The sequence below is a fragment of the Pseudovibrio sp. W74 genome (genome assembly GCF_001623085.1).
Lineage (GTDB): Bacteria > Pseudomonadota > Alphaproteobacteria > Rhizobiales > Stappiaceae > Pseudovibrio.
Map to the genome: position 1 here is coordinate 1 of NZ_LMCJ01000017.1, position 56,217 is coordinate 56,217.

General features: G+C 51.4%; 54 protein-coding genes and 1 riboswitch (1 of these 55 only partly in view). Of the genes, 26 read left to right on the plus strand and 28 right to left on the minus strand.

Annotated features, from left to right (window positions below; all coding sequences use genetic code 11):
• Positions 1–433 precede the first annotated feature (433 nt).
• From PsW74_RS11260 to PsW74_RS11280, 4 genes are all read right to left on the minus strand, one after another.
• Positions 434–967 (minus strand): hypothetical protein, encoded by a 534-nt coding sequence (locus PsW74_RS11260; protein WP_153040661.1) that lies wholly within the window; start codon positions 965–967, stop codon positions 434–436.
• Between the two features lie 222 nt (positions 968–1,189).
• Entirely contained in the window at positions 1,190–1,600 is a 411-nt protein-coding gene (locus PsW74_RS11270; protein ID WP_063286133.1) for a hypothetical protein, read from the minus strand.
• Positions 1,601–1,758: 158 nt separating this feature from the next.
• A complete protein-coding gene (locus PsW74_RS11275) occupies positions 1,759–2,307 on the minus strand; it encodes a YigZ family protein (protein WP_063286132.1) in 549 nt (182 codons plus the stop codon).
• 4 nt (positions 2,308–2,311) lie between these two features.
• Positions 2,312–3,418, minus strand: a complete 1,107-nt coding sequence (locus PsW74_RS11280; RefSeq protein ID WP_063286131.1) for a 2'-deoxycytidine 5'-triphosphate deaminase — start codon at positions 3,416–3,418, stop codon at positions 2,312–2,314.
• A gap of 122 nt (positions 3,419–3,540) precedes the next feature.
• A riboswitch (SAM riboswitch) is annotated at positions 3,541–3,618 on the plus strand.
• Between the two features lie 67 nt (positions 3,619–3,685).
• On the opposite strand from PsW74_RS11280, the gene PsW74_RS11285 reads away from it, so the two are divergent.
• The gene (locus PsW74_RS11285; RefSeq protein WP_057460766.1) at positions 3,686–4,870 is read left to right on the plus strand and encodes an O-succinylhomoserine sulfhydrylase; all 1,185 of its coding nucleotides are present in this window, start codon (positions 3,686–3,688) and stop codon (positions 4,868–4,870) included.
• 82 nt (positions 4,871–4,952) lie between these two features.
• Here the strand turns inward: PsW74_RS11285 and PsW74_RS11290 are convergent, their stop codons facing one another.
• The 3 genes from PsW74_RS11290 to PsW74_RS11300 form a co-directional block, all read right to left on the minus strand.
• Positions 4,953–5,390: a hypothetical protein gene (locus PsW74_RS11290; protein WP_057460765.1), complete on the minus strand. Its 438-nt coding sequence runs from the start codon at positions 5,388–5,390 to the stop codon at positions 4,953–4,955.
• Positions 5,391–5,531: 141 nt separating this feature from the next.
• Positions 5,532–6,425 carry a hypothetical protein gene (locus PsW74_RS11295; protein WP_208987943.1) on the minus strand — a complete coding sequence of 298 codons (894 nt, stop codon included), beginning with the start codon at positions 6,423–6,425 and terminating at the stop codon, positions 5,532–5,534.
• A gap of 87 nt (positions 6,426–6,512) precedes the next feature.
• Positions 6,513–7,724, minus strand: a complete 1,212-nt coding sequence (locus PsW74_RS11300) for a crosslink repair DNA glycosylase YcaQ family protein (RefSeq protein WP_063286449.1) — start codon at positions 7,722–7,724, stop codon at positions 6,513–6,515.
• 124 nt (positions 7,725–7,848) lie between these two features.
• Between PsW74_RS11300 and PsW74_RS11305 the strand changes: the two genes are divergently transcribed.
• Positions 7,849–8,382, plus strand: a complete 534-nt coding sequence (locus tag PsW74_RS11305) for an MAPEG family protein (RefSeq protein WP_108818764.1) — start codon at positions 7,849–7,851, stop codon at positions 8,380–8,382.
• Between the two features lie 3 nt (positions 8,383–8,385).
• On the opposite strand, the gene PsW74_RS11310 is transcribed toward PsW74_RS11305, so the two are convergent.
• The 4 genes from PsW74_RS11310 to gloB form a co-directional block, all read right to left on the minus strand.
• Positions 8,386–9,237: a methyltransferase domain-containing protein gene (locus tag PsW74_RS11310; protein WP_063286129.1), complete on the minus strand. Its 852-nt coding sequence runs from the start codon at positions 9,235–9,237 to the stop codon at positions 8,386–8,388.
• Between the two features lie 206 nt (positions 9,238–9,443).
• Positions 9,444–10,688: an argininosuccinate synthase gene (locus PsW74_RS11315; protein ID WP_063286128.1), complete on the minus strand. Its 1,245-nt coding sequence runs from the start codon at positions 10,686–10,688 to the stop codon at positions 9,444–9,446.
• A gap of 495 nt (positions 10,689–11,183) precedes the next feature.
• On the minus strand, positions 11,184–11,627 hold the full coding sequence (locus tag PsW74_RS11320; RefSeq protein ID WP_063286127.1) for a cupin domain-containing protein: 444 nt from the start codon (positions 11,625–11,627) through the stop codon (positions 11,184–11,186).
• Positions 11,627–12,400: a hydroxyacylglutathione hydrolase gene (gloB, locus tag PsW74_RS11325; RefSeq protein ID WP_063286448.1), complete on the minus strand. Its 774-nt coding sequence runs from the start codon at positions 12,398–12,400 to the stop codon at positions 11,627–11,629. The genes PsW74_RS11320 and gloB overlap by 1 nt, the downstream gene beginning before the upstream one ends.
• 183 nt (positions 12,401–12,583) lie before the next feature.
• Between gloB and PsW74_RS11330 the strand changes: the two genes are divergently transcribed.
• Positions 12,584–13,384, plus strand: coding sequence for a class I SAM-dependent methyltransferase (locus PsW74_RS11330; protein WP_057460760.1), 801 nt, complete (start codon positions 12,584–12,586; stop codon positions 13,382–13,384).
• Between the two features lie 7 nt (positions 13,385–13,391).
• On the opposite strand, the gene metW is transcribed toward PsW74_RS11330, so the two are convergent.
• Positions 13,392–14,015: a methionine biosynthesis protein MetW gene (gene metW / locus PsW74_RS11335; protein ID WP_063286126.1), complete on the minus strand. Its 624-nt coding sequence runs from the start codon at positions 14,013–14,015 to the stop codon at positions 13,392–13,394.
• Between the two features lie 43 nt (positions 14,016–14,058).
• Entirely contained in the window at positions 14,059–15,207 is a 1,149-nt protein-coding gene (locus tag PsW74_RS11340; protein WP_063286447.1) for a homoserine O-acetyltransferase, read from the minus strand.
• A gap of 285 nt (positions 15,208–15,492) precedes the next feature.
• Here PsW74_RS11340 and PsW74_RS11345 point away from each other — a divergent pair, with 285 nt between their 5' ends.
• From PsW74_RS11345 to PsW74_RS11375, 7 genes are all read left to right on the plus strand, one after another.
• Entirely contained in the window at positions 15,493–16,341 is an 849-nt protein-coding gene (locus PsW74_RS11345; protein WP_063286125.1) for a chorismate mutase, read from the plus strand.
• Positions 16,342–16,373: 32 nt separating this feature from the next.
• Positions 16,374–17,471, plus strand: coding sequence for a histidinol-phosphate transaminase (gene hisC / locus PsW74_RS11350; protein ID WP_063286124.1), 1,098 nt, complete (start codon positions 16,374–16,376; stop codon positions 17,469–17,471).
• Positions 17,472–17,489: 18 nt separating this feature from the next.
• Entirely contained in the window at positions 17,490–18,425 is a 936-nt protein-coding gene (locus PsW74_RS11355; protein WP_063286123.1) for a prephenate/arogenate dehydrogenase family protein, read from the plus strand.
• A gap of 198 nt (positions 18,426–18,623) precedes the next feature.
• Positions 18,624–19,232: a superoxide dismutase family protein gene (locus PsW74_RS11360; RefSeq protein WP_208987944.1), complete on the plus strand. Its 609-nt coding sequence runs from the start codon at positions 18,624–18,626 to the stop codon at positions 19,230–19,232.
• Positions 19,233–19,840: 608 nt separating this feature from the next.
• Positions 19,841–20,785 (plus strand): sterol desaturase family protein, encoded by a 945-nt coding sequence (locus PsW74_RS11365; RefSeq protein WP_063286122.1) that lies wholly within the window; start codon positions 19,841–19,843, stop codon positions 20,783–20,785.
• A gap of 147 nt (positions 20,786–20,932) precedes the next feature.
• On the plus strand, positions 20,933–21,373 hold the full coding sequence (locus PsW74_RS11370; RefSeq protein WP_063286121.1) for a hypothetical protein: 441 nt from the start codon (positions 20,933–20,935) through the stop codon (positions 21,371–21,373).
• A gap of 2 nt (positions 21,374–21,375) precedes the next feature.
• A complete protein-coding gene (locus PsW74_RS11375; RefSeq protein WP_063286120.1) occupies positions 21,376–21,981 on the plus strand; it encodes a TetR/AcrR family transcriptional regulator in 606 nt (201 codons plus the stop codon).
• A 50-nt stretch (positions 21,982–22,031) separates the two neighbouring features.
• Here the strand turns inward: PsW74_RS11375 and typA are convergent, their stop codons facing one another.
• Positions 22,032–23,852 carry a translational GTPase TypA gene (gene typA, locus PsW74_RS11380; RefSeq protein ID WP_057460772.1) on the minus strand — a complete coding sequence of 607 codons (1,821 nt, stop codon included), beginning with the start codon at positions 23,850–23,852 and terminating at the stop codon, positions 22,032–22,034.
• A 309-nt stretch (positions 23,853–24,161) separates the two neighbouring features.
• Complete coding sequence (locus PsW74_RS11385) at positions 24,162–24,542, minus strand: hypothetical protein (protein WP_153041635.1); 381 nt, start codon at positions 24,540–24,542, stop codon at positions 24,162–24,164.
• Between the two features lie 291 nt (positions 24,543–24,833).
• Between PsW74_RS11385 and PsW74_RS11390 the strand changes: the two genes are divergently transcribed.
• The 4 genes from PsW74_RS11390 to folK all read left to right on the plus strand — a co-directional run bounded on the left by PsW74_RS11390 (position 24,834) and on the right by folK (position 28,516).
• A complete protein-coding gene (locus PsW74_RS11390; protein WP_275078094.1) occupies positions 24,834–25,661 on the plus strand; it encodes an AraC family transcriptional regulator in 828 nt (275 codons plus the stop codon).
• A 173-nt stretch (positions 25,662–25,834) separates the two neighbouring features.
• A complete protein-coding gene (locus tag PsW74_RS11395) occupies positions 25,835–27,070 on the plus strand; it encodes a multidrug effflux MFS transporter (protein ID WP_063286118.1) in 1,236 nt (411 codons plus the stop codon).
• A 133-nt stretch (positions 27,071–27,203) separates the two neighbouring features.
• Positions 27,204–28,025, plus strand: a complete 822-nt coding sequence (gene folP, locus PsW74_RS11400; RefSeq protein WP_063286117.1) for a dihydropteroate synthase — start codon at positions 27,204–27,206, stop codon at positions 28,023–28,025.
• Positions 28,025–28,516 carry a 2-amino-4-hydroxy-6-hydroxymethyldihydropteridine diphosphokinase gene (gene folK / locus PsW74_RS11405; RefSeq protein WP_063286116.1) on the plus strand — a complete coding sequence of 164 codons (492 nt, stop codon included), beginning with the start codon at positions 28,025–28,027 and terminating at the stop codon, positions 28,514–28,516. Before folP ends, folK begins: the two co-directional genes overlap by 1 nt.
• Before the next feature lie 15 nt (positions 28,517–28,531).
• Here the strand turns inward: folK and PsW74_RS11410 are convergent, their stop codons facing one another.
• Positions 28,532–29,053, minus strand: a complete 522-nt coding sequence (locus tag PsW74_RS11410) for a cytochrome b/b6 domain-containing protein (RefSeq protein WP_063286115.1) — start codon at positions 29,051–29,053, stop codon at positions 28,532–28,534.
• A 94-nt stretch (positions 29,054–29,147) separates the two neighbouring features.
• Here PsW74_RS11410 and PsW74_RS11415 point away from each other — a divergent pair, with 94 nt between their 5' ends.
• On the plus strand, positions 29,148–29,594 hold the full coding sequence (locus tag PsW74_RS11415; RefSeq protein ID WP_063286114.1) for a MarR family transcriptional regulator: 447 nt from the start codon (positions 29,148–29,150) through the stop codon (positions 29,592–29,594).
• Between the two features lie 145 nt (positions 29,595–29,739).
• Positions 29,740–32,199 carry a cation-translocating P-type ATPase gene (locus tag PsW74_RS11420; protein ID WP_208987945.1) on the plus strand — a complete coding sequence of 820 codons (2,460 nt, stop codon included), beginning with the start codon at positions 29,740–29,742 and terminating at the stop codon, positions 32,197–32,199.
• Positions 32,200–32,345: 146 nt separating this feature from the next.
• Here the strand turns inward: PsW74_RS11420 and PsW74_RS11425 are convergent, their stop codons facing one another.
• The 7 genes from PsW74_RS11425 to PsW74_RS11455 all read right to left on the minus strand — a co-directional run bounded on the left by PsW74_RS11425 (position 32,346) and on the right by PsW74_RS11455 (position 38,471).
• Positions 32,346–32,657, minus strand: coding sequence for a TM2 domain-containing protein (locus PsW74_RS11425; RefSeq protein ID WP_057460745.1), 312 nt, complete (start codon positions 32,655–32,657; stop codon positions 32,346–32,348).
• 182 nt (positions 32,658–32,839) lie between these two features.
• A complete protein-coding gene (locus tag PsW74_RS11430; protein ID WP_063286112.1) occupies positions 32,840–33,385 on the minus strand; it encodes a hypothetical protein in 546 nt (181 codons plus the stop codon).
• Positions 33,382–33,897, minus strand: coding sequence for a metal-dependent hydrolase (locus PsW74_RS11435; RefSeq protein WP_063286111.1), 516 nt, complete (start codon positions 33,895–33,897; stop codon positions 33,382–33,384). The genes PsW74_RS11430 and PsW74_RS11435 overlap by 4 nt, the downstream gene beginning before the upstream one ends.
• Before the next feature lie 106 nt (positions 33,898–34,003).
• Positions 34,004–35,122, minus strand: coding sequence for a hypothetical protein (locus tag PsW74_RS11440; protein ID WP_063286444.1), 1,119 nt, complete (start codon positions 35,120–35,122; stop codon positions 34,004–34,006).
• Between the two features lie 137 nt (positions 35,123–35,259).
• Positions 35,260–36,522: a 23S rRNA (adenine(2503)-C(2))-methyltransferase RlmN gene (rlmN, locus tag PsW74_RS11445; protein ID WP_108818675.1), complete on the minus strand. Its 1,263-nt coding sequence runs from the start codon at positions 36,520–36,522 to the stop codon at positions 35,260–35,262.
• A gap of 296 nt (positions 36,523–36,818) precedes the next feature.
• Positions 36,819–37,298, minus strand: a complete 480-nt coding sequence (locus PsW74_RS11450) for an invasion associated locus B family protein (RefSeq protein ID WP_063286442.1) — start codon at positions 37,296–37,298, stop codon at positions 36,819–36,821.
• Positions 37,299–37,910: 612 nt separating this feature from the next.
• Entirely contained in the window at positions 37,911–38,471 is a 561-nt protein-coding gene (locus PsW74_RS11455; RefSeq protein ID WP_063286110.1) for an RNA methyltransferase, read from the minus strand.
• Between the two features lie 170 nt (positions 38,472–38,641).
• Between PsW74_RS11455 and PsW74_RS11460 the strand changes: the two genes are divergently transcribed.
• The gene (locus tag PsW74_RS11460; protein ID WP_063286109.1) at positions 38,642–39,616 is read left to right on the plus strand and encodes an NADPH:quinone oxidoreductase family protein; all 975 of its coding nucleotides are present in this window, start codon (positions 38,642–38,644) and stop codon (positions 39,614–39,616) included.
• Between the two features lie 71 nt (positions 39,617–39,687).
• Here PsW74_RS11460 and xth read toward each other — a convergent pair whose 3' ends face one another.
• A complete protein-coding gene (gene xth, locus PsW74_RS11465) occupies positions 39,688–40,491 on the minus strand; it encodes an exodeoxyribonuclease III (protein ID WP_193775893.1) in 804 nt (267 codons plus the stop codon).
• A 240-nt stretch (positions 40,492–40,731) separates the two neighbouring features.
• On the opposite strand from xth, the gene PsW74_RS28630 reads away from it, so the two are divergent.
• Together PsW74_RS28630 and PsW74_RS11470 are read left to right on the plus strand one after the other, a co-directional pair.
• Positions 40,732–41,172 carry a hypothetical protein gene (locus PsW74_RS28630; protein ID WP_153040659.1) on the plus strand — a complete coding sequence of 147 codons (441 nt, stop codon included), beginning with the start codon at positions 40,732–40,734 and terminating at the stop codon, positions 41,170–41,172.
• A gap of 28 nt (positions 41,173–41,200) precedes the next feature.
• Positions 41,201–41,770: an SH3 domain-containing protein gene (locus tag PsW74_RS11470; protein ID WP_208980972.1), complete on the plus strand. Its 570-nt coding sequence runs from the start codon at positions 41,201–41,203 to the stop codon at positions 41,768–41,770.
• A gap of 38 nt (positions 41,771–41,808) precedes the next feature.
• Here PsW74_RS11470 and PsW74_RS11475 read toward each other — a convergent pair whose 3' ends face one another.
• Entirely contained in the window at positions 41,809–42,789 is a 981-nt protein-coding gene (locus tag PsW74_RS11475) for an MBL fold metallo-hydrolase (protein ID WP_063286107.1), read from the minus strand.
• A gap of 106 nt (positions 42,790–42,895) precedes the next feature.
• Between PsW74_RS11475 and PsW74_RS11480 the strand changes: the two genes are divergently transcribed.
• Complete coding sequence (locus tag PsW74_RS11480; protein ID WP_063286106.1) at positions 42,896–43,834, plus strand: LysR family transcriptional regulator; 939 nt, start codon at positions 42,896–42,898, stop codon at positions 43,832–43,834.
• A 10-nt stretch (positions 43,835–43,844) separates the two neighbouring features.
• Here PsW74_RS11480 and PsW74_RS11485 read toward each other — a convergent pair whose 3' ends face one another.
• On the minus strand, positions 43,845–45,842 hold the full coding sequence (locus tag PsW74_RS11485) for a protein meaA (RefSeq protein ID WP_063286105.1): 1,998 nt from the start codon (positions 45,840–45,842) through the stop codon (positions 43,845–43,847).
• 299 nt (positions 45,843–46,141) lie between these two features.
• On the opposite strand from PsW74_RS11485, the gene ccrA reads away from it, so the two are divergent.
• The 6 genes from ccrA (at position 46,142) to PsW74_RS11515 (ending at position 53,692) form a co-directional block, all read left to right on the plus strand.
• Positions 46,142–47,437: a crotonyl-CoA carboxylase/reductase gene (ccrA, locus tag PsW74_RS11490; RefSeq protein ID WP_057463569.1), complete on the plus strand. Its 1,296-nt coding sequence runs from the start codon at positions 46,142–46,144 to the stop codon at positions 47,435–47,437.
• Between the two features lie 576 nt (positions 47,438–48,013).
• Positions 48,014–49,039, plus strand: coding sequence for an ABC transporter substrate-binding protein (locus PsW74_RS11495; protein WP_063286104.1), 1,026 nt, complete (start codon positions 48,014–48,016; stop codon positions 49,037–49,039).
• A gap of 96 nt (positions 49,040–49,135) precedes the next feature.
• A complete protein-coding gene (locus PsW74_RS11500) occupies positions 49,136–50,005 on the plus strand; it encodes a proline/glycine betaine ABC transporter permease (protein ID WP_093515971.1) in 870 nt (289 codons plus the stop codon).
• An 11-nt stretch (positions 50,006–50,016) separates the two neighbouring features.
• Positions 50,017–51,282, plus strand: a complete 1,266-nt coding sequence (locus PsW74_RS11505) for a glycine betaine/L-proline ABC transporter ATP-binding protein (RefSeq protein ID WP_063286103.1) — start codon at positions 50,017–50,019, stop codon at positions 51,280–51,282.
• A 145-nt stretch (positions 51,283–51,427) separates the two neighbouring features.
• Positions 51,428–51,940, plus strand: a complete 513-nt coding sequence (locus PsW74_RS11510) for a CAP domain-containing protein (protein WP_063286102.1) — start codon at positions 51,428–51,430, stop codon at positions 51,938–51,940.
• A gap of 108 nt (positions 51,941–52,048) precedes the next feature.
• Complete coding sequence (locus PsW74_RS11515; RefSeq protein ID WP_063286101.1) at positions 52,049–53,692, plus strand: AMP-binding protein; 1,644 nt, start codon at positions 52,049–52,051, stop codon at positions 53,690–53,692.
• A 4-nt stretch (positions 53,693–53,696) separates the two neighbouring features.
• On the opposite strand, the gene PsW74_RS11520 is transcribed toward PsW74_RS11515, so the two are convergent.
• Together PsW74_RS11520 and PsW74_RS11525 are read right to left on the minus strand one after the other, a co-directional pair.
• Positions 53,697–54,824, minus strand: a complete 1,128-nt coding sequence (locus PsW74_RS11520) for a GNAT family N-acetyltransferase (RefSeq protein WP_063286100.1) — start codon at positions 54,822–54,824, stop codon at positions 53,697–53,699.
• Positions 54,811–56,217, minus strand: partial view of a lipopolysaccharide biosynthesis protein gene (locus tag PsW74_RS11525; RefSeq protein ID WP_063286099.1) — the 3' portion only. The gene runs 15 nt beyond the window's last position; only the last 1,407 of its 1,422 coding nucleotides appear in the window; its start codon lies beyond the right edge, outside the window; it ends in the stop codon at positions 54,811–54,813. The genes PsW74_RS11520 and PsW74_RS11525 overlap by 14 nt, the downstream gene beginning before the upstream one ends.

Here is a 56,217-nt window from a genome sequence, read left to right on the forward strand (position 1 = left end):
AGACGTAACGCACCTTTCAGTGGTCCGGTGAACCGAACTTCAAACGTGACCGCATGGTTTGAGGGGAAGGGCCCAGGACTATAGGGTATCACGCGGTGACAGGTGCAGATGTACCGGCAGTAAGACCTGCTTTTGCAGATGTGTTTGTCAAAGACGGAGGAACTGTTTGGGCATGGAAACGTGTCTGGATAAGCCACTTTCTTTCCGGGAAACCGGCTATCGTGCCTTATAGGCAAAAGAGGCGATGTTGTTCATTTAAAGAAAGCCCGGGCAAGGCGTGTAGCTGATGCCGAAGAAACATTTTTAAATAAGTAGCGCAGGTATTGCCTGCCGCCTTGCTCATCCCGATTATCGGGAACTCTGGTTCAACACTGCATGGGATGTCATGTGGTGCTGTTGGTGTTTGTGGTGTCCGTCCATATTGCCTTGTCTGTTAAAAAATTGAGGCAACCAGTTTTACGGATCTTATATTGAAGTACTGGAGGCTGTGATCCAAAATCCAGAGCGAAAACGCGCTCCATGCGAGTAAGCTTGCTGTCATTAACCCTCGACGAACTAGTGGGTTTGGGTAGCTATAGATGATTGCGCCAGCTGATGCGGGCAAGAACGTTACTAGGGCAAAAGCTGCAAATACGGCGCCGAGTGTTGAGACGAAGGCAGATGTGACATCGTGATATAAGAAACCGTCGACACCTGTGGTGAATGCCAATAGAGGGCCCAAGGGGTTAGCACAGGTTAGTAACAAGCTGAAAATGTAATAAAAAATGGCCTGTGGTCGGGTCAATTTCGGCACATCCTTCAGGAACATCATAATCAAACCCCAAAGGATGGTGATGAGGCAAAGTATTGGAAATATAGCCCAAGCGATGTGGAAATATGTATCTGGGACTGCAAAGATACCGCTTTGTCCGCCTGACAAGTATGTCATCAAGGCGAAGAGCAATAATTGGCTTACTGCTACGATCATCAGGAGTCTGGGTGACATTGCTCGATTTACAACGAGGATCGTCGAGAGTAACGGCCAGCTAAGGACGTTAAAGCCCAAGTGCGCGCAATTTACCGTGAGGAAGTTATATCCGTTAAAGGAGAATATGTAGAAGTATTCGAGCAAAGCCTGATCCGCAGATTGTACAACAGGCTCTCCCTAGCGAAGTCTAAGAGTTTTTGAAACAGCTTTTGTTCTATTTCTTCAAGCGTTGTATTCGATGATGCGGCCTTCGCCGATGAGGCGGGGGGCTTTTTCGGTGGTGGTGTAGCTGATGGCGCCTTCCTCGGGTTCTACGCGGCGGCGGTCGCGCAGGTGGGCGGCGTTTTCTTTGATGCCGATGAGGTGGGCGAGGAAAGCGGAGTTGCAGCGGAAGACGTTGATGCGCTTTGGCAGTTCATAGAACTGGGCGTCTTTTTCGTGCTGGGTTTGCGTGGTGGCGACATCCTCAGAAACTTGCAATTCCTTGCCTGGTTTCCCGTAGGTGTTCCGTCTTGAGACAGTCTCAGCATTTTGCTCTGTGATTTTGGCGTGACGGCGAGAGCCGATATCGCGATAGCGACGATCAGCGTCTGTTCCAGTGTTAATCGCTTTTCCAGTGCGGGTGACACGCATGACTTAACTCCCCCGACTGTCTCAAAATGAGACTGATGCCGTTTCCTGGGATTCACATCGCAAGGCGCGTGCCAAAGTTTAAGTTTTTATTAGGATTTTAATTAGTTGAGTGCAGCGAGATTGCTGAGAGAATGGGAAAGGTAAGCTGGTACAGAAGGTTAGAGCTTATCGATCTGATCTTCAGGACCGCTGACGAGCAGGGTTACGCCGTCCTCTGTGAAGGTGCGTTCGATGATTTCCAGCTGTAGCAGAATGACCTGGCGTTCCAGTTCGGCACTGCTGGAGAAGCTGGCAGAGACACTGCGGGTTTTGATGCGCAGCCATGGCACAAGCTCAGCTTCCCGAATGGCGAGATTTGCGGCGCCGGAGTAGGCCCGTGCCAGACCGCCGGTGCCCAGTTTTGTGCCGCCGAAGTAACGGACGATGATGACGCCCACATCCACAAGGTCTGCACCAATGAGCGTTTTGAGTGTGGGCATGCCGGAGGTGCCAGCGGGTTCGCCATCGTCTTTGCCGCCTTCATCGATGCGTCCCTCGGGGAGCATTCTGCGGAAAGCGGTGACGTGGTGGTTGGCTTTTTTGTGCTCGTCGCGAAGGTCCGCCAGCCGCTGAGCAAAGTCTACATGGGGTACCAGAAAGGCAAGAAAGCGTGACTTCTTTTCTTCCAGTATCGCGTTGTATTCCTGCTCAACGGTGAAGAGGGGCATCAGCTTATGCTCCTACCGGTTCTTTGCTTTTGAAGTGCTTGGAGAGCTTCAGAGCCTGACCCTGATAGTTGGAGCCAATGCCTTCGCCGTAAAGGGTTTCTGGCACTTCCTCCATGTGCTCGTAGACAAGGCGGCCAACCGTCTGGCCGTGTTCTACGATGAAGGGAACGTCGTGAGAGCGGACTTCTAGAACGGCTCTGGAGCCTGTGCCACCAACGGTGGAGTGACCGAAGCCGGGGTCGAAGAAGCCTGCGTAGTGGACGCGGAATTCGCCGACGAGTGGATCGAATGGCACCATCTCAGCGGCGTATTGTGGCGGGACGTGGACGGCTTCCTGCGAGACCAGAATGTAGAACTCGTTCGGGTCGAGGATGAGCGTTGCATCTCCGCGATTGTACAGCGGCTCCCAGAAGTCTTCCGGGTCCTGTGCGTCTTTGCGATCGACGTCGATCACACCTGTATGGCGCTTGGCGCGGTAGCCGATGAGGCTGTCTTTGCCAGAGCCTTTCAGGTCGATGGACACCTGTACGCCGTTGTTGATGGCGTCTTCGTCCTTGCCGCCAGACACCAGTGTGTGCTGGTTGTGCACTTTGGTCAGGTCTTCATCATTGATGAGGGTTTCACCATCGCGGAAGCGGATTTGGGACAGGCGAGAGCCTTCGCGGACCAGCACAGGGAAGGTCTTTGGAGAGATCTCAGCGTAGAGCGGGCCTTTGTAGCCAGCTTCAACACGGTCAAATGCGCGGCCTTGGTCTGTGATGACGCGGGTGAACACATCGATGCGGCCCGTGGAGCTTTTCGGGTTGGCTGTGGCGGATTGCTCAGCCGGGAGGTTCAGCGCTTCCTGAAGGCGGACGATGTAAACACAGTTGGTTTCCAGCACGGCGCCCTTGGAGAGGTCGATCTCGTGCAGGATGAGCTTTTCCAGCTTGTCTTCCACTTTAGCGTCAGGGCCGGGCAGAAAGGAGGCACGGACACGCCATGCTTTTACGCCAAGGCGCAGGTCAAGGCTGGCAGGTTGAATCTGGTCCTCGTCGGGCACTCTGTCTGCTTTAATTGCACCGCTGGCAAACATAGCTTCAATCGCTTTTGCCGGAAGAATGCCTGTCATTGTTGGTTCCGCCCACTCGTGCTTAAATCGTTCTGACACTGATTAACGTAAGTTTGATCTCTCGCCAAGTCTGCATGCTATGTTGATTGATTGACCCTAGTGTATTTTCGAGGTAAAAACGCTGCCTATTCCGTGGTGATTTGGTCGACCGGCTTGCAACCACGTAAAACAAGTAGCTAAAGGGTCGGGTTCTTGTATAGACCTCGGCCCGCGCCGGGGTTTTTTAATGAAGGGATAGAGCGATATCTCTTCGGGCAGGAATGAGCGATGACAGACGCAAAGAACTGGAAGCCAGCAACTCGGCTTGTTCATGGAGGCACAACGCGCTCCAGCTTTGGTGAAACATCCGAAGCTATCTTCCTTACACAAGGGTATGTTTACGACAGCTCAGAAGCGGCAGAAGCACGCTTTTTGGGCGAGAATCCGGGCTATATTTATTCCCGGTACGCAAACCCGACCGTAGGAATGTTCGAGCGACGAATGTGCGAACTGGAAGGCGCTGAGGCCGCACGCGGCACGGCTTCTGGTATGGCGGCTGTTAACTCTGCGATTATGGCCTGCGTTAAAGCTGGCGATCACGTGATTGCACCAAAGGCACTGTTCGGTTCCTGCCGATACATCATCGAAAAGCTGCTGCCACGTTATGGTGTGGAGTCCACGCTGATTGATGGCACTGACATTGAGCAATGGAAAGCAGCTGTTCGTCCGAACACCACAGCGGCATTCCTTGAAAGCCCAACCAACCCGACGCTTGAAGTGATCGATATTCCAGCTGTTGCGGATATTATTCACGAAGCTGGTGGACGGCTTATTGTAGACAACGTGTTTGCGACTGCTATCTGGCAGAGCCCGCTGGCCTTGGGCGCTGATGTGGTGATCTACTCCGCGACCAAGCATATTGACGGGCAGGGCCGATGTCTGGGCGGTATCGTGCTTTCCGATGAAAAGTGGATTGTGGAAGAGTTCCATGACCCGTTCAAGCATACCGGACCTGCGATGAGCCCGTTCAACGCCTGGGTTCTGCTGAAAGGTCTGGAGACATTGTCTCTGCGTGTTGAGCGTCAGACTGCGAATGCAGGCAAGCTGGCAGAGTTCCTTGCGGATCATTCTGCAGTGTCTCGCCTGATTTACCCGGGCCGCGCTGATCACCCACAGGCGGATATCGTGGCCAAGCAGATGCAGGGTGGGTCTACCATGCTGGCGTTTGATTTGGCGGGTGGTAAGGAAGCGGCCTTCAAGTTCTCCAATGCGTTGGAGATTGTCAGCCTTTCCAACAACCTTGGTGATGCGAAGAGCCTGATTACCCATCCGGCGACGACTACGCACCAGAGTGTTGCAGAAGATGCGCGTCTGGAGCTGGGCATTACAGACAAGACGCTTCGTCTTTCTGTTGGTCTGGAAGATGCAGATGACCTGCTGGAAGATGTTGCTAAGGCATTGGCCGCGCTTTAAGCGTGTTGCACATTATGACTGGCGTGAGGGCATCCAACCGGGTGCCCTTTATGCATTAAAGCGCAATGCTGCGGACTTGTTGTTAGCTGTTGCTGGTTGCCACAACTACATCTCGCCGTGCTCCGGACAAGGTGATGATGAAACCTGCAATGACATCCAGAAACGTGATGGTCATGAGCAGAAGGAAGAGCGGGGTGGCGGCTTCTTGCACCGAGAGAAACTCAATCAGGTAGGCCACGAGGATCAACAGAGACAAGCTGTGATCTACCAGTGAGAGTGTGCTGGTTCTGGTGGCTTTGATGATCTCAACGAAGAGCAGGACCAAAGTGCCTGCAAGCAGAAGGGTGGCGACATCCAGAGGAACGAGCAGTCCGGATGGCAGTGGGATCTGGAATACAATGGCAGCCCACGGGGTGACGTTGTAGCCTTGATCAAGCACCGGCTCTAGATCTTCAAACCACCTAAATGCCACAGCGTTGTAGAGCAAGAACGGAATGAGCGTGAGTGGAATAGTCCTCATGTGGTTGTCCCCGGAAGAGCTGGAAGCGGTATCCTATCGGAAAAGATTAACATTAATGCTGGGGGTCTGTGATGCCCTGAAACCGGGAGGGGTAACGCTTCGAGTGGTTTAATGCCTAGGGCTTTCATTTTAAGTGGAGTTCTAGGGAATACGACGCGTGCGATTGTGAATAGTGAGGGGGCGTCGCACACGTTCTGTCATGCGACGTTCTATGTGAGAGAGCTCATTATAGTTATTGACAGTGATGCCCTTCCAATATTTGACGATGGGAAGGCCTATGCGAAGTTGAAAAGCACCAATGGGATAGTTGATGTCGCTGTGATAGCGGATCTGTCCAACAAATGTGGTCTTCAATCCAGGTACGCCAAGCCAGCCTGCACGGGATATTTCAAACCGTCCCTGTGCTCCGCTTATCTCTTCAATGTTGTTGGCGGTTCTATAAAAGCCTCCTGCATAGATGCGGAGGCCGAACCCCAGATCCTCTGTTCCGGGGAGGTCGTAGCCAATCTCTCCTGAAAGGTTGAGGAGAGGAATGCTTTCGCGTTGGTCTGTGCTGCCCGGCTCCGGTTCCAGAATACGGACTTTGCTTGTCGGGAATTGTGCGTTGAAGCGAGCTTCATAGTTATTTGCCAGAAACTCGATGCCCGTGGTGACTGCAGTTGCGGGGCCGCGTTCGTAATCTTCCTTGTAGTTCATGAAGATGTAGGTGCTGCCAATCAAGTTTGGCCGTACAAAGTGACGGAGGCCACCGCCAGCACTTATGAGATATACAGCATCAGAGGAGTTGCCGGAGCGGACATCAGCGAAGAACATGCCATGACTGTCCTGAAAGACTGGCGTGATGACTTCGGCGGCTCCAGATGTGTTATTGCGATCTGTCTCAAACAGGCCGATGAGGCGGGGTTGGTATTTGCCTTGCGGATTGAAAGTGAAGTGATCGTCTAAATCAAAGAGAGGTTGGGCCTGGCTGGCAGAGGTATTCAGCGCCACAAGGCAGAGCAGAATACGCAACAAAGTTTGCAAAAACGGGCCCATTTGCTCTCTTGGTGCTGACGAGAATGCGACGTTTACCAGCAGTATTGGAGGTTACTTACGTTTCTGATAGTCCCGCCATCCAGTGGGCTATCCTTGCCAAGCTGAGAGGAACTGAAGATCTTCACAGCCAGCAAACTGGGTGCATCGCTCCAGTTCAGCTTCCAATCGTTGTTGGCGGCCTTTGCCCATGCGAATGCCAGCTTCGGGCCAGAAGCGTTTTACGGCCAAAGCATTGGAGGCTTTGTCACGCTTCATATCAATGCGGCCAATCAACTTGTCCCCCTCCATGACAGGGAAGACATAATAGCCGTATTGCCGTTTTGGTTCAGGGACGAAGATTTCGATGCGGTAATTGAAGTCAAAAAGGAACTCAGCACGCTTGCGGTCTCTTAATGCCGGGTCGAATGGACTGAGGATGCGGATCCGTTGGGAAGGGGCTTCGAGGGATCTCAGTTCATCTTCAATTGTTGGGCGTGCGAGACATAATTTGGGCTTCGTGCCGCTGGCAGGTTGAATCTCAACAGGGATTAGTTCCTGACGCTTCTGGGCTTGCTCACACCATGCTTTGACATCGGCAAGGTCTAGTTTGTCCCAATAGGCTGCAATTTCGCTGGGCGTAGCGAAGCCGAGGCGGTCGATTGCGGAGTTGCAAGCCCACTCTATGGTTTCTGCATGGCTGGGTTTAGCGGAGCGGTGATCCTCAGGGATGACGCGTTCTGTCAGGTCATAGAGTTTTTGAAAGTTTTCACGCCGAGAGACGGAGATTTGTCCGGTCCGCCAGAGATATTCAAGCGCTGTTTTGGATGGGTTCCACTCCCACCACCCGCCTTTGCTGCGCTTCTCATCCTTGCCGACATCTGAGGTGCCAGCGGGGCCGTTTTCTTCGATGTGCCGTAGAATGAGGTTGAGTTTTTCCTGATACTCCGCACCGCGCCAGACCTTCCAGCGGGATTGCAAGCTTTCTGCGCTTTTTTGGAAGCGGTAGTGCCAATAAGGGAAGAACTCGGTTGGAATGATTGAGGCATCATGCGTCCAGTGCTCAAAGAGGCTTCTGTCATTCTCCAGCAGTTTCTTGAGATGTTTGGGGCGGTAACTTTGGCGGCGTGACCACAAGATCATGTGGTGCGCACGCTCTACTGTGTTGATGCTATCAACCTGCACAAAGCCAATGCGGTGAATGAGATTGAGGAGGTCTTCTCCTTTCGAGGAGCCTGTTGGTGCTTCAAGAAGGGCGTGTTTCTGCAGAAACAAGCGGCGCGCAGCGGCGTTATCAACTTTTAAAACTAACTGCGCTTCCATAGTCATCAAAGTCTCCTGCTTGGTCAGACGTGCCTAGGCTAGGAGAGGCAGCGCCTTGCCGCAAGCAGTCCGCAGCAGATAGTTGTGGGTTTGTTCCCATTATGTTCTCTAAATGGAGGTTGCATTGGACTTTGCAGAAAAACAGCGGGGTGTGTTTCAGCGGATGATTGTTGGAGCGTTGGTGACCGCGATTGTGCTTTTGTTTGGTGCGCTTCTCAATCCGTTTGGATTTGCCGCGGACTGGAATGCCTCTGAGCGACTTTGGGTGGCAGCGGTTTCATTGTTATCACCTGCCTTGCTGCTGATGATTTCCATAGGTCGTCTGGCAATGCGCAGGTTTTATCATGCTGATGACATTGATGGAGGAGGGCTAACCCACGGCAGTGAGAAAGCCAAGATGTTGCAGAGTATTTTGCAAAATACACTTGAGCAGGGGGTGTTGGCAGGGTTCATCTACATTGCCTGGGCTGCGGTTATGCCCGGCAGCACGATGTCGGTGCCGCTGTTGGCAGCACTACTGTTTGCGCTCGGGCGTATCCTGTTTTTTGCCAGCTATGAGAAGGGGGCACCATGGCGTGGAACCGGCTTTGCGCTGACTTTCTACCCGAGCATTTTAATGCTGGTGGTTGTGCTGATAACGTTGATGGCCGGGTTGTAGCGCTCACGCTGGCATATAGCGAGCGACTACAAGATGTCCGAGCACAGGACTTTCGTGCTCTTGTCGGAGTGTGGTCTGCGTGAAGTCGATGGTTGCAAAGTCGAATTGCTCCAAGAGATTGCGGAGATAATCTTCTGTATGCTTGAAGCGGCAGCTGTCGCTCATCGTGTAGGGCTGGGTATTGGGTGCAGGCTCCATCACAGCTTCAGCGGAGAACAGGAACACGCCATTCTTTTCGATGTTGCCGGCAACACCTTCGAAGAGATCTTCCAGTGAACCAAAGTACGGCAAGAGTTCTGATGCGAGTATCAAATCCCATTTCTGAGGATGATCCTGATCGAGAAACTCGTTGATTTCACATTGCTGGAGATCGTTGTAGATCTTCTTGTCTCTCGCCAGATTGAGCATTTGCTCGGAAATGTCGACGCCAGTTTTATAAGGGATCTGATCTTCAAAAAGTTCGGCAGCTAAGCCAGTGCCACAACCTAGATCTAAAAGACGTTTAAAGGGGCCAAGATTGAGAGTGTTGATCTTTTCGTGGATCTTGGTTGGTAGGCTGTATTGGAGGATCTCTAGTAGCTTGATATCGAAAAGCTTTGCTTTCTGGTCAAACAGAGCGGAAACATACTCAGCTGGCATACTGTCCAGCTTTTCTGAGTTCGCTTTTGCTCTTGGCAGATCGATGGTTTCCTCTGAATTTTCAGAGCACCCTTGCCCAAGAAGGTTCAGCAAGTGATCGGCAGCTCCGTTGAACTCTCCGGTCTCTTTGAGCTCGAGTACATGATCATAGATCATGAAATGTCGGAGGAAATCTGCAACGGGATTGGTTTCTTGTTCTTTTTTGTCATTCGTCATCGCTGTGTAGTATCCTCGTCTTTGAATACTGACATGATTGAGCCATGAAAAAATTAATGAACAGTAAGCCTCTTTTGGTTGATCGTTTTTAGGTAAGCAACGGAAAGTAGCTGTATTTTTGTTGCTAGGTATTTCTCAAAATAAAACCCGCAGTGTTTCCACTGCGGGCTTAATAACTAATTTAAAGCTTAGGAGCTTTTACCCTTTCAGGCGTCTGATAGCTCTTTTGCTTTTGTCATCTGGTTCCGCTTTGCCAGCGTGCGCAGACGCAGAGCGTTGAGGCGGATGAAGCCTGCAGCGTCTTTCTGGTCGTAAGCGCCGTGGTCGTCTTCGAAGGTCACCAGCTCTTCTGAGTAGAGAGAGTAAGGGGACGCACGACCAACAACGATAACGTTGCCTTTGTAGAGCTTCAGTTTAACCGTACCAGTCACGAACTCCTGAGACTTGTCGATCATCGCCTGCAGCATCTCACGGTCTGGGGAGAACCAGAAGCCGTTGTAGATGAGCTTTGCGTAGCGTGGCATCAACTCGTCTTTGAGGTGAGCAGCGTCACGGTCCAGCGTGATGGATTCCATCGCACGGTGTGCTGACAGGAGGATTGTTCCGCCTGGTGTCTCATAGATGCCGCGGGACTTCATGCCAACGAAACGGTTTTCGACCAGATCGAGGCGGCCAATGCCGTTGTCGCGACCGTAATCGTTCAGCTTGGCAAACAGAGTTGCCGGAGACATGTGTACGCCATTGATGGAGCACGCATCGCCTTTTTCGAAGCCGATTTCGATTTCGGTGACTTCGTCCGGCGCGCTGAGCGGGTCAACGGTGCGCTGGAAGACATACTCTGGTGCTTCTTCATTCGGATCTTCCAGAACTTTACCTTCGGAAGAGGAGTGAAGCATGTTTGCGTCAACGGAGAACGGTGCTTCGCCGCGTTTGTCCTTTGGTACCGGGATCTGATGCTGTTCAGCGAACTCGATCAGGTCAGTACGGGACTTCAGTGTCCAGTCACGCCAAGGTGCGATCACCTTGATGTCTGGGTTCAGTGCGTAGCATGCCAGCTCGAAGCGTACCTGGTCGTTGCCTTTACCGGTTGCGCCGTGCGCAACTGCGTCAGCGCCGGTTTCTTCAGCGATCTCGATGAGACGCTTGGAAATAAGTGGACGGGCGATAGAGGTGCCGAGGAGATAAACGCCTTCGTAAACTGCGTTGGCCCGGAACATTGGGAACACGAAGTCCCGAATGAATTCCTCACGGAGATCATCAATGTAGATTTCTCGAATACCAAGCAGTTCAGCTTTTCGTCGTGCTGGCTCTAACTCTTCGCCCTGACCTAAGTCAGCAGTAAAAGTTACAACTTCACAGCCGTATTCCGCCTGCAACCACTTGAGAATAATCGAGGTGTCGAGCCCGCCAGAATAGGCAAGCACAACCTTTTTGATGTCGCCTTGGGCCATAGATTAGCTTCCAAATGTGTGTTCGGGCGCATAAAGCGCCTATGCTGGGCAATCTACCGAGGAGAGCCAGCAACGCAAGTGGTGATTGAGGATTGAGTGCTGAGTTATTAATCGGGATAGTTGAGCTACTTACAGGTGTTCCTGATAATTGGGTGAGTAGAAGCTGATGCGGGGTTCAGCTATCGGGTATGTAAGGTTTTGATAACGCGAAGATAATGACTGCTATGTTATGCTTTGATGCCATAAAATTTGCACGTCTTGGGTGTGAGCCGTGAGTTGCTAAACTGCATGATCTCTCAACTGTATCTGCGGAAAAACCATAGAGTTTATGCGCAGAAAAATTTTCCAGAGTCCTGCAATTAACCAACAAGTCTCTGTATCTACGAGGATTTCCGGGCAGGTCTTATGCGTCTTTTGTCTAAAATTGCGGGCAGATTTCTTTGAGGTTTGGTCAAGATTATCGAAGCATTTATTGCGCGATTCGATGACTTTGGCTCAAGGATTCCAGTCTGGTGATGCTAGCTCGAAGCCCTCGAAAAGGAAACCTGGAGCAACGGTGCAACCGACTAATGTCCACTCGCCGAGGCTTCGTGCGGACTGCCATGCATGGCGAGGTACGATACCTTGAGGGCGTTGGCCGTTTAATACATCCATGCCGAGGATGATGTCGTTTTGGCTGCCTTCTTCGGAGCTGATGGAAAGGCAGAGCGGGGCGCCGCCGTAGTAGTGCCATGTCTCAATTGCATCGATCCGGTGCCAGTGAGATTTTTGGCCCTTTTTGAGAAGATAATAGATCGCCGTTGAATAGCCACGCCCTTCTGGGCCTTCTGTATCCCGGAAGGTTTCGGTGTAGTAGCCGCCTTCCGGATGCTCTTTCATTTGCAGTTCAGCGATGATTTCTTCAGCGGTTGCTGAGGAGGTGATCTGGTCGAGCGGCATCAGAAGTTGTCCTTGCGGCGGCGTATTTCTGTAAATATATCAACTGGCTCAGCGTTGACCATGTTGAGGTTTTTCTGGACGAGAGGATCTCGGACTCTCAAAAACGGATTGGTTGAAAGCTCGGCTGCCATGGAGGTTGGCAGGGTTGGGCGACCGACTTCACGGAGCGCTTCGATGCGTTTTGCCCGTTCCTGCAATGCTTGATTGTTTGGGTCGATCGTGAGAGCGAACTTGGCGTTGGCCAGCGTGTATTCGTGACCGCAATAGATCCTTGTTTCGGGTGGTAATGTGTTTGCCAGGTGGCTTAGAGAGGCCCACATCATTTCGGGATCTCCTTCGAAAACGCGGCCGCAACCGAGGGCGAAGAGTGTGTCGCCTGTATGAGCAATGCCTGCCTCCTGAAACCACCAGGAGATATGGTCAAGTGTATGGCCCGGAGTACCTATGGCTTTGACTGCAATTGGGCCGACGAGAATGTCATCTCCGTCCTCCACAAAACGGTTCATGCCTGTGATGTGTTGGCGGGAGCGCTCTGGCCCGGTTACTTTTGCGCCTGTCTTCTCAACGAGTTCAGCCATTCCGCCGACATGATCCCAGTGATGGTGTGTGATGAGAATGTCGGTCAGGTTCCATCCGGTCTCTCCCAGAACCTGTAAGTAAGGGGCTGCTTCTGGAACATCAATTGCAACTGTACAGCCACTGTCGGAGTGGTGAACGAGAACGCCGAAATTATCTTTCAGACAAACAAACTGCCGGACTTCAACTTCAATCATCAACCAGCTCCCAAGCATACAGTATATCTTTATGAGATCATGAGAGGACAAGCTGTCAAATTCAACTGCAAACTCACAAAACTCTGGGTGTGGTTGATTTAAGCTTGCAAATCGTCAGCAAGAAGCGTTGCGCCCAGGGCTCTGGCACCCCATGATAAGAGAAGGCAACGCGCGGAGAACCAGTTGTATCTTGATGTTACTCACTTAAAAGAGTTCTACGACCTGCCACTTGGACGGATGCTTCGGGTGTTGGTTGGGAGCCGTGTGAAAATGCTTTGGCCAGAAATGCATGGTCAGAGTTTGCTGGGTATTGGCTATGCCGCTCCTTATCTGAGGCCTTACCTGAAGAAGACCAATCGTGTGTTTGCCGGAATGCCTGCTGCGCAAGGCGTGGTGAAGTGGCCGCGTGAAGTTGAAGTGCCAAACAAAGCCTTCCTGATGGAAGATAGTCAGTTGCCGTTTCCAGATTCCTGCATTGACCGTATCTTACTTGTGCATTCGTTGGAGATGGCAGGGCAGCCTGGAGCGTTGTTGGATGAAGTCTACCGGGTCTTGTCTCCGGGTGGGCGGGTGATTGTGATTGTTCCCAATCGACGTGGTGCGTGGGCACGATCAGAGGTTTCACCGTTTGGGTATGGTCGTCCTTATTCAAGACCGCAGCTCGATAACTTCCTGAGCAATCATCACCTTTCAGTTGTGTCGCGGGAAGAGGCGCTGTTTGTGCCGCCGACGAACTCGAGAATGGTATTAAAGAATGCGCGCAGTTTTGAGCGTTTAGGGGCGGTGGCCTGGTCTGCGTTTGCGGGGTTGCTGGTCACTGAAGCTGAGAAGCAGGTGTACCGTGGTATTCCGATGAAAGCGAGCCACGTGACGCGGGTCTTGCGGCCCGTCTTTCTGCCAAATGGAAAGACGGCTGGTGCGCAGGCGATGAACGGGCACAGTCGCCAGCAAGAAGGAACTTTCGCCAACGAGGGCGAAAGCTGAGTTTTGATTACTTCCGTTCCAGAAGGAAGACGGCCTGATCGCCGATCAGGTTCCAGACCCACCATGGTGCATTGAACCCAATGCGCTGGCCTCTTGCATCCAAAGCTTCTGCCTTAATGACTTTAGCATGGACTTCTTCTGAGAGAGCAACAAAGTCACGGATCGTGCAGAAGTGGATGTTTGGTGTGTCGTACCACTCGTAAGGCAGGTAGTCGGTGACGGGCATTCTGCCTTTGAAGAGCAGCTGCATACGGTTGCGCCAGTGGCCGAAATTCGGGAAGGACACGACGACTTTCTTACCGATGCGAAGCAACTGCTCAAGAACCTGTTTCGGGTCCATTGTCGCCTGAAGCGTATGGCTTAGAATTGCGTAATCGAAAGCATCGTCCGGGTAGGCTGCAAGATCGTTGTCTGCATCGCCTTGCACGACGGAGAGCCCGCGGGCAACAGCTTCATTCACGCCTTTTTGTGAGGTGTCGAAGCCACGGCCATCAACGCCGCGAGTGTCGATCAGCAGTTCCAGAAGTTCGCCAGTGCCGCAACCGATGTCCAGAACGCGTGAGCCGGATGCTACAAAATCGCAGAGAATTCGGTGATCGCCGCGTACATTACTCAAATCATGTTTTGTCATAATGAATCTGCTTTCTGATGAAGCTTACTGCTCAGTGTTACGGTCAATCACCATTTCCCGGTGCGGGAATACCTCTGGCTTTTGCTGCTCCTGTCAGGAAGCCACGCATTGTTTTGAACAGTTCAGGTTCATCAAGAAGGAATGCATCGTGTCCGCGTGAGCTCTCGATTTCAACAAAGGAGACGTTTGCTCCAGCTGCGTTGAGGGCTCGTACAATGTCTTTGCTTTCCGAAGTTGGGAAAAGCCAGTCCGTTGTGAACGACATGACGCAGAAACGGGTTGTGCTATGTAAGAATGCGTTTGCAAGCTTGCCGCCATGTGCTGCTGCGAGATCAAAGTAATCCATCGCGCGGGTTACATAGAGATAAGAGTTTGCGTCGAAGCGATCGACGAAAGTCATGCCCTGATGGCGCAGATAGCTTTCGATCTGGAAGTCTGCATCGAAGCCGAATGTGATGGCTGAGCGGTCTTGCAGGTTGCGGCCAAACTTGCTGTGCAGGCTTTCATCAGACATGTAGGTGATGTGGGCTGCCATGCGGGCAACTGACAGGCCCTTCATAGGGCGCTTGCCTTCTTTGGCATATTGTCCGTGGCACCAGTCTGGATCCGCCATGACAGCCTGACGGCCTACCTCATGGAAGGCAATGTTCTGGCTGGAGTGGCGTGGACCTGCAGCGATTGGGACAGCTGCAAATACCTTTTCTGGATAGGCAGATGCCCATTGCAGCACTTGCATGCCGCCCATGGAGCCGCCGACAACTGCGAAAAGAGTTTCGATACCGAGCGCTTCAACCAATTTTGCCTGGGAGCGCACCATATCGCCGATTGTGACGACAGGCAGATCGAGCCCGTAAACCTCATTGGTTTCCGGATTGGTACATGCAGGACCAGTGGTGCCGAGGCAGCCGCCGAGCACGTTTGCACAGATGACGAAGTACTTGTCGGTGTCTACTGGCTGACCAGGACCAACCATCATGGACCACCAGCCGGGCTTGCCGGTTACGGGGTTCTCAGAGGCAACGTATTGATCGCCGGTGAGAGCGTGGCACACAAGAATGGCGTTGGTCTTGTCTTCATTCAGCTCGCCATAGGTCTCATAAGCAATCTGCCAAGGCGCGAGTTCTGTACCTTCATCAAGCCGGAGAGGATTGTCTGAACCAAATCGCATGAGCTTGCTGGCAGGCATATCCATCTGTGCCGCTGCAACACTGGCTTGTGTTGAGGGTGAGATATTCGGAGTCTTCTCCGGTTTTGCGCTGGCAGTCTCAGTCATGTTTTCTTCCGCGGTGTTGTGAAGGCGAATTGGGTGTTCCTCTAAAGGATTGCAAGAGAGTTTTTGCTAGGTGCCAATTGGCAGTGTGTCAACGTTTTCTTTTGCTTTCACCGTCGTTGTTTCCTATGAATTTACATAGGTTCTGTTCAATAATTCGAGTGGGTTAGTGCAATGTCTGGGTCTTCATCAGTTTCGGATTCAAAAATGAGCTTGTCTCAAGTCCGCGATAAACTAGATGAAGTTGATGATAAATTGCATGCCTTGCTTATGGAGCGTGCTGACCTGATTGAGCATATTGTTGCGGCAAAAGCTGAACAAGGTTCTTTGCATGCTGTTTTTAGGCCCTCTCGTGAAGCAGATATTATGCGGCGGTTGGTTGAGAACCATCGCGGTGTTCTGCCTATTATGTCATTGGAACATATTTGGCGTGAGATAATCTCTTCGCTCACAAATGCCCAGACAACTTATCGTGTACATCTTGACGGAAGTGCAGATCGACTCGCAATGAGTGAGCTGACACGCTTCTATTTTGGTTACGCCATTGAACAGCAACGCGAGATAGACCCCTCTGCTGTGCTTGCAGCGGTTGATTATTCACAGGTCGATCTTGGTGTGATCGGGCTTGAAGAACGTGCAGAAACGCCTTGGTGGCGCGGTATGGGTGCCCGGGATGATGGCACCAATGGTCCTTCGATTATTGCAAGGCTTCCGTTTTTGGTTGTTCAGGACAGGCCTGCTGATCTGCCTGCTGTTGTGGTTGCGGCTCAAACTGCTGAAACTGAGAAGCCGGATATTTGTGTTTACGATGTGCGCTGGACGGGAGCTATACCGAGCTCATTGATGCACAAAGGTATAGAAGTGTTGAGTTTTTATCGCAGTTTTGAAGGCGTAGATGCGCTATTAGCTGTTCCGGGGAATATATCCGAGCAGGAGCTGGCGACTTTCTTTGAAGCTGCTGAGGCGACGCCGGATAAACTTAGATATGTCGGTGGATACCCCGCGCCGCTTGACCTAGATGATGAATTTGATAGTGAAGCAGACGCAGTTGGTTAAATTGCGTGTTTTTTGAATAAAGGAATGAGTTGATGGAAGAGCAGGTAGTACGCCCTGTCCCTCGTGCTGGTGTGTTGGCAATTGATCCGTATGTACCCGGTAAGGCGAAGGCAAATGGTGGCCATAAACTACATAAGCTCTCTTCCAATGAATCTCCTTTAGGTGCGAGCCCAAAAGCGCTTGAAGCTTACCGCACCATTTCCGAGCTTCAGTTTTACCCTGATGGAAGCGCTGGCGAACTTCGCACAGCAATTGGTGAAGTGTACGGCCTGAACCCGGATCACGTCATTTGTGGCTGTGGCTCTGACGAAGTGCTGAGCCTGCTGGCCTATGCCTATCTGGGTGAAGGCGATGAGGCTATTTATACCACGCACGGCTTCCTTGTTTATAAGATTGCGATCCACGCAGCTGGTGCGACACCTGTTGTTGCCCCAGAAAAAGACCTGAAAACGGATGTGGATGCCATTCTGGAACGTGTGACCGAGAAAACCAAAATGGTTTTTGTGGCCAATCCGAACAACCCGACCGGCACTTATATTCCGTTTGACGAAGTTAAGCGTTTGCACGCCGGGTTGCCGAAGACCTGTATTCTGGTTCTCGATGCGGCCTATGCTGAGTATGTGCGCCGGAATGATTATCAGTCCGGTATTGAGCTTGTTGCGAATTCCGAAAACGTTGTTATGACACGGACGTTCTCCAAGGCTTATGGTCTGCCAGCGCTGCGTGTTGGCTGGGCGTATGGTCCTGAGCATATCATTGATGCGCTAGGCCGTATTCGCGGGCCGTTTAACATGAATGCTGCTGCGATTGCAGCTGGCGCTGCTGCTGTGCGTGATCAGGCGTTTATTGAGCAGGCAGTTAGCCACAATAACGAATGGTTGCCGTGGGTAGTTAACGAACTGACCAAACTAGGTCTTGACGTAACGCCAAGTGTCGGCAATTTCATTCTGATCCATTTCCCTGAGGAACAGGGGAAGCGGGCTGTCGATGCGGATGCCTTCCTGCTGGAACGCGGGTGTGTGCTGAGGCAGGTGAAAGCCTATGGATTTGACAATGCCTTGCGCATGTCAATCGGTAGTGAGGAAGCCAACAGAGATGTTGTTGCTGCTCTCTCTGAATTTCTGAAGTAGTTCTAATAGAAGGTCTCCATGTCTGAACCCTTGTTTAGCCGGGTCGCACTGATTGGTATCGGTCTGATCGGCTCATCTCTTTCGCATATCATGCGCCGCGAAAAGCTGGCGGGTGAAATTGTTATATCCACACGCTCAGAAGTTACTCTGAAGCGTGCGGAAGAGTTGAAACTTGGGGACCGATATTATCTGGACGCAGCAGAAGCCGTAAAAGGGGCAGACCTTGTAATCGTTTGTGTGCCGGTTGGTGCATGTGGAGCCGTGGCAAAAACCATTGGCCCTCATTTAGCTGAGGGTGCGATTGTGACTGATGTGGGGTCTGTGAAGGCCTCCGTTATTTCGGCAATGAAGCCGCATATGCCGGACGGCGTGCATTTTATTGCAGGCCATCCGGTTGCTGGTACTGAGTATTCCGGTCCTGATGCTGGTTTTGCCTCTCTCTTTGAGAACCGCTGGTGCATTCTTACGCCAGACAGCGACAGTGATGCGGGTGCTACCGCGCGTCTGACAGCCTTCTGGGAGGCCTGTGGCTCTCATGTGGACACCATGGATGCTGAGCACCACGATCTGGTGCTGGCTGTTGTGTCTCATCTTCCGCATATCATCGCCTACAACATTGTTGGTACGGCTGATGATCTGGAGACTGTGACCAAGTCAGAAGTGATCAAGTACTCTGCTTCCGGTTTCCGTGACTTCACACGTCTGGCGTCTTCTGACCCGACCATGTGGCGCGATGTGTGCCTGAACAACAAAGAAGCCATTCTTGAGATGCTGTCTCGCTTTTCTGAGGATCTGTCTGCCTTGCAGCGTGCGATCCGGTGGAGTGATGGCGATACCTTGTTCAAGCTGTTTGCGCGGACCAAAGATATTCGCCATCAGCTTGTTGAAGCAGGTCAGGAATCTGCGGCGCCGAACTTTGGTCGTGAGAACGAAAAAGGCGAGCCGGCTGAATAAGATCTTGCTGGTTTTGAAAGAGTTTAGCCCGGGTCAGATTGGTTCTGATCCGGGTTTTCTATTGAAGGTGTAACCAAGACTGGTCAACTTATCAGTTGGGCAAGCGGTGTTGGTTTACCGAGGTTTCAAGAGTGATTTTGATGTGGCCTCAACGCTGAATACTCTGTGCGTGAATAGAGCGCTTTCAGGAGTTTTTGGATGATGAAGCTGAGTGGATTGGCAGCAGTTGTTGCAGCCGGGTTTGCTGTTGCGAGTTTTGCTGCGATGGCTTCTAAAGAAGATCAGGTGCCTGCTGGGCCGACTGCCGTTGCCATTATGAAAGACGTTGATGGCAAGCAGGTTGGCCGTGTGGTGTTGACTGAGACTTTGAGCCAGACGCTCCATATTACTGCGGCCTTTGATGGCTTGCCTGCTGGTGTGCATGGGTTCCATGTTCATGAAACCGGCCTTTGTGAGCCAACTTTCTCGGCTGCAGGCGGGCATTTCGCACTTGAAGGGCATGAGCACGGGATTGAAGTTCCTGACGGTCCGCATGCAGGCGATCTTCCAAATCTTCATGTTCCCGAGAATGGAAAGATTGTCGTCGAGTATTTCTCCGAAATCTTAGACCTGGCTCCCGATGACAAGGACAGCCTCATTGGTGGTCCGGGCAGGGCGTTGATTGTTCATGCTGATCCGGACGATTATCATAGTCAACCGACTGGTGATGCCGGAGGGCGGATTGCTTGTGGTGTGATTGTACCGATTAAGCAAAATGCAGATAGTTTCCAGAGCTACCCTGAAGAGCCAGCAAGCGATACCAAGTAGATTTAGCACCGCATGGTTTTCCATGCAGTGTTGAAGCTGAAACTTCCCGTTTAGACGGGTGGAGCAAGGCGAACAGGCTTTGCCTGCGCTACTTGTTAGGTATGTTTCTTCGGCATTGGCTGTTCGCCTCGCCCGGGCTTTTTCTCATGAACACGCGGGCTCCCTCTCGGACAGACGCGACTGGCACGTTTTCGTATCACAGACACGTTCCCGTACCATTGGCAGTTTCCTGCCACCACCGGACGCCCTCCGGAACGACCCCAAACTCCCTACTACCACTGTGGTCTCAATAGGGTATGGCGCTTCACCGGACCTCCCGACACGATACGTTACTTCATGCCGGTAGCCCAACCCCGCCCACGCCGCAGGATGGACGGTCCACCCCGGCCCGAATGCGTGGGCACAGGACTTAGCCTAGGGCAAGTGCTGGTGAGGGGGATAAGTTTTTGGGCGTCACTTTGCTGCTGAGGTCTCTGTTTCACTGGTTGAAAGGTGTTCTTATGCCGGGGTTTGATGACATATACAGGAGTGTGTTACCGTTAAGGTAACTTGCCCGTGGGTGTGGGGTACACTTCGGGTTTTGAGTTCGGTTTGGGAGGGCCATCTCAATGGAGTTTTTTGACCCTATATCGTATGCGGTGCCGTTTTTTATCATTCTCATGATTGTAGAAGGTGTGGCTTTAAAGCTGCGTGGGATTGATGGGTATGAAGTCAAAGATACGTTTTTCAGTCTGGCAATGGGGATTGGGAGTCTCATCGCTGGGATCGCACTAGGCACATCTATGTCTTATGCGGCGCACAGCTGGATTTATGGCTATCGTCTTATCGAGACTATTCCTATCAACTGGTGGACCATCCTGATCTGCTTTGTGCTCTATGACTTGGCCTATTACTGGAAACACCGCTTTGGCCACGAGTATCGATGGTTCTGGGCGAGCCATGTCAATCACCATTCTTCTCAGCGGTATAATCTTTCAACGGCACTGCGTCAGACGTGGACGGGGACAATCACGCTGACGTTCATCTTTGGCTTGCCCATAGCGCTTCTCGGCTTTCAACCGGAGATGATCTTCTTCGTTGCAGCCTGGAACTTGCTCTATCAGTTTTGGATTCACACTGAGCTGGTTGATCGTATGGGCCCGTTTGAGTGGATCTTTAACACGCCGAGCCATCATCGCGTCCATCATGCGACGAACCCACGATATCTGGATTCCAACTATGCGGGGACGCTGATTATTTGGGATCGGATGTTCGGGACGTTCAGTCCGGAAGTTGCAGAGGACCCGCCGCGCTACGGTATTGGCAAGAACCTTGAGACCAACAACCTGCTGATTGTGGCGTTTCATGAATGGATTGCGATGGTCAAGGATTTGAAGACCGCAAGATCGCTGAGAGATGTCCTCGGCTATATGTTTCGTACACCGGGATGGACGCCTGATAACTCACGAATGACCACAACGAAGGCCAAAGCGAACTGGAAACGGAAGCAGGCGGTGAAGACAGCCGAACTTGGGACAGTGGAGGAGCAGAAGGTGCAAGAGCCTGCTGAGTAACCGTAACTCTATGTAATCGGTACAAAACCCCGGTGCACACGTGTGTCGGGGTTTTTCTTGTTCACGCGGAGTTGAGGCGGGTGCTGTTGACCTGAGGTCGAAACCAACCATAAATAACGATATCGTTACTTATGGTTGGAGGGAACCATGATTACGGAATCTGGAAATCTATCGGGCACTGGTTCAACAGGTCTTTTGCGCGCGGCTCTTTTGGGCAATGCGATATTCTCTGCCATATGCGGTGTTGTCATGGTGTGGATGCCTTACCGTGTCTCTGCGGCGTTAAACTGGCAGGGCCCCAATCTCTGGCTCTTTGTTGGGCTGGGTTTGCTTGTATTTGCAGGCGCATTGTTGTGGCAAGGAAAACAGGGCAGGCCTTCGGTAGCATGGGGTACATTGTTCAGTCTCGGTGATTACGGGTGGGTCATCGGAACTGTTTTGCTGGGTATGTTTGCGCCAACTGTGATGAGTGGTGATGGTTGGGTGATTGCCTGGGGTGTCTCAGCTGTCGTTGCGTTGTTTGGCAGCCTTCAGCTTTTAGGAATCGCCCGAATGACGAGAAAAAACCTGGATGCCATTGAGGAATGAGTATGAAACAGACCAATCCAGTGCGTACGTCCAAGCGGGGTAATAGCCGCTCAGATATCCTGAAGGCTGCTTTGCTGGAGTTTATCGACCGTGGTGTCGATGGCGTGCGGATGGAGCATGTAGCAGATCGGGCAGGCTATAATAAAGCACTAGTTTATAAGCACTTTGGGTCCAAAGAGCTGCTGTTTGAAGCTGTTTTAACCGCGCAGTTTCAAGAACGGGAGCAGACGCGCTCCAGTATCTCAGGTGATCTTTCTGAGATGCTGATGGGGTGGTCCAAAGCCAACAAAAGTGATGCCGATTTCTTCAAGTTGCTCATGAGGGAGGCGTTGGATTTTGAAGGTGATCGCCCTGTGCATGCCGACCAGAGGAAAGCTTATTATACGCAACAGATTGCTGTGTTGGCTGACTTGCAAAAAGAGGGGCGGTTGCCGACAACATTGGAGCCACACTACCTGTTTCTGGCGTTGCTTGGGACGCTTTCAATTCCGCAGCTTTTGCCGCAAGTGGCAGAGTTGGTTGTTGGTGACGCACCGGGGGATGAAGAGTTTGAACAGGGACTGGTGGTGTTTCTGAAGGCCTTTGGAGAGGTCCTATCGCCCAAATAAAAAGGGAGAGCCGAAGCCCTCCCTCAAATAACTCATCAATTTAAGCAGTCTTAAGACGCTTTGTTTGATGCGCGTTCGGCGCGCTTACGGTCATGCGGGCACAGCAGTGCTTTACGCAGACGGATGGATTCTGGGGTTACTTCCACCAGTTCATCTTCAGCGATGTAAGACAGTGCACCTTCAAGGCTCAGCTTGATCGGGGTGGTCAGCTTAACAGCATCGTCCTTACCGGAAGAACGGATGTTGGTGAGCTGCTTGCCCTTCAGAACGTTCACTTCAAGGTCGTTACCGCGTGTGTGTTCACCAATGATCATGCCCTGGTACACTTTTGTGCCCGGATCAATCATCATTGGGCCACGGTCTTCCAGGTTGAACAATGCGTAAGGAACAGCATCGCCCTGACCGTTGGACAGCAGAACGCCGGTGTTACGACCCATAATTGCGCCTTTGTAAGGTGCATATTCATGGAACACACGGTTGAAGATCGCGGAACCGCGGGTGTCTGACATCAGCTCAGCCTGGTAACCGATAAGGCCACGGGTTGGAGCGTGGAATACCAAACGGGAGCGACCGCCACCGGATGGGCGCATTTCAAGAAGCTCACCTTTGCGTTCGGTGATCTTTTTAACAACAGCCCCCTGGAATTCATCATCAACGTCGATGATAACTTCTTCGATTGGCTCAAGACGCTTACCAGCTTCGTCTTCCTGATAAACAACGCGAGGACGACCTACGCAAAGTTCGAAGCCTTCACGGCGCATGTTTTCGATCAGGATTGCGAGAAGCAATTCACCACGACCGGAAACGATGAAGGAATCTGCTTCTGCAGTTTCTTCGATCTTCAGCGCAACGTTACCTTCAGCTTCCTTCATCAGACGCTCGCGGATAACGCGGGACTGAACTTTGGAGCCTTCCTGACCTGCCAGAGGACCGTCGTTGACGCGGAACATCATGGACAGGGTTGGCGGATCGATTGGCTGTGCCTGAATTGGCTCGCTTACCTGAGGAGCAACGATTGTGTCTGCCACGGTTGCTTTGGTCAGACCAGCGATGGAGACGATGTCGCCTGCTTCGCCTTCTTCAATTGCCTGACGCTCAAGACCACGGAACGCGAGAACCTTGGAGATACGGCCAGTTTCGATCACACTGCCATCACGTGACAGCGCTTTGATCGCCATGTTCGGGGTCGCAACGCCAGATGCGATGCGGCCTGTCAGAATGCGGCCAAGGAACGGATCAGATTCGATTGTTGTTGCGAGGAGACGGAATTCGCCTTCTTCGGATTCTGGCTCTTTTACATGGTCAAGAATCATGTCGAAGAGTGGTGCCATGGATTCTTGTGGGCCGGCAGGCTCAAGAGACATCCATTCTTGCTTGGCGGAACCATATACAACCGGGAAGTCGAGCTGCTCTTCGTTTGCGTCAAGAGCTGCGAACAGGTCGAACACTTCGTCCAGTACTTCGTCAGCGCGCTGCTCTGGCTTGTCGATTTTGTTGATCGCAACGATTGGCTTCAGGCCAAGCTTCAGCGCTTTACCAAGTACGAACTTGGTCTGCGGCATTGGGCCTTCAGCTGCGTCTACGAGCAGTACAACGCCGTCTACCATATGCAGAATGCGCTCTACTTCACCGCCGAAGTCAGCGTGACCTGGTGTGTCAACGATGTTGATGCGTGTGTTGTTCCAGACCAAAGAGGTGTTCTTGGCAAGGATGGTGATGCCGCGTTCACGCTCGATGTCATTGGAGTCCATCATGCGTTCTTCGGTGCGCTGGTTTTCGCGGAAGACGCCGGACTGCTTCAACAAGACGTCAATAAGGGTCGTCTTGCCGTGGTCAACGTGGGCGATGATCGCAATATTGCGAAGTTTCATGGTGGCTCCGTCTGGCCATAGGAAGTCGCGGCGTGTGGGAGGATCATGAGGTGCCCGATCCACGCCATTCCTTCAATCTGGTTTTTCTCTAATGAAAGATGCGCTCTTCTATCCTATTTTTGTGTCAATTCAAACCATCTCGCTAAAAAACTGCTAAGTATTTAGTCGAGCTCACTTTTTTACTGGTGAGCCTGGTTTTTTGAATAGACTTTGCCGGAAAAAGAACGCAATTCAGCATCTGTTTAGCTGATAAGTCATCGTTCGGATATTAGAATATGAGGCTTTCGGTGCAAAAGTGTGCCAGATCACTTACTCTTCATTTATGAAGTTGTAATCATCGACAGATAGCAAACCGGATTTTCTTACCAGTCTGGAGCGTACGTCGACTTCTGCAAGGTCGTAGGCGTGCATCCATTGGCACTCATCGGGGCAGCGACCGACGATATCGTAGTTTTTTCCGGCAGGGATGTAGAACTCTTCGAAGGGCTCCAGATTGATAAACTGGCCGTTGATGCCTATAGACATACCCGAGGTGAGAGCGACAAAGATTTCTTCTGCCTCAGCAAATAAATTTCTCCAGATACGGCCTGGCGTGTCGATTTGGTGGTGAAATGCGTAGCCACGTTCGCGAAAGCTTGCTTGCAGCTCCTGTTTCTGTTGTTCAAGGTGAGACAGTTCAGCTAAATGCAAGCAATGCTCCTTTAATTTAGACCTTAGGCTAACTAATAAATTATGGGTAAGCACCATCCGAAGACAGTCGCTTGACTACAAAAAGGAATATGGCAATCTAATACCATTCAATATCGCAATATTGGGTATTGCAATCCCCAATATTTACACCAACTTATTCGTGGTGGGTGATTAAAAGACAATAGAATACCCCCTGTGCGCGTAATCCCAAAAGTTGTTGGAAAACCAATGCAATTTGCAACCCAACAGTGGTTAGAAGAATGGTTTGCCCCACTCGCTCAAAGCGAGGGTGTGAGTGCAACCAGACATGAATGTGTCGAAGTGATTCGCATGACAACGGCGACAAAGCCTCGCGCTGTTATGTATTCACCAAGCATTCGTATCGTTTTTCAGGGTCTGGTCAGAGGCCATTTGGGTAGTCAGAGTTTCCTCTATTCCCAGCAAAGCTATGCCGCGCTCGTCTCTCCGATCCCGCTTGAGATTGAGATTGTAGAAGCGTCTCCTGAGAAGCCTCTCTATGCGGTCAATTTGGCGATCGATATCAATGTCTTGGCAGAGTTGATGCTGCTTATCGAGCAAGAGCCTCTCGAGTTTGAGTATGGCGAAACGCTCGGTCGACCAGCGCATCTGTCTGAAGAGGCATTGTTTTCTGTTTGTCGCTTGATGCAGACGCTAAATAACGAAGAACAAACTAAAATTCTCGCTGATGGGTACTATCGCGAGTTTTTGTATCACGTGCTCAAGTCCGAGTACGGTGCAAGCCTGAGGGTGCTGTTCCAGAACAGTGAGAAATCTCAAGGGATTGCGCGAGTTCTTCAAGTGTTGCACGAGGATTTCTCAACAAATCTCAGCGTAGACCAAATGGCGAAGATGGCATGTATGAGCATTTCTGCTTTCCATGCTGGCTTTAAAGGAGCTACCGGTCTTTCTCCGCTGCAGTACGTTAAGTCGATCCGCTTGCATAAGGCGCGGTCTATGATGCTGAGCCAGAACATGAGCGCCAGTCAGGCTGCTTATCGGGTTGGTTATGCAAGTCCGTCGCAGTTCAGCCGTGAGTTCAAGCGGTTCTTTGGCAGCTCTCCAACTCAGGAAGCAGCGAAGTTTCGTGTTTTAGCGTAACGCATAATGTGCTCGCTTATAGGTTTTTGACACGCGCACTCTGAAAGGAGGGCGCGTGTTTTTCGTTGTGCGCTCTACGCAATTTTCCTAGAGTTGCCGCGCATCTGATGATTATCAAGAAAACTGGTGAAGCGCATACGGGATAGCTCAGTGCCTTGCCTTGGGGTTCGGGAATGAATAAGGCAACGGGTACACACACAGAGCATAAGCTCTCGGCTGGTCGTACGGCTGTCATTGGCGCGTTGCTGGTGACGATTGGCCCGCTTTCCATGGCGCTTTATACGCCTGCTCTGCCGACTTTGGCGGAGGTGTTTGGGACGACGGCAGCTGTCGCTAAGTTGACACTGACCGTTTATTTTGCAGGCTTCACGCTGGCGCAGCTGTTGTGTGGGCCTCTTTCTGATGCGTTTGGGCGCCGTCCTGTCATTCTCGGGTTCTTCAGCTTGTATTTGCTCGGTAGCCTTTTGGCGTGGCTGGCGCCGAACATTGAGATGTTGCTGCTTGGTCGCCTGATCCAGGGGATTGGTGCCTCAAGTGGTATCGCTGTGGCGCGTGCGATTGTGCGGGATCAGTTTTCTGGTGAGGCTGGTGCACGGATTATGAACTTGCTTGCCGTGATGCTGGGGATCGGGCCTGCTATCTCTCCGACAATTGGTGCTTTAACGCTCAGCGCGTTTGGTTGGCAGGCGATCTTTATTTTGATGGTGATCTATGCCGGGTTCATCCTGCTGCTAACGCTCACCGTTTTGCCGGAAACCAATTCCCACCGAGATGTGAAGCTTATTCGGCCCAGGCAGATGGCGACTTCCTATTGGACACTGCTGAGGTCTTTTGAGTTTATGCAGCCCTCGCTGATCCTCGGGTTTACCATTGGCGTGATCTACACGCTCTCGACGGTCTTGCCGTTTGTTTTGATTGAGCGGCTTGGGTTGACGCCTTTGCAGTTCGGCATGGGGATGGTGCTTCAGTCAGGTTCGTTCTTTGCTGGTGGCGTGGCCACTCGGCTGCTTCTACGGCGGTTCAGCACAGAGGCGCTTCTTGGGCCTGCGCTGATTTTGTGCGGCTTGGGTGGATTGGCGTTGTTTACAGTCACGCAGCTCGAATACCTGAGCTTTTTGAGCATCATGATCCCGATTGGTGTGTTTGCTTTTGGCGCTTCAATGGCCCTGCCAGCTCTCTCTATGCGGGGAATGGAGCCGTTTCCCAAGATTGCAGGGGCTGCTTCTGCTTTGATGGGCTTCATGCAAATGGCGGGTGGTTTTCTGGGAAGTTTGGTTACCGCGATTGTTGTGCCTGATCCTGTGACTGCTCTGGGCGTTGTGATGCCAGGGATGGCCTTTCTCGCGCTGTTCCTGTTTGTGTTGCCGGTAAAAAAACGAGACGTGGAAGAACAGTCTGTCAGTCCTTAAAAGCACGCTAATTTGATTACCATGCAGTAAATATCGGCCATATCTTGTAGCAGGTAGAAAAGGTCTTTTGATTTTTGCTGGAAACAAAGGCGATGGGAGGCTATGAGGGGCCAGAAATTGGGAGGGAACCCTTATGGCAGAGTTTGATCATGGATTGCTGGAAAGCTCTCAGCGTCCGCTCGTCATGGGCATATTGAATGTAACTCCAGACAGCTTTTCTGATGGCGGACAGTTTGATGCGCCAGCAGTGGCGTTGGCGCATGCAAATGAAATGATCGCTGAAGGTGCTGACATCATTGATGTTGGCGGCGAGAGCACGCGGCCCGGAGCGACGGTTGTTCAGGAACAGGATGAGCTGGAGCGTGTTCTGCCGGTTCTTGAGCTGATCAAAGAACTGCCGGTGCTGATTTCCATTGATACCTATAAGGCGAGAGTTGCTGCTGAGGCTTGCAAGGCCGGTGCGCATATCGTGAATGACGTTTGGGGTCTGCAGAAAGACCCTGAGATGGCCAGTGCTGTGGCAGATGCTGGTGTGCCGGTGATTATGATGCATAACCGCACTGAGGTGGATGAGCAGCTGGATATCATGAGTGATATCGACCGTTTTTTTGAGAGATCCCTCAAGCTGGCCTCTGATGCGGGCATTGCCGAAGAACATCAGATTCTTGATCCTGGTTTTGGGTTTGGCAAAACTCTTCGGCAGAACTATCAGATCCTGAGCCGGCTCTCAGAACTTCGGAAATTCGGTCGTCCTGTCCTAGCGGGAGCTTCTCGCAAGCGGATGGTTGGATATGTGTTGAATAATGAAGCGCCAGAGCGTATGGCTGGGTCGCTTGCAGTACATACGCTGGCTCTGCAAAACGGAGCACAGATCCTGCGAGTTCATGATGTGAAACCGCACGTGGATGCAGTACGGATCTTCCAGGCGATGAAGGAACTAGGCAGCAGCCAATAATGACACAAGAAAAAATTTTTGCAGCTCTAGGTTTGGGCTCAAATCTTGGCGATACAAAAGCGAATATCGACGGTGCAGTGGCCGCATTGAATGCCGTCGACGGAATCTCAGTTTTGCAGAAATCATCTGATTACCGGACCCCGCCATGGGGGCCTGTACCGCAAGATGACTACCGCAATTGTTGCATTACCGTGGAGACGGTTCTTTCTCCGCGTGCGCTGTTGAATGCCGGTCTTGATGTTGAGAAGCAGTTGGGCCGTGTGCGTGATGTGCGCTGGGGCCCACGGACGATTGATATTGATCTTCTGATCTATGATCATGCAAGCGTTGAGGAAGAGGGACTTCAGGTGCCTCATCCGCGCATGGGCGAGCGTGCCTTTGTGCTTATTCCGCTTGCTGAGATCTGGCCGGAGGCGCCGCTGCTGGACGGGCGAACCGCCGCAGAAGCGTTGGAAACCTGCGGAGAGAAAGAAGGCATCTACAAGCTGTAGATGCCTTGTCTTTGATCAGGCCGTTTTCATTCTGGCGACAAGATTATCTTTCAGTACCAGTTGATGATACAGCGCTGCGATGACGTGCAGCGCAAATGATGCAAGCAAAATCGGGGCTGCATAGCCATGGATTGCGGCTGGCGGGATGGTGATGTTTTCTGGCCAGGCTTGCCAGTCTCCTGCCATTGCGAGTTCCATGAGGCCTGCAAACAGAGACATGCTCATGCCGGAGATGACCAGAGCCAGTGGCGCGAGATAGAGGAGCAAGTGGACCAGCTTGGATAAGCTGATCATGACGATGCCCCAATTGGGATCTGGTTTTGGACGTGCATGCTTGATCAACAGGACGATGCGATAGACCAGGAACAGGCCTGTCAGAGCGCCTAGCCCTGCATGTGCCATGAAGATATTGAGCTTTTCAGGCGAGATTGCGCTTCCTTCGAGAACTTTTCCCAAAATGAACACAGCAATGATGGTGACGGCGAACAGCCAATGAAGGATGATTGTCGGGCGGCTATATTTTTGTGGTGATGACATTGGGCTTACCTTTGGCGATAGGAATATAGTGATTTTAGTTTACATGTAAATTAGATGTCAATAATATAATCAAGTCAAAATATTCAGGAATCCGATGACTGAGAAGATCTCATACCTGCCTTCGATGGGCCGATTGCTCAACACCTTGTCTGAAGCAGCTTGCAGCATCGCTGAGGACTACTTACGTCCTCATGAGATTTCGCTGGCGCAGTGGGTCGTGCTTTCTGCGCTGTGGCGGCAGGATGGATTGAGCGTTTCGGAGCTGTCGGAGTACTCGAGCAAGAAGACGGCTGCGCTTTCTCGATTGCTGGACCGCATGGAGAGCAAGGGGCTGGTCAGCCGTAGTGCTGTTGAGGATGACAAGCGGTCGGTGAAAATCCATCTCACGGAGAAAGGGCAGGGACTGTCTCATCTGATTGATATGTACAAGCATGTGAATGGGATTTTGCTGTCAGATTTGACCGAAACTGAGAAGGAACAGTTGCTCCCAATGCTGGAGCGTATGCTCAAAAGCGTTCAGGTGAAATCCAGAAAGTCGTGAAATCTGAACCTGATGCTAGCGTTCTCTGTCAAAACAGCAGGGGCCTTCGAAAAGAAAATTCATAGAATTAGCATTTTGCTCTTGAAGCTATAGCGACTAGAGGTCTTATCTTCTCTTGCAATGAAGAAATTGCATGGAGTGGATCATGTCCAACGCGGAAGATCGAGGCCAGAAACTCTCTCCGGAAGAGATCGAAGATCAAACCACGAAAAGCTGCTGTTCTAACAAAGCGGTGCAGCCTCAGGATACTGAGGGTTCCTGCTGTTCTGGTGACAGTGCTGTTCAAGAGAACGAAACCTCTTGCTGCTCCTCCGATCATGATAGCTCTGAAGATGATTGCTGCAGTTCTGCTAGAGAGCATGAGCATACGCATATACATGCTCATACAGGTTGCGGGTGTTCCAGCCAAAGTGAAGCGGCTATTCCTGATGTAACCAACTGGAAGGGCGCACGTTCTTTCCGGGTTGAGGGGCTGTGCTGCGCGGAAGAGATGGGAATTCTTCGCCGTGTTGTTGGGCCTGTTGTTGGTGATCCTGAATACCTTGCGTTTGATGTTTTGAACGGCAAGATGATCGTCTCTCCTGTTGCGCGTGACGTCGCTGATGAGAAGATCATCAAGGCGGTTGATACAACAGGCATGAAGGCTGCTCTGTTCATTGAACAAGAAGCAGCGGATGCACGTGCAAAGCAGCATCGGCGCCTTGGTACATTTACAGTTGCCAGTGGCTTGTTCTGGGCAATTGCGCTTGTTGTTCAGGCGGTTTTGTTTTTCTCCAGCACCAACTCTACGGATGTGTTTAGTGTCTTCCAGTCCGTGCCGTCCGGGCCGGTAGAGGTTTTGTACATGCTTGCTATCGTCGCTGGTTTGCGGTTGGTGGCGCCTAAGGGATGGTATGCGCTCAAGACGTTGCGGCCTGATATGAACCTGCTGATGCTGGTTGCTGTCGCTGGTGCTATCGGCATTGGAGAGTGGTTTGAAGGTGCGACGGTTGCCTTCCTGTTTTCTCTCTCGCTTTATCTGGAAAGCTGGAGTGTTGGGCGGGCGCGTAAAGCCGTTGCAGCGCTTATGGATATCGCCCCAACCGTTGTTCGCCTGCTTAAGCCTAACGGAAGTGAAGAAGACGTTCCTGCCAACAGTGTGAAGCCTGGCGCGACTTTTGTTGTTCGCGGTGGGGATCGTATTCCGCTTGATGGCGTCGTGCGCAAAGGTGTTGGCAGTGTCGATCAGGCTCCTATCACCGGTGAAAGTATGCCCGTGATGAAAGAGGCGGGTGATGATGTTTATGCTGGTACTATCAACGGGGAAGGCAGCTTTGAAGTAGAAGCAACCAAGGGTGCTGATGACACTATGCTTGCCCGCATCATCCGTATGGTGAGCGAGGCACAGGCCCGGCGTGCTGCAGCAGAGCAGTGGGTTGAGAAGTTTGCCCGCGTTTACACGCCTGCGGTGATGGTTCTTGCGATTTTGCTCGCTACGATTCCGCCTCTGCTGTTTGGTGCAGCCTGGATGGATTGGTTCTACCGTGCCCTTGTGCTGCTGGTTATTGCCTGCCCATGTGCGCTGGTTATCTCTACGCCCGTCTCCATCGTGGCTGGCTTGACCTCGGCAGCTCGTAATGGCGTGCTGATTAAGGGTGGTGTTTTCCTTGAGCTGCCTGCGCGGCTAAAGGCTTTGGCTTTTGACAAGACTGGTACCATTACAAACGGTCTGCCGACTGTGACTGATGTTTATCCGCTGTCTGGGCATAGCGTTGAAGAGCTTCTTACTCGTGCTGCTTCTTTGGAAGCGCGAAGCTCTCACCCACTTGCAGAAGCGATCTTGACACGTGCTAAGGAAGATGGTGTTGAGTATCAGGCTGCTGAGAATGTTGAGCTGCTGCCGGGGCGTGGTCTTTCTGGCCAGCGAAACGGTAAGAGCTACTGGCTGGGATCTCGTCGCTTCCTGAATGAAAAGGACTTCGAGATTGGTGAAGCCGATGCGAAGGCTCGTGAACTTGAAGCTGAAGGGAAGACCGTTGTTGCAGTTGGAACTGACGCGCATGTCTGCGGGTTGATTGCCCTGGCTGATACCGTTCGCGATACGGCAGAAGAGCTGGTCTCTCAACTGCATAAAGCTGGCGTTGAGAAGCTGGTTATGCTGACTGGTGATAATAAAGCGACGGCTGAACGTGTTGCCTCCTCTGTCGGGATTGATGAGGTGCGTGCCGAGTTGCTGCCGGAAGATAAGGTCGCAGCCGTTGAGCAGCTCTCTCATGAATATGAAACAGTTGCGATGATCGGCGATGGTGTGAATGATGCGCCTGCCATGGCACGAGCCAGCTTTGGCATTGCGATGGGTGCGATTGGTTCGGATGCTGCTATTGAGACCGCTGATATCGCGTTGATGAAAGATGATCTTTCCCGCTTGCCGTGGCTCATTCACCATTCCAAGCGGACGCTCCAGATCATTCACCAGAACATCGCATTTGCATTTATCGTGAAGGGTATTCTGGTGGTGCTGACCGCAATGGGCTTCGCCAGCCTCTGGGCCGCGATCCTGGGTGATGTGGGAGCCACGTTGATTGTGGTGACCAACGCTCTGCGACTGCTGAAGGACAAAGCGTAATCGCTAAAGCAGTTCGCATTTAAGCTGAACCACATGAACTGCTTTAGCCTTTGTTTTTGCGTATCTTTATCCGAAAACCGGTTTCTACTTTTTGGAGATACGCTGTAAAAGAAAAGCCGAGGTGGTTTGCCTCGGCTTTTTATTTCTTACTTTATGTAGAGCGCAGTTTCATTTGCGATCTGAATGTTTTTGTTGCGCGCAGCGCCCATAATCAGGAACCAATCGATCAACGTCCAGATGCCGAGTGCACCGAGTGTGATGAGCTTGAGGATTCCGAGGCCGATCTGACCGGTGTAGAAGCGGTCGATGCCAAAGCTGCCGAGGAACAGGCCAAGCACGAGTGCTACAACAGGGTTCTTTTCTCTGCCTGCAAACATCACGTCAAAGTCAGACTGTTTTTCAGCTGGGATGTTATCTCTCAGTGCTTTCAACTGCATAAAGTAATTTGCTTTGTTCATAATTCACCTTTCAATTGCACAGATGTGCGGGTGCAAATTCTTGATCGAAGAAGTAGCTCTTATATCTTTTGAATTGCAATCTGCAAGGTTTATATCGGTATCTTTTCGTCTGTTAAATTACTTAGTTGTTAGAGGCGGTTGGAAATTGGAGGTCTCGTCATTTGAGAGGTGAAATGACTGCCTTAACGAGAGGCTTGCGGAGAAGAGGGTTTGTTGATCCACCATCCGCCTGACTCTCGACCAGCAACAATCCAGTAGATAAAACCTGCGATAAATCCGGCTGATGTTGCAATGGATGAGCCGGGGCGGAAGCCTTCGGAGGCTGGTGTTGGGATTGTGGTTCCTGATGTTGAATAGGCGATGATATTGCCCGTCTCGCTGGATGCATAAAACAGGTCGGCTGGAAGAGCACCGCCAATGCCCCAAAGTACCAGCGCGATAATACCACCTGCGGATACGTGGTAGATAACGCCGCGCCATTTCATGAGTTCTGCAAAGCCAATTGCGAAGCCGCTCGGGATGAGAGAGAGCGCACCAATCGCGCTTGCAGAGATGATGGTACTCCATGTGATCACGAGCAACTGGATGATGTCAGTTTCTGGTCCGCCGTGAACACTCAAAGTTCTGAAAAAGCCCCAGGATAAAAACAGGCCCGCCGCAATGATTGCGAGTGAGAAACCAAGAGCAATCCGGAGCAGCTGGATGAAGAGCTTGGTTCCGTCGATCATTGTGCAGTCCTTTGCATCTGTCTCTGGTGTCTAGGAAAACGGCTCGCCCAGAGTACACCAAGAGCTACTGAGCAAATGAGGATTTCAAATGCAAATGTCCAGTGCAATATGAAGCTCCAAATATAGTTGTCATAGATAGCTGGAATTTTGACCAGTTCAACTTGAAGTTTGGAAAATGGTGCAAGCCAGAATACGGGAGCAGCAACACTATCAAGGAGCATATGTAAAAGGCCGCCAATACCAAGGCCAAGCGGAATGACACCAACACGGAAGTTCCGATGCAAAAGCACGGCAGACAGGGCAATAAGTATCATCCATGTCATTGGCCAGTGAGTAAGATAGTGCCGGTGGTGGGTGCTTTGATTGTCTATGAGATAGAAATAAAGCATGTCAGCGTCAGGTAAGACGCTGCCAATTGAGGTCCACATGACGAGCTGCTTAGATTTTTGATCTCGGTATTTAGTTGCCGCTTTTCCGAGTAGATAGCCGGCGGGCAAATGGGCGATAAACATGATTGAAACCAATAGACTATGAAGTTCTGAGAAGCTTCAATCATGACTGTGGCGAGAGTTTGTGATGATCGCACAAAACACGCTGGCTCGCGTAATCGATTAGGTTTCAGCTGCTCTCTGTTCTGGTCAGCAGCATGGCTACGCTGATGAAGTGGAAGTCGTAGAGGTGTGGAGCCTCGCGGACGCGCTCTTCGCCTCGGGCATAGATGCTGTCGAGGAGCTCGCTGAGGTTTGGTGTGCCTGAGAGGGCGACTTGCAGTGGGGCTTCAGTGAAGGCGCGGTAGAAGTTCACCATCTGGTTTGCGTAGGCTGATGCGTCGTTGTCTTGTTTGTACTGCTCAACAAAGGGGACGGGTGTTTCGTAGCATTCTGCTTTGTCTATCGTGAACAGGTGAGATAGCGAGCCACTTTCGGGTTCTACGGGTGCTGTGAGCTGCTCCAAGTTGCGTATATAGACAGGATGATAGTAGTGCTCGTAGGTATCCTGAGAGATTGATCCGTTGGCGACGTGATCGAGCAAAGACAGATTGAATAAGTTCACGATTCCGTCTGCGGTTGAGACATGTTCATTTCTGCCAACAGTTTGCAGCAGGAGTTTGCCGCCCGGCTCAAGCTCATTTGCCCGTGCCTTCAAAAATGTTTCCAGATCATAAGCAGCCTGTTTCTCGAAGACTTCTTTATCCTGTGCTGAAATTGAGCCTCTCTCGTTAGTGAGGCTCGGGCCGTTTGGCATAACGTAATCGGGTAGACGCTCCAACGGGCGCTCAGAGAGGAACACCGTGGCATTGAAGGATGTGGCCAGATGCGTGGAGCCGGGAGGCAAAAGCTGGTTGAACATGGAACCACCGACAATGCTGCCGAAAACAGTTGGATCGGTGTAGGGTGACTGGGCACGGTTGCCGATGGCGTCAAGCAGGGTGGAGTAATCGTTACTAGGCAGATCGCTATGGATTGTCTGGATCGAGTTGGAACCGCGCTGTCTGGCAGCTTCAGTGAGCTGCGCCATGATCTGCATTGAGTTTGCGCCTTCAGAACACCCATAATCTACAAAACGCAGGAGAGAGCTGTCATTTGGTATTGGCAGGCTGGCAATGGCTTCATGCAGCCATGGATACACATATGCAATCGTGGCTTGTTGTGGTGTGGAGTTCTTGTTGTAAAAACCCTCGCCCTTCATGCCGGTGGTTGTGGCGTTCTTTTGTGAGGAATGTGCTTTCTCGGTCATTGCATCGATGTCCAATCTATCGCTCCGTCCTGAGGAGCACGATATTCAAACTCTATGCATATGAAGTGAACGAGACAAAGAAGGCCGGCGTTTCAGACAAACGCCGGCCTTCTTTTTGTAATCTTGCTTTATTTTGCTTAGGCGTCGCCTTGAGCCTGTGCTTTTTCCAGTGCTTCACGCTCAGATTTACGAAGACGCTCTGAAGCTGATTTCAGCTGGCCGCAGGCTGCGAAGATATCGCGACCGCGTGGTGTGCGGATTGGAGAAGCATAGCCTGCGCGGTTCACGACATCTGCAAACTCTTCGATCTGTTCCCAATCAGAGCACTCATAGGGAGAGCCCGGCCATGGGTTGAATGGCAGCAGGTTGATCTTTGCCGGGATGCCTTTAAGCAACTGAACCAGTTTCTTTGCATCTTCCAGGCTGTCGTTGACGCCCTTCAGCATCACGTATTCGAAGGTGATGCGTTTTGCGTTGGACAGGCCCGGATAATCACGACATGCCTGAAGCAGTGTTTCCAGATTGTACTTCTTGTTGATCGGAACCAGTGTGTTGCGCAGCTCGTCATTCACAGCGTGCAGGGAGATTGCCAGCATGCAGCCGATTTCATCACCTGTGCGGGCGATCTCTGGCGTTACACCAGATGTCGACAGGGTGATGCGGCGCTTGGAGAGGGACAGTCCGTCTCCATCAGAGGCGATCAGAAGTGCTTTCTTGACGTTCTCAAAGTTATAAAGCGGCTCGCCCATGCCCATCATCACGATGTTGGTGATGCGGCGACGGTTGGATGTGGATGCATCCAAGCCACCTTCCGGTGCATCTGCATCCGGGAAGTCGTTGAGGCGATCTTTTGCGAGCATGAGCTGCGCAAGGATCTCTTCAGCCGTCAGGTTGCGAACCATCTTCTGTGTGCCGGTGTGGCAGAACGTGCAGGTGAGGGTACAGCCGACCTGGGAAGAGATGCAGAGCGTGCCGCGATCTTCTTCCGGAATGTAGACGGTTTCGACTTCAACCGGCTTGCCAGCACCGCGTGATGGAAAGCGGAACAGCCATTTACGGGTGCCATCAACGGAGACCTGTTCAGTGACGATCTCCGGACGGGCAATGGTAAAGGCAAACTCCAGCTTAGTGCGCAGGTCTTTTGAGACATTGCTCATTTTGCCGAAATCGGAAATGCCCCGGACATAGAGCCAGTGCCACAGCTGGTTGACGCGCATGCGGATCTGGCGCTCAGGGACTCCAACTGCAGCAAGGGCATTGCCTAGCTCTTCACGGTTTAAGCCGATCAGAGATGGCTTTTCTTCCTGCACAGGAATGGTTGCAGGAGAAGGGTTTGCTGCGCTGGTTGCCGCCGGATCAGCGGATTTGTGCGCGATGTCTAACGATACCGCCATGGTCATTCACCAGTTTTTCTTAGATGCTTGGCTTTAAGCTTATGTTCTTTGCGTATTCAAACCCGAAAAATGTGCCTCACTTTTCGGCAATACGATTCAGCAGGAAAAATAACAGGTTATGTATACCCGTTGCTCGCTGCTAAAAATGCGAGAGGCGGTCGCTAGCAGCAACCGCCTACGTATTCGGCACGCTTATAGCCGAAATCGCTTAGTTTGAACATCCCAGATCTCAAATTGCGTGGCGGCAAGCTGGCGCAGGCAAGAGATCTCTGTAAATTCAAACAATTTCGGGCATCAGAACCTTATTGGCAGGCGCTGGATGCGTCTCTGACAGCAGCAGTGATGCCGCTCAAAGAGAATTTGTAGGAAGTTTGGGTGCCACGTGCGGACTGACCAGAAATAGACATGGAACTGCCTGCTTTCATTGCGTCAACCAAACGCTTTTCTTCCGCAGCGTTCTGAACCCATGCGCCGTCACCTTTGGTGAACATGGTGAACTGCTGACCATCAACATTAGTCGTGACCAAGGAACCTTCTTTAAATGGATAACCCACTATAAAGCTTGGTTCATTGGCAACGCCTTCACTTGGACGGGTAGAAACGAAGAAGAAGACCTCTCCATGGTTTCTATCAGTCGGCAGTGACTGTGTTGGTGCGGAAATGGCATAACACACCTTACCACCGCTCTGGGTGTTAAAGGTGTAAGTTGCCCAATCCTTGTTTTCTTTCAAGAGGGCAGGAGACTGCGCATTTGCAGTCGCGCCCGAGATACCAAGAGCCATAAAGGCAGTTATCAGGATACGTGCTTGCATCTTCTCCAAACCGCGTTGCGTACGACAAAATCTGAGATTCTGTGCGAAAACCCATAAAACTTAATGTTAGGGTTACTTTAAAGATGGTTACAAAAGGGTTGATACCCTGTTTTTACAGAGGCAAAAAATTATTTGCCTTTGAACCGCTCTATGAATGCTGCCATCAGAAATCTGGCGGGAGTGTGGCACGCACAGCCATAATATCAAGCGTAAAGCCACTAATGAATTTCTGTTTTAAGTGATCGAAGACAGTAGATATGCAAGTTGATTTTCGGTTGTATTTAACGCGCTAGTAAATAAGGGCTAATCGCCTTTAAAAGCTCAGATTTTCCGGCATGTTTTCAAACTAATTGGCGGCATTTTACCCAGTAAAAAATATGGGCACCTTTCCACATAGTGTGCACAGATTGAGAGAAAATGCGAAGTGTGGAGCCTCAAAGAATTACGAATTTGTAATGTGAAAGAGACTGGGTGTGGAAAGGGAAACACCTTAAAAATTTATACAAGGCATTTGCTATGGTGAGAAATAAAGGTTGCCGTTTCAGAGTATGTATCAGAAATGGCAACCGTATTTCGAATCACTCATGAGTTGCTGTCGAAGCCGGGAACCTTTCGACCGGTTCGGAAAATTGGAGCGCCGTGAATATGTTCCAGTAATGGATCTTTCGGGGCGCCTGCAGTGAGAGCGCGCTCAGCGTACTTTCCGTGTGCCATATAGCGGTCATACAAGACCAGAGCGGCGGCTACACCAACATTCAAGCAAAACTTGGTTGGGATTTTGACGATGTAATCGCAGCGATCCTGCATCTCTTGTGACAGAGACCCACGTTCCGGCCCGAGTATATAAGCTGCTTGCAACGGATGCCCGAAGCTTGGAAGTTCGATCGCATCGTCGGTGAGTTCAACCCCCACCATTTTACAGCCACGCGGGAATTGCATCTCATCAACCGAGTTCCAGGCGAAGTAGGGCAAGTGGTCCGGGCTCTTGGAGGTATCAGCCTTCATTGCTTTGCCAAGGCTTTTGATGTGCGCGTCGACTGTAAAAAAGTAACTTGCTCCGAATGCATGACCAGTACGCATCAGCGTGCCAACATTCATGGATTTGGAAAGCCCTTCAGAGCCAATAGCAAAATAACCGCGCATGCCCAGTTTTTCTCGTTGTTGATGTTGTGCGCTTCATACCTCTAACTGTGGTGTTCCCGCAAGTGTAGCGGCATGTATGGGCGTTTTAATCGTAAAGTGGCACCAAAGGTGGCTTTGAGATTTTGTGAATGCCCGTGTAATTTTGGAGGTCAGAGAGAGGGCCACATTTTATGAAAGCTGTTATCTGCGAAAAACTTGGAGGGCCGGATGATCTGGTAATTCGAGAACTGGACGACCCGAATGTTGGAGCTGGAGAGGTGTTGGTTCGTGTGAAAGCGGCAGCACTCAATTACTTCGATACATTGATCATTCAAGGGAAGTATCAGTTTAAGCCGGAGCTTCCGTTTTCGCCCTCGGGTGAAATGGCAGGCATTGTTGAGGCCGTCGGTACTGGCGTTTCGCGGTTCAAGGTCGGGGATCGGGTGGCCTCCTACGCGAAATGGGGAGCTGCAAGAGAGCTATATGTTGCTCCTGAGCATGAACTTGTGCGGGTGCCGGATGAAGTTTCGCTCAAGCATGCAGCTGGACTTTTGATCACTTACGGAACGGCTATTCACGGCCTTCGTAGCCGGGCGCGGTTACAGGCGGGGGAGACGGTTGCAGTGCTAGGTGCTTCTGGCGGAGCAGGACAGGCTGCTGTGGAGGTTGCAAAGCTGATGGGGGCCCGGGTGATTGCTTGCGCGTCTTCGGAAGATAAGCTTGCTCACGCAAAAGCTTGCGGCGCTGATGTTCTGGTCAACTATTCTGAGGGTGGTCTGAAACAGAAGCTGAAGGATCTGACGGATGGTAAAGGGCTTGAGGTGGTCTATGACGTCATAGGCGGGGATCATGCTGATGATGCCTTGCGCGCTACGGGATGGCGTGGACGTTATCTGGTTGTTGGATTTGCCTCTGGAACGATCCAAAAGATCCCTGCGAACCTCACCCTGCTGAAAGGCTGTGACGTTCTGGGCGTATTCTGGGGGGAGGCAGTCGTTCGTGAGCCTGAGGAGCATCACAAGGATTGCGAGCAACTGTTCCAATGGGTGGCTGATGGAAAACTGAAGCCGCATATCCATGCGGAGTATCCGCTGGAAGACATTGCTTTGGGATTGGAGGAAATCTCCAGCCGTAGAGCCAAAGGCAAAGTGCTGCTCATTCCTTGATGGATAGATACGGAAAAAGCGGGAGATGCTCCCGCTTTTCATCGTCAAGTTGTAAGCCAGACTTCGTGAGATCAGACTTCCAGCATAGCCATGACTGGTGCGTGGTCGGATGGTTTTTCCCAGCCGCGTGCGTCACGGATAATCTGGACGTCTTTGGTGTGCTGTGCTGTCTCCGGTGTCATCCAGACATGGTCGAGACGGCGGCCTTTGTTGGAGGCTGACCAGTCTTTGGCACGGTAGCTCCACCAGGTGTAAATCTTCTCGTCCATCGGCATGTGCTTGCGCATGGTATCTACGTAGTTGCCAGCTTCTCGCACATCTTCAAGGCGCTGGCATTCCAGCGGTGTGTGAGAGACGACTTTGATGAGTTGCTTGTGAGACCAGACATCGTTTTCATATGGTGCGATGTTCAGGTCTCCAACAACGACTGACTGGCCGTCGAAGCCTTTGAACCAGCTTTCCATTTCATCTAGGAATTTGAGTTTGTGAGCGAACTTGTCGTTGACCTCAGGGTCCGGCACATCGCCACCTGCTGGGACGTAGAAGTTATGGATGCGGACTTTACCGCCATTAAAGGCAACATCTGCTGCGATATGGCGGGTATCGCCCATCTCGCAGAATTCTTTGCGCTCAATATTCTCCAGTGGCACGCGTGAGAGAAAGGCTACGCCGTGGTAACCCTTTTGGCCGTGTACCTCTACATGACGATAGCCAAGCTTATTGATTGCAGCCGTTGGGAAGCTTCCATCCGGGCACTTTGTTTCCTGTAGGCACAAAACGTCTGGGGCGTGGTCCAGTAACATTTTCTCGACAATAGGAAGGCGGAGGCGGACTGAGTTAATGTTCCACGTTACAATCTTGAGGCGGTTCGTCATGGGGGCGTGTTTACCTGCTTTGGAGAATCATACCTCAAACCTAAGGCTTAGGCGGGGTTCTGGCTAGAAAAACTGATGTGAACTGTGAATTTGTTCACGTTATATTCTTCAAGGCAAGACATAAATTGCTTCTAAAACCCGATGTTTTGTCAGTGCACGTTGTTAGCCCCTTGGTGGCACTCTTTTCTTAATTATGCTGGCTGTTGGTTTTGGCCAGCCTGCAATTAGGACTAGGGTCAAATGAAATACGCAATGCTTGTAGGCTGTTGTCTCGCAGCAGGTGTCGTGGCTCAATCTGTGAGTGCAAACAGCTTGTCTACGCGTTCAGGGTCCGTTGACTATCCCGGATTTCAGCAGGTTCAGTTCAATGAGCGCAGTAATATTATCCCGCCCATCAAACCTCTAGATCGTCCGGTTGAACCGGGAGATAGTTTGAGACCGGGGCAAGCGCAGCCTTATTTGCCGACGGATCGGGATGCGGATCACTCGCAGTTTAACCCGCCTCCGGGAGCTTATCCTGCAGGGTCTGCGCGTCCGGGGTCTTTGCCGCCACCTCTGCCGGGGCCTTCTGGTCCTCTGCCTGCAGCTCCTCCGATTACAGGATTGCCTCCTTCACCGGGATCGCCTGGTTCACCCGGATTTAGTGGACCGTCCTATGGAGGCCCTTCTTATGGGCGATAGCACCTTAGAGAGGCTGGAGGGCAGTTTTATGAAAATTTTGGCCTGGGTGATTGCCGGTCTCGTGCTTCTGGCTGTTCTTATCTATTCCAATGCCGCCTTTGCGCAGCGTGGGCATGCCGGATACACCACGAATGGTGTAAACATGAGGACAGGGCCTGGCACCAGATATCCTGTCATTACGACAATTCCGGCAGGTGGCGTGGTTTTCATCAATTACTGCACCAAGAACGGTTCGTGGTGTGATTTGACATTCCGAGGTGCTCCGGGGTGGGTTTCTGCCAGATATATTCGATATGGAGTTGAGGGGCCGCACTATTCCCGTACGCTTCCTTATGTAGCGCCGTATGTGGGGCTGCCGTTTGTCTATCGACGCTATCCAATCTACCCGCGTTATCCGCGTTGGCGTCCATATCCGCGCCCGCGGCATGAAATTCCCGCTTATCCGCTGCAGCCGTCACGGCCAATTGAGGTGCCTGCTGTCCCAATCAGGCCTGCTCAGCCGATTGCTCCGCCAATACGGCCATCTATCCCGTTAACACCAGCTCAGCCAATTGCGCCGCCATCCATTCCAGCGACGCCGTTGTCGCCTGCCCAATAGAAGAGAGCTCACGAGGTGTCTCGTGAGCTCCTGTTTCTCTATAGCTTATGCTGCCAGCTGAATTCGCGGTATTCAAAGGCATTTCCGGCTTTGCGAACATGCCCAAGACCTGGGAAGTCATGGTGGATGCCGACGACTGGTGTTCTATCTGCTGAAACCCGATCCAGTATTCTGCGCCGTGTTTGTCGAGCTACATCCTGATCTACGTCGAAGGCGATTGTCCAATCTGGATTGGCGAACTGGAGCCCGATGGAGTGGATCGTGTCGCCCCAGATCAACACTTCTTCGTTATTGGAGTGAACGCGGATGCCCATATGTCCGGGTGTGTGGCCGGGAAGGAAGACAGCATCCAGCCCCTTGATGAACTCACCATCTTTGCTGATGAGTGTTTTGCGGTTTTGATAGGGCTTTGACACATTTTGAGCGAGGTCGATGAAATGCTGGAGGTCTTTGGGGAACTTTGAGCGTGTGCCTTCATCATGCCAGAAGTTGTATTCGACTTCGTGGACGATGAACTCAGCGTTTGGGAAGAGCTTTTCTCCTGATTTGGAAACCAGCCCTCCGACGTGGTCGATGTGCAGATGGGTGAGAACTACGGCATCTACATCAGAGGCGTTATAGCCTGCGGCTTTTAGGTTTTGATGGAAGCGGCCAAGTGTTGGACCCATTAGATCGGCGGTGCCGGTGTCGACTACCACCAGTTTGTCACCCGTATTAATGAGATATCCGTTTACAGAGATAGACATGTCCTGCGTATTGGGGCTGAGGAAATTTTGCTTTAGAGTTTCCTGCGCTACCTTCTGGTCAAACCCAACGACCAATGACGGGTCTAATCCCAAGTGTCCGTCCAGAATTGCTGTAACTTCAATGTCTCCTACCGAGAAGCGATAGATGCCGGGAACCTGTGTTCCAATTTTGGGCGCCGCTGCGAGCGCAATAGATGACATTGCCGGGGCAACTGCACCTGCGCCAGCAAGGGACGCGGCTGCGGATAAAAAAGATCGGCGGGAAAGTGTCATGAAAGGCTCCTCATTTACAAGCATGGGAGCAATATTGTGGGGTTGATACTGGAAGTGCAGAGGGCCAAGTCTTATCTTGGATATAAGCAGTGCTTATGGGGCAGTTATGGATCTTCTGAATTTGCTGGAGAGTTTTGTTCGCGTCATCGACAATGGGTCGTTGAGCGGTGGTGCACGTCAACGCCATATCAGCCAACCTGCTATGAGCCAGCAGCTGAACCTGCTTGAAGCTCAGGTTGGGCAGGAGCTTGTTTTTCGTACCAACAAAGGCGTTAAGCCGACGGCTGCCGGAAAGACTGTCTATGAGCATGCGCAAAAGATGTTGCGTCAGAGCGCTCTGATGTTTGAGGAAGTACAGGACCAAGCAGCAGCAGAGAGTGGTTCATTGGTTGTTTCTGTTTCTCAGGCTATGGGCGCTGATATAATCACACCGCTTATCTTCGACCTTCGAAAGCAATACCCAGACCTTTCAGTCTCAATTAAAATGGATGATGATCTGATTGATGTTGTGCAAACCGGTATCGATTTAGCGATCCGTACAGGGATCACCGGAGATACCTCTGGGATTTCCAGAAAAATTGCGATTGTTGAAACCTGTTTGGCAGCCAGCCCAGACTATCTTGCAAAGCATGGTATGCCGCAAAGTCCCGAGGCGCTTTCTGACCTCAACTACATTCAATACAGATACGAGAAGCTAGTCAGTTCGTTGGATATGTTCCGACATGGGCAAAAGCATGTGGTTGCTTTGAAGTCTGAGTTTGTCGCTGGGCACCCCCAGGTAATGGTGCAGGCCTTGTTGAACTCGGTTGGGTTTACGCGCATGCCGTTGTTTATGATGCGAGATTTTGAGGCAAACGGGCAACTACAACGGCTACTTCCTGACTATCAGTGCGAAGAGAAGCCGGTATACCTTGTCTACCCTTCGCGCGATGCGGTGACGCGTAAAACAGAGATCTTCATTGACGCGATGATTGAGCGGTTCCGGGATGCTCCGGGGATACGACTGGTTGGGCAGAAGCCTGTTCAACTTGCCCAACCTGCCTAATTTTTAGGCGTTAGGCAGTCTCGTTGACCTGCTCATCCACGATGCGGACAATGTCTGACATGATTTCTGTCAGGTGAAAGTCCTTTGGTGTGTAAACGGCTGCAACACCCGCGTTTTTCAGTTCTTCGGCATCCTCTGACGGTATAATGCCGCCAATGATGATCGGGATGTCCTCCATGCCGTTTTCTTTCATTTTGTCGAGCACATCATGGACCAGTGCCAAATGTGAGCCAGACAGGATTGACAGGCCGACGACGTGGACGCCTTCTTCAAGAGCGGCGTTGACGATTTGGGCTGGCGTCAGGCGAATGCCTTCGTAAACGACTTCCATGCCGCAATCACGGGCACGTACTGCGATCTGCTCTGCGCCATTGGAGTGGCCATCCAGCCCCGGTTTGCCAACGAGGAACTTAAGCCGTCGACCTAGTTTTTCTGAAAGCTTGGAGACTTTTTGTTGAACATCTGCAAGGCTCTCGTTGTCATCTGGGGCTGCTTTGCCGACGCCAGTTGGGGCACGATATTCGCCGAAGACTTCACGTAAGGCAGCACCCCACTCTCCAGTGGTTGCGCCGACCTGAGCTGCTTTGATAGATGCTTCCATAATGTTGTTGTCAGAAGAAGCTGCTGCGCGGAGCTCCAGTAGAGCGGATTTAACAGCGTTCTCGTCACGTTCAGCTCGCCAGGCCTGAATGCGCTGGATGGCTTCTTCTTCAACATGCTCTGGAACTGTAAGGATGCCGCCGTCTTCATCTGATGCCAGTGGAGATGGTTCAGTCTCAGTCCATTTGTTGACGCCGACGACGATCTGATCGCCAGATTCAATGCCTGCCAGACGCTTGGAGTTGGACTCCACGAGCTTCTGTTTCATATAGCTGGACTCAACGGCTGCAACTGCACCGCCCATTTCTGCGATGCGGGCAAGTTCTTCTCTTGCTTGTTCTTTGAGCGCTTCGACCTTGGTTTCAATCTCTTTGGAGCCATCGAAGATATCTGCATATTCCAACAGGTCCGTCTCATAGGCCATGATTTGCTGCATGCGCAGGGACCACTGTTGGTCGAATGGTCGCGGGAGGCCAAGAGCTTCGTTCCATGCTGGTAGCTGAACGGCACGAGCGCGCGCGTTTTTAGAGAGGACAACAGCCAGCATCTCAACGAGAATTCGGTAAACGTTGTTTTCGGGTTGCTGCTCTGTGAGGCCCAGTGAGTTGACCTGTACACCGTAGCGGAAGCGGCGGTAACGCTCTTCTTCAACGCCATAGCGTTCGCGGCAAATCTCATCCCAGAGTTCTGTAAATGCTCGCATTTTGCACATCTCGGTGATGAAGCGCATGCCTGCATTTACGAAGAAGGAAATCCGGCCCACGAGTTTAGGGAAATCGCTTTCAGAGATGACACCAGAAGCACGAACATTGTCCAGAATTGCGATCGCGGTGGCGAGCGCGAAGGAGAGTTCCTGTACTGGTGTCGCGCCAGCTTCCTGCAGATGGTAGGAACACACGTTCATCGGGTTCCATTTGGGCATGTTCGTGTAAGTCCATGAAATCACATCTGTTGTGAGGCGCATGGATGGGGCGGGCGGGAAGACATAGGTGCCGCGGGACAGGTATTCCTTGATCAGATCATTCTGCGTGGTGCCAGCCAGCAGAGAGCGGTCCGCGCCTTGCTCATCAGCAGCTGCCACATAGAGTGCAAGCAGCCAAGGAGCTGTTGCGTTGATCGTCATGGAGGTGTTCATGCGCTCCAGCGGGATCTCGTTGAAGAGGGTGCGCATGTCTCCCAGATGAGGGATGGGTACACCAACCTTACCAACCTCACCGCGCGAGAGCGGATGGTCCGGGTCGTATCCTGTCTGAGTTGGGAGATCGAACGCGACAGAAAGGCCCGTCTGACCCTTTGAGAGGTTCGTACGGTAGAGCCGGTTGCTGTCTGCAGCGTTGGAGTGTCCTGCATATGTGCGGAACATCCACGGACGGTCTTTTGTTGCGCCTTTAGGTGAACCGGTACTCATAGTCTATTGCCTCCCTGATCCTCCCAGCATTTTATAAGGGACAAGATCTCAATTCTGCCTACACCTTTGCATAGGTTTTAGTGGTTGGTGCAATGCAACATTAGAAGAAGTATTCTTCGCAAGTTAAGCAATAGTTGTATATATTTTATGAGTTCTTTGTAATGATAATTCTCAAATAGCCGATATTGACAGGTTGTATTGTTTTGCGTTGCAGCAAATAGTGGATTGGAAGCGTTAGCAGAGGACTTGCTTTCACTCTCATGAGGGAAGGGCGCAACGCAAACTTGGAGGAGAATATCATGAGTTCCGTTGCACGGGTTGTCGAAGCTGGGTCAGAGGGTGGCTCTGAGTTCAAGGACCTATATGAGATTGGTGAGATTCCACCGCTGGGGCATGTTCCTAAGAACATGTGGGCGTGGACCATTCGCCAAGAGCGCCATGGTTCCCCTGATACAGCGATGGTCAAGGAAGTGGTGCCAACTTGGGAGTTGGACAGCCATGAAGTGCTCATTCTGGTTATGGCAGCAGGCGTGAACTACAACGGCGTTTGGGCTGCCCTTGGCGAGCCGATTTCCGTTTTTAAGGTTCATAAGCAGCCCTATCATATCGCAGGCTCTGATGCCTCCGGTATCGTTTGGGCGGTTGGTTCCAAAGTTACTCGCTGGAAGGTAGGCGACGAAGTTGTCGTTCACTGTAACCAGGATGACGGGGATGATGAGGAGTGTAACGGCGGTGATCCGATGTTCTCTAACTCCCAACGGATTTGGGGTTATGAGACACCTGACGGGTCATTTGCGCAGTTCGCTCGTGTTCAATCTCAGCAGCTGATGGCGCGTCCTAAACACCTGACTTGGGAAGAGAGCGCTTGCTACACGCTTACACTGGCGACTGCATTCCGTATGCTGTTCGGTCATGCGCCGCATGATTTGAAGCCAGGTCAGAATGTTCTGGTTTGGGGGGCTTCTGGTGGTCTTGGCGTGTTTGGGGTTCAGCTGATTGCTGCTGCCGGAGCGAATGCGATTGGCGTTATTTCAGATGAGAGTAAACGCGAATACGTGATGTCGCTTGGGGCAAAGGCCGTTATCAATCGAAAAGACTTCGATTGTTGGGGCCAGCTGCCGAAGGTGAACTCGCCTGAGTATGATACGTGGACCAAGGAAGCGCGTAAGTTTGGTAAGGCGATCTGGAACATTACCGGTAAGGGTAATGACGTTGATATGGTGTTTGAGCACCCAGGTGAAGCAACGTTCCCGGTATCAACACTGGTTGCCAAACGCGGCGGTATGGTTGTGTTTTGTGCGGGTACCTCCGGCTTCAATCTGACCATGGATGCGCGCTATGTATGGATGCGTCAGAAGCGTATTCAGGGTTCGCATTTCGCGCACTTGAAACAGGCGAGTGAGGCGAACAAGTTCGTGATTGATCGCCGTATCGACCCTTGCATGAGTGAAGTGTTCTCATGGGACCAGATTCCGCAGGCTCATATGAAGATGTGGAAGAACCAGCATGCCCCAGGAAACATGGCGGTTTTGGTGTGTGCACCAAAGACTGGTTTACGCTCCCTTGAGGATGTTATTGAAGCCACTGAAAACTAAGTAGGCTCACGAAAGGAAGTTGGCGCTTTTATGCTGCCAACTTCCCAGTTTCCTTAAGTTTCTCACTTATATTTTTTTATTGAACGATGATTCAATATTATTAAATGAGCGCAGATTTTCTCTGCGATTTTCTTTTTGTAATCTGCGTGATTATTCGACATCATTTGATGTTGTTTTTTTATTTCAATTTACTGTGAAACTACCTGAATTTTCCGTGGGGATTACCTGTAAAAGAAAGTTTAAAATAGTCGTTTTGCTTCAGTAAATTTTTTTTCTCTTATTTTGCGTTTTAAATGGTGGTACTAGAGAGTTATGAAAGCTTTATAACTTCATATCCAGTGTATTTACGAAGTATATCTTTTTATATTTATTTTCAAAAAATATCTTGAGCAGATGTCTAAGTTGACAGAAAATTGAATATATCTATTTTTAACGGTGCAGTTGATGCGCTCAACCTAGTGTGTCCTGCAATTGCTGAGTTTTTGACTTAGCATTACGGCCAGAACGACAAGCTGTCCTTGGCGGCTTTTCTCTCTGACCGAACAAAAAGTATGTTTTGGTTGTTTGGAGGCATCCGTGTTGAATTTTAAATCTGCTCTCGCTGCGTGCGTAGTTGCATTCCCTTTTGCTGTGTCTACAGCAGAAGCTGCAGATCCTGTTTGTGAAGTTGACCGTCCTATCGTGTTTGCTGGTTTGGATTGGGACTCCAATGCTTTTCACAACTCTGTAGCTCAGTTCATTGCTGAAAAAGGGTACGGCTGTGAAACGGATGTCATCCCAGGCTCCACTATTCCGCTTCTAAACGGTATGGCGCGTGGTGATATCGACGTGACCATGGAAATCTGGCCAGACAACGTGACTGAAGCTCTTGCTGAAGGCAAAGCGAAGAACCAGTTTGTTGATCTTGGTGTGAACTTCCCTGATGCGACACAGGCCTGGTTTATTCCAAAATACCTGGTTGAAGGCGATGATGCGCCTGCAAAAGGTCTGAAGTCTGTATCTGACCTGCCAAAGTACAAAGACGTGTTTTCTGATCCGGAAGAGCCAGAAAAAGGTCGCTTCTACAACTGTATCGCTGGTTGGGGCTGTGAGGTCATCAACTCTAAGAAGCTCAATGCTTATGGCTTGCTTGATAGCTTTGTGAACTTCCGTCCTGGTACAGGTGCAGCGCTTGCAGCTGCGATTGAATCGAACGTTCGTCGTAAGAAGCCAATCGTGTTCTATTACTGGGGTCCAACCTGGGTCATGGGTAAGGTCGCTGATGATCTGATCCAGCTGGAAGAGCCTGCCTACAGCAAAGAAGCTTGGGACAAGCTGTCTGCAGAGACAGATCCATCCAAAGTGACCGAGGCAGTTGCATATCCTCTGTCTGCGACGCACGTCTTCGTGAACACAGAGTTCCATACTTCTGCGCCTAAACTGGTTGAGTTCCTGACTGCTTATGAAACCACCAGTAATGACGTTTCCAAAGCTCTTGCTTACATGCAGGACACTGGCGGAACCACAGATGATGCTGCTGCTGAGTTCCTGAAAAACAACGAAGAACTCTGGACCGGTTGGGTTCCAGCTGATGTCGCTGAGCGTGTGAAATCTGCTCTGTAATATCAAAGACAGCTGACTGTTTTTGAAAATTAGCGAATGAAAAGCGATCACGGAACTTGTTTCCGTGATCCTTGCTAAGAAGAATAAGAGGATCACATGGCTTTCGACGTGTTTCCCAACTTTGGGAAACCTATCCGGACTTCCACAAACGATCTGGTTGATTTTCTCGTCGTGAATTACGGCGATGGATTTGAGGCCTTTTCCAACTCCATCCTATTTTTGCTGGTGCGGTTAGAGCGACTTCTCCGTGGCGCTGATCCTATCGTGATCTTGATCTGCATCGGCCTGATTACCTTTGCTGCGAGCCGCCGTTGGGGGCTTAGCCTGGTGATGGTAGGTGCAATGTGGTTCATCGGTACATTGGGGCTTTGGGAAAAGTCTATGCAAACAGTGGCGATCTTGCTTGTCGCTGTGCTGATTTCCGTTGTGATTGGCGTGCCGCTTGGCGTTATCTCTGCTCGTTCAAACCGCTTCAGAGCTTTGCTCAATCCGGTCTTGGACTTGATGCAGACCATTCCAAGCTTCGTTTATCTTATTCCTGCGGCCATGCTGTTTGGTCTGGGTAAGGTGCCAGCTATTCTGGCTACTGTGATTTATGCTGCACCACCGCTTATTCGCTTGACGGATCTTGGCATCCGCTATGTGGATGAAGAGGTTGTTGAGGCGAGCCGGGCCTTTGGTGCAACGCGCTGGCAGATCCTTAAGGGCGTTCAAATCCCACTTGCGCTCCCTTCCATCATGCAGGGTATTAACCAGACTATGATGATGGCGTTGGCTATGGTGGTGATTGCGTCCATGATTGGTGCTCGCGGCGTGGGTGAAACCGTTCTGCTTGGGTTGCAGCGTAATGATGCAGGACAAGGTTTGCTCGGCGGCTTAGCGATTGTTGTTCTTGCCGTTGTGTTTGACCGTATCACACAATCAGCCGGACAACGGATGCAGGCGCATCGCAAGGTAACAGGGTGAGGCGCTAACACATGGCATTGATCGAAGTACAAAACATTACCAAGATTTTTGGCAAGGCGCCTGATAAGGAGCTTGCCAAGGTAAAAAATGGTATGGGCAAAGATCAGCTGCTTGCTGAAACTGACCATACTCTTGGCCTGCATGATGTCTCCCTTAGCATCGAGAAGGGTGAGATCTTTGTGATCATGGGCCTTTCCGGTTCTGGTAAGTCTACGCTTATTCGTCACTTCAACCGCTTGATTGACCCAACAGATGGGCACATTCTGGTTGATGGCGAGGATGTTATGGCTCTTTCTGATAAAGAGCTGGAAGAATTCCGCCGTCATCGTATGTCGATGGTGTTTCAACGCTTTGGCCTGATGCCGCATCGGACGGTACTGCAGAACGTTGCTTACGGTCTTGAAGTGCAGGGCATTACAAAAGCAGACCGTGAAACCACAGCGCGTGAGTGGATTGAAACGGTTGGACTTGGCGGTTTTGAGCATCAGTATCCAAGCCAGCTTTCCGGCGGCATGCAGCAGCGTGTTGGTCTTGCCCGTGCGCTTGCAACGGATGCTGACATTTTGCTGATGGATGAGGCGTTTTCTGCACTTGATCCGTTGATCCGCTCACAGATGCAGGATCAATTGGTTGAACTGCAAGAGAAGCTGCATAAGACCATCGTGTTCATCACGCATGATCTGGATGAAGCTTTGCGTATTGGTGACAAGATTGCGATCCTTAAGGATGGTGTTCTGTCACAAGTCGGTACGCCGCCAGAAATCCTGCTTGAACCAGCTGATGATTATGTGCGGGCGTTTGTGCGTGATGTGAACCGTGCTCGCGTGCTGACCGTTGATACTGTTATGCAGCCACCTGCTGTGCGTATTACCCATGACAACATGGAAAAAGCGCTGGCTGATATGCGTCGTCATGACGAAGATTTCGGTTATGTGGTTGAGGACAAAGAGTTCCGTGGCATTGTTACGCAAGAAGGCCTTGCTGAGGAAGTTGCTAAACCGGGTGATAGTCCATCCCTTTATGCTTTTGCTGATGACAGCAACGCAGTGGAGCTGGAAAGCACTTTGGAAGAAGCTCTCCCAACAACATTGGAAGCAGATTATCCGGTTCCAGTTGTTTGCGAGGATGGACATCTCATGGGCGTGTTGAGCCCAGAAGAGATGGGTAGCGTGCTGACACCTCCAGAAGAGCAAACCGATGCTGAGACTGAAGGTGCTGAAGAGAAGAATGAGACGGCTGAAACAGCCAAGCCTCATGCTTTGAAAGAAGCTTCCTAACGTTTTTACCAAGAAGTTTGAAAGGCCGGCTTTGTCCGGCCTTTTTTAATTCACTTATGCGTGTGCTTTGAGTTTGAGCTTGGTTTGCCTCATTTAGTCGGTAGTGTGTCCGAGAGATTCGAAATTTGCCGAAAAGTGATTTTGTATGAAGACGTTTCGTGGTGGGAGTATTGCTCTGGTTCTTGCTGTTGGACTGATGCTCACTGGTTGTGTCAGCCCTGATGAAACGCCAAGCTACTATCAGAACTTAGAGAGCCACTCTGCGCAGATTGATGCGAGTGTTGTGGCCTCAATGATCTCCAGCTATCGTTCTCAATCAGATTTACCGCCGGTTACGGTTGATCCAGCTTTGATGCGCGTTGCTCAGGCACAGGCAGATGGAATGGCCCGTGCAGAGGATGTTAACGCTGCGCGCAAGGGCGATCTCAAGCTCGCCGTCCTGATGAAGGAGGCTGGGCAGGGCGATGTTCATGCAGTAGGCAACCTCAGTGCTGGTTATCGCCGGTGGGCAGAAGCCTTTTCGGGCTGGCGTGACTCGCCGAAGCATAATGCGGTGATGCTGGATGCAAACGGAACGCGCATTGGAATTGCAACAGCTTATGCGCCTCGGTCAAAATATAAGGTTTTCTGGAGCCTTGTCGTAGCTGGACCGCGCTAACCCAGTTTCCTTTTGGGGCTAAAAGAGCGACCAAAGGCCAGTATCTCGTTGTGCGCTGCAGCGATAAACTCTCTTCACTAACGAATTTGGGTTTAGGGGACTTTTGGTGTGCTGCCACCACTGACTTCATACGAGGAATTGCGAGCTGAGTTTCGCTGGAATATTCCTACGCGCTACAACATTTCTCATGACGCTTGTGATCGTTGGGCGGATGTTGAGCCTAAGCGCACGGCTTTGCTGCATGTGCTGTCTTCCGGCGGAGTTGAAGCATGGAGCTATGGCCAGCTCAAAGGAAACTCCTGCCAGCTTGCAAATTCGTTGCAGTCTCTGGGTGTCGCTCCACGTGATCGTGTGGCTTTGTTGCTGCCGCAAGCGCCTGAAACTGCCATCTCTCATCTTGCGATTTATCGGCTGGGAGCTGTCGCTGTTCCATTGGCTGCTTTGTTCGGCCCAGATGCTCTGCGGTATCGGCTAGAGAACGCTGGCGCGAAAGTGGTGATTACCAATCAGGCTGGACTTGAGAAACTTTCTGCACTTCGTGAGCAACTTCCGCTTCTTGAGCATGTTATCTGTGTCGATGGTGCAGAAAATGGAGCTCTTGGCTTCTGGAACTTGCTTGAGCAAGGCTCCGACAGCTTTGAAAGCTATGCGACAGGCCCTGATGATCCAGCTTTGATGATTTACACTTCAGGCACAACAGGGCAGCCCAAAGGCGCACTGCTGGCGCACCGTGTGTTGCTTGGGCATTTGCCGGGCATTCAAATGGCACATGAGATGTTGCCACAGGCTGGGGATGTGTTCTGGACTCCAGCTGACTGGGCCTGGGCGGGTGGCTTGCTAAATGCACTGCTGCCTTCGCTGAAGTTTGGGGTGCCTGTGGTGACTGCCCGGATCGACAAGTTTGATCCGGAAGGTGCATTTGACTTGATGGCTCGGCATGGTGTTCGCAACGCGTTCATTCCGCCCACCGCACTCAAGATGATGCGCAGTGTTGATCATCGTAAGTATTCTGAAAAACTTCGGCTGCGCTCTGTTTGCTCAGCGGGAGAGGCATTGGGGCGTGAAGCATTTGCCTGGTGCCATGAAGCGCTCGGTGTCGCGCCAAACGAGATGTATGGACAGACGGAATGTAATCTCGTGCTCGGGTCAGGAGTAAGGATGGGAGTTTCCCGTGCCGGGGCAATTGGCAAAGCTGTACCTGGGCATGACGTTGCTGTTATCCGACCAGATGGATCTGTTTGCGAACGAGAAGAGCAAGGCGAGATTGCAGTTCGTCGTGGTACGCCTGTTATGTTCCTGGGGTATTGGCGAAAGCCTGAGGCAGATCAGAGCAAATTCCTTGGTGATTGGATGCTGACAGGTGACCAAGGTGTTGTTGATATGGATGGATATGTCCATTTCGTCGGTCGCAATGATGATGTCATTACTTCAGCTGGTTATCGCATTGGGCCAACTGAGATTGAGGATTGTTTGATCAAGCATGAGGCGGTTGGATTGGCTGCTGTGGTCGGCAAACCTGATCCGGTGCGGACGGAGATCGTAAAGGCTTATGTTGTGCTGAAAGATGGCTTCGAACCAAGTGAGGGCTTGGTTGATGATATTCGCCAATATGTGCGCGTGAGTCTTTCTGCTCATGAATATCCGCGGGAGATTGAGTTTGTCTCCGAAATGCCTTTGACGACCAGCGGAAAGGTTATTCGCCGGATTTTACGGAATAGAGCGCAGGAAGAAGCTGAATTGGTTGAAAGCTAGGCAGCTATTTTCGACCAAGCAATTTCTTAACTTTGCTCTTTAATGCCAACTTTGCGCGAGCACCTGCTTGCGCCTCCCACATTGCAAAGCGCGCTATTGGACCTTTGCCAATAAAAACCGTGGCATATGGGAATCGTGAGGTCCAGGCCTTGTTTGCCATCTGATTGTCTGGTGTCGAGAGGGAATCGGCACCTGAGAACTCAGGGTCTTCGAGGAGTTTTTGGGTGCTGAAATAGATGAGAAGCTGACCAGGGGAGAATTTTGCGAGGCTCTCGTCGAAGGTTGTTTTCCAGCCAAATATGCGGCCTTGCTCGCGGAGCAGGATGTTGGTTGCAATTAGCTTATCGTCTAGCCGCAACTGGCCAATGCGAATGTTATCTGCTTCGCCTGACTTTGATACCAGCTCACGCGTGAAAGCGGCATCTGGTGCTCTGGAAAGGAGCGCGGTGCCTTGCTTGCCTTTCCAGCCAGCTGCCTCGAGTTTCAGAAAGTCTTCAAGGCCTGCCTGAATGTCCTTTGAGGTTTCCAGCATACTAAAGGAAAGTGACCCTTCCTTCTCTAGCCGGCGCTGGTTTTTAAAGGCACCTTTCCATGAGGATCGTTTTTTGAGGGCGTCAAAGCTAGCGCGACCTTCATTGCCAGATAGTTGGAAGGCGCGGTCTTCTTTAGAAGCAACTTGTTTCTCCCATCCGTGGGTTTTAAGCGCGCACTCAAGGCTTTCATAGGTGGGGCCATCGGTTCCATGGAAAGGGAGAATTAACGTCTTAGTCCAGCTCAAGTTACAGGCGGTTTCGAGCAGTTTGTTGAGTGTTGCTGGCGTAGCTTCCTCAGAAAGCAGCAGAGTGCCGAGTGGCCCATAATCACCAGCTAATGTGCTTGGTAGTTTGAAGAGGAGGCCACGCCTTACCATTACGACGGGCAGTGCCGCGTGCGCTTTTGTGCCGGAAGGATCGAGTGCCAATAACAGCTTGATTGAGCCGTTTGCCTTGTGTGCATTGAATGCACTGACGAAACTGCTGGAGAAGAACGGGTTGGGCTCCAGTGCCTGTTGAGACAGTTGTCGCCACAGGTGGTCCGCTGTTTTGTCTTTGCCGGGTGTCAGCAGTTTAATCGTGGTGCTATCCTGCTTCATTGACTGGAGTTTCCCGTCTCTTCAATGGCAATATGAATGTGTGCAGGCCAAGGCGTTTGTAGGCGCTGCGGTAAAGAATGCATGCTTCAAAAAAGATGACGGATGTCGTCGCCAAAGCGGCTCCATACAGGCCGAATACTGGAATAAGTGCCGTGTTGAGAATGAGGTTTACGACAAAGACACTGGCATAGATCTTGGCGCAGGTGTTTTGGTGCCCTGAGAGGGTCAGTAATGCGTCAACCGGACCAACGGATGCACGGGCTAATACACCAATAACAAGGATGTAGAGGATTGGTGTGCCTTGAGCAAAATCCTCTCCAAACAGGGAGAGGAGGAATGGTCCGACTGCCATGACAAAGCCGCCCATGAGTAGTGTTGGCCAGAAGGTCATTTTGGCAGCGCTTGTCACGAAATCCTTGAGGCCATCTCGGTCACCAGAGTGATAAAGACGTGCCATGCGCGGTGCGCTTGCTGCGCGTACTGCGTAATAAACAAAATGCATCAGTGCGAGGGTGCGTGATGCTGCGAAATAAATGCCGACTTGATCTGGTGGGAGCCAGAGGCCGATTAAGATGACATCAGAGCTGGTGATGAGTTGGAAGAAGCCATCAACTGCCAGCATGGGAACCGATACAAGCAGCCATGACTTTATCTGAAGTCTACGTGGAGCAGGGTAGCGGACTTTGCTCAGCGAGACTTCCATCATGATCGTCTGAAAGAAAGTGATGGTCCAGACGGCTGCGATGGTGACGATGCAAGCTGTGACGGCTGTTGGCGGATAGCCCAGCAACAGCGCGATCAACATGAATGCGAGCACTAGAAGAGGGCGGCCAATAAAATCTGGCAGCATTGCTTTGAGTTGCCAGTCTTGCGCACGGGCAATGCCTTCCAGCATACCGGTGTAGGTGTGCATGGGTAGGCAGATTGCGATGAGGTAAAGCGGCAGGATATATGCATTGCCAATGAAATCAGAAAAGGCCCAAGCAATGGCTACGCCGACTACTGCAATGGTTGTTGAGCTGAGCAATACAAGAAATCGGGCGCTGAAGAGCAAGCCGTTGAGGAGCTCGTATTGCTTCTTCTCCAGATATTCTGGAATGAAACGCAGAAGGGAAACAGAAAACCCAAGCCCTGAAAAAACGCTCAGTATGATGACAACCGTCCAGACAACAATGAAGATGCCGTATTCAGAGGCGCCCATCCAACGAGCCAGAAAGACCTGCATGATGTAAGCGAGTGCTGCGCTCCCGATGCGTAAGGCAAAAACGATTAATGCTGAGCGTCGTGCTCCTCCAGCCTCGCCTTTGCTGAAGAGAGTGTCGAGTATTTTTCCAAGAAGTGGCAGCAGTTTTGCATGAGTGCTGCGAGGTAAAAGCACTGCTGACCATTTGAG

What these genes read in the sequence shown, in the direction of transcription:
- PsW74_RS11260 (WP_153040661.1), bottom strand. Translation starts at nt 967, where the DNA reads ATGATCGTAGCAGTAAGCCAATTATTGCTCTTCGCCTTGATGACATAC.
- PsW74_RS11270 (WP_063286133.1), bottom strand. Translation starts at nt 1,600, where the DNA reads ATGCGTGTCACCCGCACTGGAAAAGCGATTAACACTGGAACAGACGCT.
- PsW74_RS11275 (WP_063286132.1), bottom strand. Translation starts at nt 2,307, where the DNA reads ATGCCCCTCTTCACCGTTGAGCAGGAATACAACGCGATACTGGAAGAA.
- PsW74_RS11280 (WP_063286131.1), bottom strand. Translation starts at nt 3,418, where the DNA reads ATGACAGGCATTCTTCCGGCAAAAGCGATTGAAGCTATGTTTGCCAGC.
- PsW74_RS11285 (WP_057460766.1), top strand. Translation starts at nt 3,686, where the DNA reads ATGACAGACGCAAAGAACTGGAAGCCAGCAACTCGGCTTGTTCATGGA.
- PsW74_RS11290 (WP_057460765.1), bottom strand. Translation starts at nt 5,390, where the DNA reads ATGAGGACTATTCCACTCACGCTCATTCCGTTCTTGCTCTACAACGCT.
- PsW74_RS11295 (WP_208987943.1), bottom strand. Translation starts at nt 6,425, where the DNA reads ATGGGCCCGTTTTTGCAAACTTTGTTGCGTATTCTGCTCTGCCTTGTG.
- PsW74_RS11300 (WP_063286449.1), bottom strand. Translation starts at nt 7,724, where the DNA reads ATGGAAGCGCAGTTAGTTTTAAAAGTTGATAACGCCGCTGCGCGCCGC.
- PsW74_RS11310 (WP_063286129.1), bottom strand. Translation starts at nt 9,237, where the DNA reads ATGACGAATGACAAAAAAGAACAAGAAACCAATCCCGTTGCAGATTTC.
- PsW74_RS11315 (WP_063286128.1), bottom strand. Translation starts at nt 10,688, where the DNA reads ATGGCCCAAGGCGACATCAAAAAGGTTGTGCTTGCCTATTCTGGCGGG.
- PsW74_RS11320 (WP_063286127.1), bottom strand. Translation starts at nt 11,627, where the DNA reads ATGCCGCTCGACCAGATCACCTCCTCAGCAACCGCTGAAGAAATCATC.
- gloB (WP_063286448.1), bottom strand. Translation starts at nt 12,400, where the DNA reads ATGATTGAAGTTGAAGTCCGGCAGTTTGTTTGTCTGAAAGATAATTTC.
- metW (WP_063286126.1), bottom strand. Translation starts at nt 14,015, where the DNA reads ATGACAAAACATGATTTGAGTAATGTACGCGGCGATCACCGAATTCTC.
- PsW74_RS11340 (WP_063286447.1), bottom strand. Translation starts at nt 15,207, where the DNA reads ATGGATATGCCTGCCAGCAAGCTCATGCGATTTGGTTCAGACAATCCT.
- PsW74_RS11345 (WP_063286125.1), top strand. Translation starts at nt 15,493, where the DNA reads ATGAGCTTGTCTCAAGTCCGCGATAAACTAGATGAAGTTGATGATAAA.
- hisC (WP_063286124.1), top strand. Translation starts at nt 16,374, where the DNA reads ATGGAAGAGCAGGTAGTACGCCCTGTCCCTCGTGCTGGTGTGTTGGCA.
- PsW74_RS11355 (WP_063286123.1), top strand. Translation starts at nt 17,490, where the DNA reads ATGTCTGAACCCTTGTTTAGCCGGGTCGCACTGATTGGTATCGGTCTG.
- PsW74_RS11360 (WP_208987944.1), top strand. Translation starts at nt 18,624, where the DNA reads ATGATGAAGCTGAGTGGATTGGCAGCAGTTGTTGCAGCCGGGTTTGCT.
- PsW74_RS11365 (WP_063286122.1), top strand. Translation starts at nt 19,841, where the DNA reads ATGGAGTTTTTTGACCCTATATCGTATGCGGTGCCGTTTTTTATCATT.
- PsW74_RS11370 (WP_063286121.1), top strand. Translation starts at nt 20,933, where the DNA reads ATGATTACGGAATCTGGAAATCTATCGGGCACTGGTTCAACAGGTCTT.
- PsW74_RS11375 (WP_063286120.1), top strand. Translation starts at nt 21,376, where the DNA reads ATGAAACAGACCAATCCAGTGCGTACGTCCAAGCGGGGTAATAGCCGC.
- typA (WP_057460772.1), bottom strand. Translation starts at nt 23,852, where the DNA reads ATGAAACTTCGCAATATTGCGATCATCGCCCACGTTGACCACGGCAAG.
- PsW74_RS11395 (WP_063286118.1), top strand. Translation starts at nt 25,835, where the DNA reads ATGAATAAGGCAACGGGTACACACACAGAGCATAAGCTCTCGGCTGGT.
- folP (WP_063286117.1), top strand. Translation starts at nt 27,204, where the DNA reads ATGGCAGAGTTTGATCATGGATTGCTGGAAAGCTCTCAGCGTCCGCTC.
- folK (WP_063286116.1), top strand. Translation starts at nt 28,025, where the DNA reads ATGACACAAGAAAAAATTTTTGCAGCTCTAGGTTTGGGCTCAAATCTT.
- PsW74_RS11410 (WP_063286115.1), bottom strand. Translation starts at nt 29,053, where the DNA reads ATGTCATCACCACAAAAATATAGCCGCCCGACAATCATCCTTCATTGG.
- PsW74_RS11415 (WP_063286114.1), top strand. Translation starts at nt 29,148, where the DNA reads ATGACTGAGAAGATCTCATACCTGCCTTCGATGGGCCGATTGCTCAAC.
- PsW74_RS11420 (WP_208987945.1), top strand. Translation starts at nt 29,740, where the DNA reads ATGTCCAACGCGGAAGATCGAGGCCAGAAACTCTCTCCGGAAGAGATC.
- PsW74_RS11425 (WP_057460745.1), bottom strand. Translation starts at nt 32,657, where the DNA reads ATGAACAAAGCAAATTACTTTATGCAGTTGAAAGCACTGAGAGATAAC.
- PsW74_RS11430 (WP_063286112.1), bottom strand. Translation starts at nt 33,385, where the DNA reads ATGATCGACGGAACCAAGCTCTTCATCCAGCTGCTCCGGATTGCTCTT.
- PsW74_RS11435 (WP_063286111.1), bottom strand. Translation starts at nt 33,897, where the DNA reads ATGTTTATCGCCCATTTGCCCGCCGGCTATCTACTCGGAAAAGCGGCA.
- PsW74_RS11440 (WP_063286444.1), bottom strand. Translation starts at nt 35,122, where the DNA reads ATGACCGAGAAAGCACATTCCTCACAAAAGAACGCCACAACCACCGGC.
- rlmN (WP_108818675.1), bottom strand. Translation starts at nt 36,522, where the DNA reads ATGACCATGGCGGTATCGTTAGACATCGCGCACAAATCCGCTGATCCG.
- PsW74_RS11450 (WP_063286442.1), bottom strand. Translation starts at nt 37,298, where the DNA reads ATGGCTCTTGGTATCTCGGGCGCGACTGCAAATGCGCAGTCTCCTGCC.
- PsW74_RS11455 (WP_063286110.1), bottom strand. Translation starts at nt 38,471, where the DNA reads ATGCGCGGTTATTTTGCTATTGGCTCTGAAGGGCTTTCCAAATCCATG.
- PsW74_RS11460 (WP_063286109.1), top strand. Translation starts at nt 38,642, where the DNA reads ATGAAAGCTGTTATCTGCGAAAAACTTGGAGGGCCGGATGATCTGGTA.
- xth (WP_193775893.1), bottom strand. Translation starts at nt 40,491, where the DNA reads ATGACGAACCGCCTCAAGATTGTAACGTGGAACATTAACTCAGTCCGC.
- PsW74_RS28630 (WP_153040659.1), top strand. Translation starts at nt 40,732, where the DNA reads ATGAAATACGCAATGCTTGTAGGCTGTTGTCTCGCAGCAGGTGTCGTG.
- PsW74_RS11470 (WP_208980972.1), top strand. Translation starts at nt 41,201, where the DNA reads ATGAAAATTTTGGCCTGGGTGATTGCCGGTCTCGTGCTTCTGGCTGTT.
- PsW74_RS11475 (WP_063286107.1), bottom strand. Translation starts at nt 42,789, where the DNA reads ATGACACTTTCCCGCCGATCTTTTTTATCCGCAGCCGCGTCCCTTGCT.
- PsW74_RS11480 (WP_063286106.1), top strand. Translation starts at nt 42,896, where the DNA reads ATGGATCTTCTGAATTTGCTGGAGAGTTTTGTTCGCGTCATCGACAAT.
- PsW74_RS11485 (WP_063286105.1), bottom strand. Translation starts at nt 45,842, where the DNA reads ATGAGTACCGGTTCACCTAAAGGCGCAACAAAAGACCGTCCGTGGATG.
- ccrA (WP_057463569.1), top strand. Translation starts at nt 46,142, where the DNA reads ATGAGTTCCGTTGCACGGGTTGTCGAAGCTGGGTCAGAGGGTGGCTCT.
- PsW74_RS11500 (WP_093515971.1), top strand. Translation starts at nt 49,136, where the DNA reads ATGGCTTTCGACGTGTTTCCCAACTTTGGGAAACCTATCCGGACTTCC.
- PsW74_RS11505 (WP_063286103.1), top strand. Translation starts at nt 50,017, where the DNA reads ATGGCATTGATCGAAGTACAAAACATTACCAAGATTTTTGGCAAGGCG.
- PsW74_RS11510 (WP_063286102.1), top strand. Translation starts at nt 51,428, where the DNA reads ATGAAGACGTTTCGTGGTGGGAGTATTGCTCTGGTTCTTGCTGTTGGA.
- PsW74_RS11520 (WP_063286100.1), bottom strand. Translation starts at nt 54,824, where the DNA reads ATGAAGCAGGATAGCACCACGATTAAACTGCTGACACCCGGCAAAGAC.